Source organism: Glycomyces paridis (assembly GCF_004912155.1).
GTDB lineage: Bacteria > Actinomycetota > Actinomycetes > Mycobacteriales > Micromonosporaceae > Glycomyces > Glycomyces paridis.
In genome coordinates, this window is record NZ_STGX01000010.1 from 26223 (window position 1) to 83382 (window position 57160).

At 70.8% G+C, this 57160-nt stretch carries 51 protein-coding genes and 1 pseudogene (1 of these 52 running past the window's edge); 38 read left to right on the top strand and 14 right to left on the bottom strand.

The window, feature by feature from the left end:
- Positions 1-1527 (bottom strand): N-6 DNA methylase (locus tag E9998_RS14125; protein WP_136530353.1); only part of this gene is annotated, 1527 nt, incomplete at its 3' end.
- Between the two features lie 129 nt (positions 1528-1656).
- On the opposite strand from E9998_RS14125, the gene E9998_RS14130 reads away from it, so the two are divergent.
- From E9998_RS14130 to E9998_RS14145, 4 genes are all read left to right on the top strand, one after another.
- On the top strand, positions 1657-2268 hold the full coding sequence (locus E9998_RS14130; RefSeq protein ID WP_136530354.1) for a hypothetical protein: 612 nt from the start codon (positions 1657-1659) through the stop codon (positions 2266-2268).
- Between the two features lie 195 nt (positions 2269-2463).
- Entirely contained in the window at positions 2464-5184 is a 2721-nt protein-coding gene (locus tag E9998_RS14135) for a DEAD/DEAH box helicase (protein WP_136530355.1), read from the top strand.
- 86 nt (positions 5185-5270) lie between these two features.
- A complete protein-coding gene (locus E9998_RS14140) occupies positions 5271-5924 on the top strand; it encodes a hypothetical protein (RefSeq protein ID WP_136530356.1) in 654 nt (217 codons plus the stop codon).
- Between the two features lie 241 nt (positions 5925-6165).
- The gene (locus E9998_RS14145; RefSeq protein WP_136530357.1) at positions 6166-6870 is read left to right on the top strand and encodes a hypothetical protein; all 705 of its coding nucleotides are present in this window, start codon (positions 6166-6168) and stop codon (positions 6868-6870) included.
- Between the two features lie 55 nt (positions 6871-6925).
- Here the strand turns inward: E9998_RS14145 and E9998_RS14150 are convergent, their stop codons facing one another.
- Positions 6926-7687: a helix-hairpin-helix domain-containing protein gene (locus E9998_RS14150; RefSeq protein ID WP_136530358.1), complete on the bottom strand. Its 762-nt coding sequence runs from the start codon at positions 7685-7687 to the stop codon at positions 6926-6928.
- Entirely contained in the window at positions 7642-9081 is a 1440-nt protein-coding gene (locus E9998_RS14155; protein ID WP_136530359.1) for a serine/threonine-protein kinase, read from the bottom strand. Before E9998_RS14155 ends, E9998_RS14150 begins: the two co-directional genes overlap by 46 nt.
- A gap of 418 nt (positions 9082-9499) precedes the next feature.
- On the opposite strand from E9998_RS14155, the gene E9998_RS14160 reads away from it, so the two are divergent.
- From E9998_RS14160 to E9998_RS14180, 4 genes are all read left to right on the top strand, one after another.
- Positions 9500-10165: a DUF4272 domain-containing protein gene (locus E9998_RS14160; RefSeq protein WP_158299805.1), complete on the top strand. Its 666-nt coding sequence runs from the start codon at positions 9500-9502 to the stop codon at positions 10163-10165.
- Positions 10166-10479: 314 nt separating this feature from the next.
- Entirely contained in the window at positions 10480-11580 is a 1101-nt protein-coding gene (locus tag E9998_RS14170; protein WP_136530362.1) for an adenosine deaminase, read from the top strand.
- A 9-nt stretch (positions 11581-11589) separates the two neighbouring features.
- Entirely contained in the window at positions 11590-12828 is a 1239-nt protein-coding gene (locus E9998_RS14175) for an amidohydrolase family protein (RefSeq protein WP_136530363.1), read from the top strand.
- Positions 12829-14050: 1222 nt separating this feature from the next.
- Positions 14051-14746, top strand: a complete 696-nt coding sequence (locus E9998_RS14180; protein WP_240037620.1) for a class I SAM-dependent methyltransferase — start codon at positions 14051-14053, stop codon at positions 14744-14746.
- Positions 14747-14853: 107 nt separating this feature from the next.
- Here the strand turns inward: E9998_RS14180 and E9998_RS14185 are convergent, their stop codons facing one another.
- A complete protein-coding gene (locus E9998_RS14185) occupies positions 14854-15714 on the bottom strand; it encodes a dioxygenase family protein (protein WP_136530364.1) in 861 nt (286 codons plus the stop codon).
- 80 nt (positions 15715-15794) lie between these two features.
- On the opposite strand from E9998_RS14185, the gene E9998_RS14190 reads away from it, so the two are divergent.
- From E9998_RS14190 to E9998_RS14220, 7 genes are all read left to right on the top strand, one after another.
- Positions 15795-16253, top strand: coding sequence for a MarR family winged helix-turn-helix transcriptional regulator (locus E9998_RS14190; protein WP_136530365.1), 459 nt, complete (start codon positions 15795-15797; stop codon positions 16251-16253).
- 138 nt (positions 16254-16391) lie between these two features.
- Positions 16392-16763, top strand: a complete 372-nt coding sequence (locus tag E9998_RS14195; protein WP_136530366.1) for a hypothetical protein — start codon at positions 16392-16394, stop codon at positions 16761-16763.
- A gap of 6 nt (positions 16764-16769) precedes the next feature.
- On the top strand, positions 16770-18611 hold the full coding sequence (locus tag E9998_RS14200) for an alpha/beta hydrolase (protein ID WP_136530367.1): 1842 nt from the start codon (positions 16770-16772) through the stop codon (positions 18609-18611).
- Positions 18612-18687: 76 nt separating this feature from the next.
- Complete coding sequence (locus tag E9998_RS14205; protein WP_136530368.1) at positions 18688-19260, top strand: hypothetical protein; 573 nt, start codon at positions 18688-18690, stop codon at positions 19258-19260.
- Complete coding sequence (locus tag E9998_RS14210; RefSeq protein ID WP_136530369.1) at positions 19257-19901, top strand: hypothetical protein; 645 nt, start codon at positions 19257-19259, stop codon at positions 19899-19901. Before E9998_RS14205 ends, E9998_RS14210 begins: the two co-directional genes overlap by 4 nt.
- Positions 19898-20482, top strand: coding sequence for a hypothetical protein (locus E9998_RS14215; RefSeq protein ID WP_136530370.1), 585 nt, complete (start codon positions 19898-19900; stop codon positions 20480-20482). Before E9998_RS14210 ends, E9998_RS14215 begins: the two co-directional genes overlap by 4 nt.
- Positions 20479-21045 (top strand): hypothetical protein, encoded by a 567-nt coding sequence (locus E9998_RS14220; RefSeq protein ID WP_136530371.1) that lies wholly within the window; start codon positions 20479-20481, stop codon positions 21043-21045. Before E9998_RS14215 ends, E9998_RS14220 begins: the two co-directional genes overlap by 4 nt.
- Before the next feature lie 49 nt (positions 21046-21094).
- On the opposite strand, the gene wrbA is transcribed toward E9998_RS14220, so the two are convergent.
- Entirely contained in the window at positions 21095-21715 is a 621-nt protein-coding gene (gene wrbA / locus E9998_RS14225) for an NAD(P)H:quinone oxidoreductase type IV (RefSeq protein WP_136530372.1), read from the bottom strand.
- A 419-nt stretch (positions 21716-22134) separates the two neighbouring features.
- On the opposite strand from wrbA, the pseudogene E9998_RS14230 reads away from it, so the two are divergent.
- The 16 genes and pseudogenes from E9998_RS14230 to E9998_RS14305 form a co-directional block, all read left to right on the top strand.
- A pseudogene (locus tag E9998_RS14230) lies at positions 22135-23406 on the top strand (geranylgeranyl reductase family protein); the annotation flags it as partial.
- 112 nt (positions 23407-23518) lie between these two features.
- The gene (locus tag E9998_RS14235; protein ID WP_136530374.1) at positions 23519-23878 is read left to right on the top strand and encodes an NADH-quinone oxidoreductase subunit A; all 360 of its coding nucleotides are present in this window, start codon (positions 23519-23521) and stop codon (positions 23876-23878) included.
- A gap of 9 nt (positions 23879-23887) precedes the next feature.
- Positions 23888-24523 carry a NuoB/complex I 20 kDa subunit family protein gene (locus tag E9998_RS14240; RefSeq protein ID WP_136530375.1) on the top strand — a complete coding sequence of 212 codons (636 nt, stop codon included), beginning with the start codon at positions 23888-23890 and terminating at the stop codon, positions 24521-24523.
- Positions 24520-25161 (top strand): NADH-quinone oxidoreductase subunit C, encoded by a 642-nt coding sequence (locus E9998_RS14245; protein ID WP_136530376.1) that lies wholly within the window; start codon positions 24520-24522, stop codon positions 25159-25161. The genes E9998_RS14240 and E9998_RS14245 overlap by 4 nt, the downstream gene beginning before the upstream one ends.
- Positions 25158-26525, top strand: a complete 1368-nt coding sequence (locus tag E9998_RS14250; protein ID WP_136530377.1) for an NADH-quinone oxidoreductase subunit D — start codon at positions 25158-25160, stop codon at positions 26523-26525. Before E9998_RS14245 ends, E9998_RS14250 begins: the two co-directional genes overlap by 4 nt.
- The gene (gene nuoE, locus E9998_RS14255; RefSeq protein ID WP_136530378.1) at positions 26522-27220 is read left to right on the top strand and encodes an NADH-quinone oxidoreductase subunit NuoE; all 699 of its coding nucleotides are present in this window, start codon (positions 26522-26524) and stop codon (positions 27218-27220) included. Before E9998_RS14250 ends, nuoE begins: the two co-directional genes overlap by 4 nt.
- A 77-nt stretch (positions 27221-27297) precedes the next feature.
- On the top strand, positions 27298-28548 hold the full coding sequence (gene nuoF, locus E9998_RS14260) for an NADH-quinone oxidoreductase subunit NuoF (RefSeq protein ID WP_136530516.1): 1251 nt from the start codon (positions 27298-27300) through the stop codon (positions 28546-28548).
- A 1-nt stretch (position 28549) separates the two neighbouring features.
- Positions 28550-31024 (top strand): NADH-quinone oxidoreductase subunit G, encoded by a 2475-nt coding sequence (locus E9998_RS14265; protein WP_136530379.1) that lies wholly within the window; start codon positions 28550-28552, stop codon positions 31022-31024.
- Positions 31021-32340: an NADH-quinone oxidoreductase subunit NuoH gene (nuoH, locus tag E9998_RS14270; protein WP_136530380.1), complete on the top strand. Its 1320-nt coding sequence runs from the start codon at positions 31021-31023 to the stop codon at positions 32338-32340. The genes E9998_RS14265 and nuoH overlap by 4 nt, the downstream gene beginning before the upstream one ends.
- Entirely contained in the window at positions 32341-32907 is a 567-nt protein-coding gene (gene nuoI, locus E9998_RS14275; RefSeq protein ID WP_136530381.1) for an NADH-quinone oxidoreductase subunit NuoI, read from the top strand. It begins immediately after the preceding gene.
- On the top strand, positions 32904-33683 hold the full coding sequence (locus tag E9998_RS14280) for an NADH-quinone oxidoreductase subunit J (RefSeq protein WP_136530382.1): 780 nt from the start codon (positions 32904-32906) through the stop codon (positions 33681-33683). Before nuoI ends, E9998_RS14280 begins: the two co-directional genes overlap by 4 nt.
- Positions 33680-33979 carry an NADH-quinone oxidoreductase subunit NuoK gene (gene nuoK, locus E9998_RS14285; protein ID WP_136530383.1) on the top strand — a complete coding sequence of 100 codons (300 nt, stop codon included), beginning with the start codon at positions 33680-33682 and terminating at the stop codon, positions 33977-33979. The genes E9998_RS14280 and nuoK overlap by 4 nt, the downstream gene beginning before the upstream one ends.
- A 10-nt stretch (positions 33980-33989) precedes the next feature.
- Complete coding sequence (gene nuoL, locus E9998_RS14290) at positions 33990-35888, top strand: NADH-quinone oxidoreductase subunit L (RefSeq protein WP_240037622.1); 1899 nt, start codon at positions 33990-33992, stop codon at positions 35886-35888.
- Positions 35885-37444: an NADH-quinone oxidoreductase subunit M gene (locus E9998_RS14295; protein ID WP_136530384.1), complete on the top strand. Its 1560-nt coding sequence runs from the start codon at positions 35885-35887 to the stop codon at positions 37442-37444. The genes nuoL and E9998_RS14295 overlap by 4 nt, the downstream gene beginning before the upstream one ends.
- Complete coding sequence (nuoN, locus tag E9998_RS14300) at positions 37437-38990, top strand: NADH-quinone oxidoreductase subunit NuoN (RefSeq protein ID WP_136530385.1); 1554 nt, start codon at positions 37437-37439, stop codon at positions 38988-38990. The genes E9998_RS14295 and nuoN overlap by 8 nt, the downstream gene beginning before the upstream one ends.
- 360 nt (positions 38991-39350) lie before the next feature.
- The gene (locus E9998_RS14305) at positions 39351-40907 is read left to right on the top strand and encodes an HNH endonuclease signature motif containing protein (protein ID WP_136530386.1); all 1557 of its coding nucleotides are present in this window, start codon (positions 39351-39353) and stop codon (positions 40905-40907) included.
- 688 nt (positions 40908-41595) lie between these two features.
- On the opposite strand, the gene E9998_RS14310 is transcribed toward E9998_RS14305, so the two are convergent.
- Both E9998_RS14310 and E9998_RS14315 read right to left on the bottom strand, forming a co-directional pair.
- Complete coding sequence (locus E9998_RS14310) at positions 41596-43788, bottom strand: MMPL family transporter (protein ID WP_204745441.1); 2193 nt, start codon at positions 43786-43788, stop codon at positions 41596-41598.
- A gap of 164 nt (positions 43789-43952) precedes the next feature.
- A complete protein-coding gene (locus E9998_RS14315; protein WP_136530387.1) occupies positions 43953-44501 on the bottom strand; it encodes a hypothetical protein in 549 nt (182 codons plus the stop codon).
- 241 nt (positions 44502-44742) lie between these two features.
- Here E9998_RS14315 and E9998_RS14320 point away from each other — a divergent pair, with 241 nt between their 5' ends.
- Together E9998_RS14320 and E9998_RS25375 are read left to right on the top strand one after the other, a co-directional pair.
- Positions 44743-45003 carry a type II toxin-antitoxin system Phd/YefM family antitoxin gene (locus E9998_RS14320; RefSeq protein WP_136530388.1) on the top strand — a complete coding sequence of 87 codons (261 nt, stop codon included), beginning with the start codon at positions 44743-44745 and terminating at the stop codon, positions 45001-45003.
- Between the two features lie 26 nt (positions 45004-45029).
- On the top strand, positions 45030-45248 hold the full coding sequence (locus E9998_RS25375) for a type II toxin-antitoxin system RelE family toxin (protein ID WP_158299806.1): 219 nt from the start codon (positions 45030-45032) through the stop codon (positions 45246-45248).
- A gap of 16 nt (positions 45249-45264) precedes the next feature.
- Here E9998_RS25375 and E9998_RS14330 read toward each other — a convergent pair whose 3' ends face one another.
- On the bottom strand, positions 45265-46197 hold the full coding sequence (locus E9998_RS14330; RefSeq protein WP_136530520.1) for a polyprenyl synthetase family protein: 933 nt from the start codon (positions 46195-46197) through the stop codon (positions 45265-45267).
- 140 nt (positions 46198-46337) lie between these two features.
- Positions 46338-47510 carry an MFS transporter gene (locus E9998_RS14335; RefSeq protein ID WP_158299807.1) on the bottom strand — a complete coding sequence of 391 codons (1173 nt, stop codon included), beginning with the start codon at positions 47508-47510 and terminating at the stop codon, positions 46338-46340.
- 555 nt (positions 47511-48065) lie between these two features.
- Between E9998_RS14335 and E9998_RS14340 the strand changes: the two genes are divergently transcribed.
- The gene (locus E9998_RS14340; protein ID WP_240037624.1) at positions 48066-48980 is read left to right on the top strand and encodes an IclR family transcriptional regulator; all 915 of its coding nucleotides are present in this window, start codon (positions 48066-48068) and stop codon (positions 48978-48980) included.
- Between the two features lie 76 nt (positions 48981-49056).
- Here the strand turns inward: E9998_RS14340 and E9998_RS14345 are convergent, their stop codons facing one another.
- From E9998_RS14345 to E9998_RS14360, 4 genes are all read right to left on the bottom strand, one after another.
- A complete protein-coding gene (locus E9998_RS14345) occupies positions 49057-50076 on the bottom strand; it encodes a 2-oxoacid:ferredoxin oxidoreductase subunit beta (protein ID WP_136530390.1) in 1020 nt (339 codons plus the stop codon).
- Complete coding sequence (locus E9998_RS14350; protein ID WP_420842440.1) at positions 50069-51859, bottom strand: 2-oxoacid:acceptor oxidoreductase subunit alpha; 1791 nt, start codon at positions 51857-51859, stop codon at positions 50069-50071. Before E9998_RS14350 ends, E9998_RS14345 begins: the two co-directional genes overlap by 8 nt.
- A 392-nt stretch (positions 51860-52251) precedes the next feature.
- Positions 52252-53139: a hypothetical protein gene (locus E9998_RS14355; RefSeq protein WP_136530392.1), complete on the bottom strand. Its 888-nt coding sequence runs from the start codon at positions 53137-53139 to the stop codon at positions 52252-52254.
- The gene (locus E9998_RS14360; RefSeq protein WP_204745442.1) at positions 53136-53732 is read right to left on the bottom strand and encodes an RNA polymerase sigma factor; all 597 of its coding nucleotides are present in this window, start codon (positions 53730-53732) and stop codon (positions 53136-53138) included. Before E9998_RS14360 ends, E9998_RS14355 begins: the two co-directional genes overlap by 4 nt.
- 538 nt (positions 53733-54270) lie before the next feature.
- On the opposite strand from E9998_RS14360, the gene E9998_RS14365 reads away from it, so the two are divergent.
- The 4 genes from E9998_RS14365 (at position 54271) to E9998_RS14380 (ending at position 56934) form a co-directional block, all read left to right on the top strand.
- Positions 54271-54657, top strand: coding sequence for an NADH-quinone oxidoreductase subunit A (locus E9998_RS14365; RefSeq protein ID WP_136530393.1), 387 nt, complete (start codon positions 54271-54273; stop codon positions 54655-54657).
- A gap of 71 nt (positions 54658-54728) precedes the next feature.
- The gene (locus tag E9998_RS14370) at positions 54729-55220 is read left to right on the top strand and encodes an NADH-quinone oxidoreductase subunit B (protein WP_136530523.1); all 492 of its coding nucleotides are present in this window, start codon (positions 54729-54731) and stop codon (positions 55218-55220) included.
- Between the two features lie 24 nt (positions 55221-55244).
- Positions 55245-55991, top strand: coding sequence for an NADH-quinone oxidoreductase subunit C (locus E9998_RS14375; protein ID WP_136530394.1), 747 nt, complete (start codon positions 55245-55247; stop codon positions 55989-55991).
- Positions 55981-56934, top strand: a complete 954-nt coding sequence (locus tag E9998_RS14380) for a complex I subunit 1/NuoH family protein (protein WP_136530395.1) — start codon at positions 55981-55983, stop codon at positions 56932-56934. The genes E9998_RS14375 and E9998_RS14380 overlap by 11 nt, the downstream gene beginning before the upstream one ends.
- A gap of 145 nt (positions 56935-57079) precedes the next feature.
- On the opposite strand, the gene E9998_RS14385 is transcribed toward E9998_RS14380, so the two are convergent.
- Positions 57080-57160, bottom strand: partial view of a PIN domain-containing protein gene (locus E9998_RS14385; RefSeq protein WP_136530396.1) — the 3' portion only. The gene runs 357 nt beyond the window's last position; the window shows 81 of its 438 coding nt (coding positions 358-438); its start codon lies beyond the right edge, outside the window; it ends in the stop codon at positions 57080-57082.

The following is a 57160-nucleotide window of genomic DNA, read 5'->3' on the forward strand; positions in this document are numbered from 1 at the left end:
TCGCGTGCCGCTGGAACCGCCTGCGCCTTCGGTGCCGCCGATCCCTCCGGTCGCTTCGAATCCGCCAACGCCTCCCGGCGCGACGCGGAGGTGGCCGTCGCGTTCGAGGTCAGCGAGGCTGGTCTCTGGTGCGCTTTCCTCTGTGCCGGTTGAGAATCGAGGAAGCGAGAAAGCGGCGAGGGCGGTGAGGCGTTCGGTGAGCGCGTCGATGTCGGCGGCGAGGTCGGTGGTGTCGCCGGGGGCGCCCGCGAGGTAGACGGCGGGGGAGATGTCGACGTCCTCGTCCCACAGGCGCATGAGCGGGATGGTGGCCGAATCGGCGGTCGCTATGGGCGCGTTCGGGTCCGCGGTGAAGGCCCGCCAGGCCGCGGAGAAGTCGCGTCCGTTGGAGACGAGGAGTTGCGCGGCCTCGCCGCTCGGGCCGAGAATCCACAAGTGCGCCTTGGCGTCCGGGTGGTCGACCACGGCGCGGAGGACGCCCCAGCGGAGCAGCTCGGAGCGGATGCGCCTGCCGGTGCGGCGGTGGGCGACCTGGGCAGGCATGCGCACGACCGCGTGGCCGCCGGGCGCGAGGAGCGCGGCGCAGTGGAGGGCCCAGGCGAGTTCGGGCTCGGTGCGCGGCGGGGTGCCGTAGGCCAGGCGGGGGTCGTCGCCCGCGGGGAGGCGGTCGTGGCCCCAGTCCTTGAGGTTGAAGGGCGGGTCGCAGACGACCAGGTCGTAGCGGCCGGGGCCGAGCGGTTCGAGGAGGGCGTCGCCGACGCGTGCGGCCACCTCGGCGTCCGGGTCGAGGAGTGCGAGCCGCCGCGCGGTGATGTCGGCGCGCGCCGGGGAGAGGTCGCGGCCGGTGAGCGCGGCACAATGGCCGATCCGGCGGGCGACGGCGGCGAGGAGGTCGCCCTCATCGCAGGCCGGGTCGTGGACGCGAGGAGCGCTACCCCGATCATCCAGCCGGGTGTCGGGCGCAGCGGAGCGGCCTCCGTTCGGGTCGGCGGGAGCGGCTGTGCCGCTTTCGGCCGCGTCGGCCCTGCGCGAGGCGGCGGCGCGGCCTCCGTTTGCCTCGGTTTCGGCCCGCACCCCCTGAATCGCTGCCGCGATGTCGGCGAGGGGGCCGATGCCCGGCGGCAACCCGGTACCGGCCGCTTCCCTCGCGCGCTCGATGAAGAACTCGAAGAGCGCCGAAGCGTCGACTTCGATCGCGTTGAGCTGCTTCGCGATCGAGGCGTCCCCGCGTCCGTCGAGGGCCGCCGCGACGGCTTCGAGGGCGGATTCGGGCGTGGCGTGGTCGGCGGCGAGGTGGAACCAGAGGCGGTCGGCGTCGGTGACGTGCAGGTCGCGTCCGTGGGCGGCGGCCCAGGTCTCCAGTTCGGGGAGGGAGAAGCGGGGGCGGCGGGCGGATTCGTCGACGGGGGTGGGGAAGTCGGGTTCGCGGCGGCGCCAGTTGCTGACGGCGTTGCGGCCGACGCCCGCGAGGCGGGCGAGGTCGGTGAGCGTGACGGTGGCGCCGGGGGCGGTGTTCCGGGTGGTCATGCGGTTCCCCTGTCTGATTTATCGAATCGTAACCCACCCCGCGTTGCTGAGGTTCGACACAGTCTACTAGTCTCGTGAAGTAAGTTCACAAGCTTTAGAACGCGATCGACACCCCACGAAAGGTTCGCAATGAACACCGAATTCCCCGATCTCACCAAGCGCCTCCTCGCCGCCAGTGGCGCCGCCCTCATCGGCCTCGCCGCCCTGACCGCTTGCAGCGCAGAGGAAGGCGACGGCGGCAGCGACACCGACACCACCACCGAAGCCGACGCGGCCGAGGAAGGCGGCGAAGAGGAAGCCGCCGCCACCGGCGACGGCACCAGCCCCGACGCGCCGCTTGCCGCCGGGTCCGCCGTCGAGATCACCGACTGGACCATCACCGGGACCGTCGAACTCGAAGCCACCGACGCCGTCCTGGGCGCCAACGAGTTCAACGAGGCCCCCGCCGACGGCAACCAGTTCAGCCTCGTCACCCTCGAAGGCACCTACAGCGGCACCGAGGCCGGCTCCCTGTGGCTCGACGCCACCTTCGGCATCTGGGCCGACGGCACCTTCTACGACAGCGTCGACTGCCTGAACACCGTCGAGAACGACCTCATGGACACCGCCGACGTCTCCTCGGGCTCGGTCGCCTCCGGCGCCGCCTGCGTCGAAGTGCCCACCGGCGCCGAGACCTACCTCCTCTACGTCGAGGACCTCTGGGCCCTCGACGGCACCCAGTACTTCGTCGAGATCGCCTGAGGGCGCCCCTGACGGGAGGGCGCGGCGACCAATGGGCGGAACCCGCGCCCTCCTCCCACCCACCGCTCCGCACCCGCCGTGCGGGACCTGCCGCAGGTCCCGCACGGCGTTCCGGCCGTTCAGGCGCCGACACCGCGCGGTGAGCGCCCCGGCCGTCACCACCCCGCCCTTTCCGAACGGCCGTACACTTCCGCCATGACCGCCCGCGTCCTGGCCGCCCTCGCCGACCTCGCCCCCGTCGCCAAGCAGACCGCCTGGGGCCGCATCGGCGCCTCCGCGGTCTGGGACGGCGGCATGGGCACCGTCGCCGGAGCCGAGGCCCTCGCCGCCCACGACGAACTCCACCGCGACGAACGCAGCCTCCGCCAAGGCTTCGCGATCGTCATGGGCCGCATGGAAGTCGACGGCAAGACCCGCCAAGTCACCGTGCCGCTCGCCACCCGGCCCATCCGCCTCGAACCGGCCCAGACCCGCCCCTGGGACCTCAAGGTCGTCCCCGCCGGGGACATCGCCGTCCACCCCGCCCTCGAAGACACCGAGCACGCCGCGAAACTCGCCGCCGCGTTCGACCCCGACCGGCCCGCCGAACTCCTCGACGACCCCGCCTGGCTCCTCGACGCCGCCCGCACCGCCGGATTCCCCGCCGAACGCGTCGAAGTCCGCGCCGCCAAACCCAACGGCGCCGGCGTTGTCCTCGCCCGGCCCGTCGTCTACATCGCCGACGAGACCGAGGCCGCCCCCATCGCCCGCAGCCTCAAGGACTGGGCCGCCCGGCCCGGCCTCGACGCCACCGCGCTCGCCGCCGCCTACGGCATCGGCACCGCATTCGAAGGTGCCGCCGACACCGAACCCGAAGCTGCAGAAGACGAACCGCCGCGCTGCCCCCTGCCGCTCTCGCGCGAGCAGGCCGCCGCGGTCCTCCTCGCCCGACGCGGCCCCGTCACCGTCGTGACCGGCGCGCCCGGCTGCGGCAAGAGCCACACCCTCGCCGCGATCGCCCTCGACGCCGTCGCCGCCGGGCAGTCGGTCCTCATCGCCACCCAGTCCGTACACGCCGCCGACGTCCTCGGGCAGCTCCTCGCCCGCCACCCCGGCCCCGCCCCGATCCACTTCGGCGACTCCGAACACCAAGGCGCCCAGACCATCGACGCCGAACAGCGCGGCGACCGCAAAGCCGCCGAACGGGACGCGACCGCCGCCGCCGACGCCCTCGCCCACCGCGCCCGCATCGAAGCCGAGATCACCACGGGTCTCGACCTCGAACGGCGCCGCCTGCGCGCGCAGGACGCCCCCGTGTTCCTCGTCGACGACTTCCCGCTCCTGCGCGAGGCCGACCTCGACGCCGTCGAAGCCCTCGCCGCGACCGCCCACGCCGAAGGCGGCGGCTGGTGGCGGCGCTGGCGACGCCGCCGCGCCCGCGCCCGGCTCACCGTCCTGACCGGCGCCGAAGGCACCCCCGACGCGCTGCGGCGCGCCCTCGACACCGCCCGGGACGTCCAGGCCGCCGGAACTCTCGCCGCCCGAGGCGGACTCGATCTCGCTCCCATGTGGCGCGCCCTCGAAGCGGCCGATACCGAAAGCGCCCAAGCGGTCGGCGCCGCACTGCGCTCGCGGCCCGCCGCCGACCGCAACCGTCGCGCCGCCCGCCGCTCGCTCGCCGCCCTCGACCTCGCGCTGCGCAACGGCAGACGCGCCTATCGCGGCAAGATGCTCGAAGGGGTCGACGCCGGGGCCCTCCTCAGCGCCGCACCACTGTGGATCGGAACGGTCGCCGACGCCGAAGCCGTGCTCCCGCCCACCGCAGGGCTCTTCGACCTCGTGATCCTCGACGAGGCCAGCCACATCAACCAGCTCCGCGCCGCCCCCGTCCTCGCCCGCGCCCGCCGCGCCGTCGTCGCCGGGGACCCCCGCCAGCTCCGGTTCGTGTCCTTCGCCGCGGACGACCGCCTCCACGACGTCCTCGACCGGCACGGCCTTCGCGAGTTCGAGTCCCGATTGGACACCGGACGCGTCAGCGCCTACGACCTCGCCCGCGGCGCCGGACCCGCCGTCGAGCTCACCGAGCATCACCGCTCCGTCCCCCACCTCATCGGCTTCTCCGCGGCCCGCTTCTACGGCGGGCGCGTCGCCCCCGTCACGACCCACCCGCGCAACCACGAGGCCGACGCGATCACCGTCCATCGCGTCGAAGCGAAGCGCGCCAACGCCAAAGGCGTCATACCGGCCGAAGTGGACCGTGCGCTCGACCTGCTCGCCGAGCTCGTCGAACGCGGCGACCGGGGCCTGGCCGTCCTGTCGCCCTTCCGCGCCCAGGCCGAAGCGGTCGAGGCGGCCATCGTGCGCCGCTTCGACCTGGAGACCTTGCGGGAGCGGCGCATCCGCTCGGGCACCGTGCACGCCTTCCAAGGCAGCGAGGCCGAGACGGTCATCGCCGCCCTCGGGGCCGCCGAAGGCGACCCGGCCGGGCGGCGGCGGTTCCTCGCCGGGCCGAACCTGTTCAACGTCATGATCACCCGCGCCCGCAGCCACCTCCACATCGTCACCGCGCTCGACGACCCCGGCGGTCTCGTCGGCGACTTCCTCGCCTACGCCGACCGACCGCCCAAGTCGCCCGAGGGCGGCACCGGCGCGGGGCCCTGGACCGCGAGCCTCGCCGCCGCGCTCAAAGGCGGCGACGCCGCCGTGCGTCTCGACTACCCCGTGGGGCACTGGAGTGTCGATCTCGTCCTCGGTGAAGGCGAGGCCTCGATCGGGGTCCTCTGCGGCGTCCATCCCGAAGGGCCCCAAGCGCACCTGGACCGGCACCGGGCCCTGCGCCGCGCCGGCTGGCACCTTGCCGACGCCTTCCCGTCCGCGTACGGCGACGACCCGTCCCGCGCGGCCGTCGCCCTCCTCGCTGACCTCGGCGCCCGGTGATCCCGGTGCGCCCCAGTCGATTCGGACCATCAGAAAATGCGGCGAAGCCCGTCGACGCGCCGCCTGAGCCGCACGGCGAGGACCGTGTGAACCCCCAGCGCCGCAACCGCCGCCTGCTCGCCTCCTGCGGCGCCGCCCTCGCCCTGACCGGGTGCGGTCCCTTCGGGGACACCGACTCCGGGGCCGAGGACGCGCCGATCCCCGTCGCCGAAGCGGCGGTCGGCGACTGCACCGCTCGGGACGTCCCGGACGACCCGGAGGACTTCGCCGTGGACTGCGGCAGCGCCGACGCCTTCTGGACCATCACGGCCATCGAGGACCCCGACCTGATCGCGGTCGGCGGCACCCTCCCCGACGCCGAGGTCTTCGCGTTCTGCGGCGAGTCGATCGGCGCCCAGGTCCCCGGCCGGGCCTGGACCGACTGGGGCATGGTCGCCGATGCGGTCTCCGGCGAAGTGAAGTCCCTGTTCTGCCTTGAGGCCGTGGGCCGCCCGACCGCCGCCGGGGCCGACCCGACCGCCCCCTCCGAAGGCGAGTGCCTCGACCCGGCGGACGACATCCTCGGCACCTACCCGTGCGATTCGCCCGAGGCGGCCTTCACTGTTTCCAGCGTCGTCGCGATCGACGAGTCCGAATGGGGCACCGCCGACACCGCGGCGCTCGCCTCGGCCTGCGGCGGGCACGCGCACGAAGCGGTCGACCGCTTCGGCCGGACCACGGCCGTCTACTGCCTCGAATAGCACCGCGAGGGCGTTTCCGGGTGCCCGGACGTCAGTCTGCCGGGCGGAAAACGCGGTGATCTTCGCCATGTGAACGTGATCTCGATTGCATGGAGTGAGCGAACTCCCTGGTCAGCGGCCCCGATTCCCGGTCGGTGACCGGTCCCGCCGGATCGGTAGTTGAACGTGCTCCCTAGGGTCGCCGCTGTACTCCAGCACCGCCCGACCCGAGGGCGGTGCCGCACAGAAAGCAGCTCATCACGTGAACTCCGAGACCCTCGGTCCCATCCGCCGCATCCTCGCCGTCGGCGGCGTCGCCCTCGCGGGCGGCGTCGCCCTGACCGGCTGCGGCGCACTCGAAGACGCCGTCTCCGACGACTCGACTACCGACACCGAGGTCAGCAACGCACAGCTCGACGCCGCCGCCGACGCGGCCGTCGGCGACTGCATGCCCGAAGAGGTCCTGGTCGACCAGGACGTCTTCTCCGTGGACTGCGGCGGCGCGGACGCCTTCTGGACCATCACCGCGATCGAGGCCGACCCGGGCCTCTCCGCCCCCGGCGGCACCCTCCCCGAGACCGACGTCTTCGCCCTCTGCGGCGAGGAGAACGGCGCCCAGGTCCCCGGCAAGACCTGGACCGACTGGAACATGATCTACGACGAGATGACCGGTGAGGTCAACTACCTGTTCTGCCTGGAGGCCACCGGCAACCCGACCGCCGCCGGCGCGACCCCGGTCGTGCCCTCCGCCGCGGGCGAGTGCTTCTCCTCGGCCGAGCCCATGCTGGGCACCTACCCCTGCGACTCGCCCGACGTCGACTCCACTGTGGTCAGCGTCATCGAGATCGACCAGGCCGAGTGGGCCACCGCCGACACCGCGGCCCTCGCCGCCGAGTGCGACAGCTCGTACACCCTCGACGCCGTCGACTTCTTCGGCCGCACCGCCGCCGTGTTCTGCATCGACTAACACCGCACGCTGAACGGCCCCGGAGCGAAGCTCCGGGGCCGTTCGCATGTCCCGCTTAGGGAATGAAGACGCAGTACTCGCGCAGATGATGCTCGAACGAAGGGCTGATCTCGACGACCAGCATCACCTCGCCCAGGCTCGCGAACGGCCCGGTGCCCGCCACGCGGTCGAGGATCTGCCTGGCGCTGCGCTCGGTCACGCCCGGCAGCGTGACGAGTACCCGCATCGGGGCGTGGTTGAGGTCGACCAGGCCGCCGTCGTCGAACTGGCGAGGCAGGTCCGGGCGGCCGACGCCGAGTCGCTTGGCGAGCATGGGATCGGCCTCGGCGGTCCGCCGCGCCTGGGCGCGCAGGCGCCGGGCCCGGTCGAGGACCTCCTCGTTCGACAGGCGCGCCACCGGGACCGGTGCGGCCGCCGGCGCGATGGGCGCCCACACCAGCGAGCGGATGAGCAGCAGGTGCGCGGTCGCGCCGAGCGCGGTCAGGCTGATCGCCGTGTTGAAGGCGACCGTCGCCCACTTCGGGGTCTCTTCGTAGTCGTACGCGCCGATCGAGCCGCAGCCGGCGAGGAGGATCGCCGAGTACAGGACCAGGCCCACGATCGTCATCGTGTCGCGGCGGCGGCCCACCGCGATCGCGAACGCCACGGGCGCACCGAAACCGCACGTGAGCAAGGGGATGAAAGCCCAAGCGAAGCCGCCGACGGTGACCAGGCGCCGCCGGGAGCGGGCCTTGGCGTCGTCGAGCGGAGGGGCGTAGGGACCGGGGACGGTCATCGAGGGGGACTCCCAGGCGAGGAGGCGGTCGGCATCGGCCACCCCGGACCCGCCTGGGGCGGCGCGGACCAAGCCCGCAGCAGCCGTTCGGCCTCGATCGTATCGGCATCGGCCGGGCCGAACGCGGCGGCCATCTCACCGACCACAGTAGCCAGTTCACGGTGGGCCTCGGGCATCCGGCCGAGGGCCGCGAGCATGTCCACTGCGATGCGCCGCGAGTACAGGGTCGACCGCGCCCGCTCGCCCTCGAGGCGCCGCTGCCGCTCGACGACGCTCGACAGGCCCGTCAAGGCGCTCGCCGCGTTCCCCAGGGCCGCAAGGCACTGCGCGGCCTTCGCCTGGCAGCGCAGCGCCAGTGCCGGGTCGGGCGTTTCCAGGTCCTTCGCGAGCGCGCGGAACGCCGAGAGCGCCCCGTTGAAGTCCCCTGCGGCATAGGCGCGGTCGGCCTCGGCGAGGCGCCGTGCGGACCGGTCCGGCTGCGGCGCCGCGGCCTTGGCGGCGGCCTCCCTCGCGACCCGGGCGGGGGCGAGCGGGGCCCGGAACGGCCAGGTCGGGTCGCCGCAGTCGCGCACGGGCGTACCGGAGGCCGGCGATCCTGCGAGCATCGCGGCGAGCTGGAGGTGGACGGCGGCGGCGTCCGAGCCGCGCTCGGCGGGCTCCTTGGAGAGCAGGCGCGAGACGAGGCCGTCGAGCTCGGAGGGGAAGTCGGGCCGGGCGCGGCGGACCGGCTCGGGCAGTTCCTTCAGGTGCGCGGTCTGCACCTCGTACGCGGAGCCGCGGTCGGCGAAGAGCCTTTCGCCCGTGGCCATCTCGAACAGGAGGGCGCCGAGGGCGTAGAGGTCGGCGGCGGGACCGGCGGGCTGGGCGCGGATCTGCTCGGGGGCCATGTAGTTGAGCGTGCCGGGCTTGTCGCCGGTGGCGGTCAGGCGCGAGACGTCCGGCTCCAGGACCGCGGCGATCCCGAAGTCCACCACGTGGACCAGGCCGGTGGGGCCGACGATGATGTTGGCGGGCTTGAGGTCCCGGTGGATGACGTGGCGCTCGTGGGCGGCGGTGAGGACGGAGGCGAGCTGCGCGCCGATGGCGAGGGTCCAGTCGACGGGGAGGGGGCCGGTCTCGTCGAGGAGGTCGCGGAGGTTGAGTCCGGGCAGGTAGGCCATGACGAGGAACAGCTCGCCGGAGGCCGCGTCGAGCCCGGCGTCGAAGATGGCGGGCACGCCGGGGTGCTGGATCTGGGCGGTCACGCGCGCTTCGCGGCGGAAGCGGGCGGCGGCCTCGTGGCGGCCGGGCCCGTCGAGGAGGTCGGGGCGCACGACCTTGACGGCGACCTCGCGCTCCAGGTGGAGGTCGAGGCCCTGCCAGACCCGGCCCATGCCGCCGGCGCCGACCGGTCGCACCAGCCGGTACCGGTCGTCGATGACCTGGGGACTGTTCACGTCTACAAGGATGCCCGCCCGCCGCGGCGGCCCGGAGGCCGGACCCGGGCCGCAGGCGCGTGCCCGCCGTCGCCGGATCGTCACCGCTCGTTGCGGTCCGGTTCGTTTCGGCGACGGCCGCAGCGTGCCGCGTTGCGACGGTTCGGCACGGTCCGTCCCGCGTCGAACACGTGTCGAAGGCGATGGGCCCCTCCGGGCGCATGGGACTGGTCACAACTCGGGTCAAACCGGCGCTCCGGACACTTGCGACTCGTCCGGGCGGTGACGAAACCCCTGCGTAACACGCATGTTCGCACCGATGGATTTTCCCTCCCGCGTTGACGCGGGGCTGTGTCGAACGCTACAGTGCTTCACTAAACACCCTTCCGAGTGAATGCGCACTCACCCCACAGGTGAACCCCAAGTGGTAGGGAGCCATATGCCGACGGTGATCTCAGACCCCCGGAGCATCCGACTGCGTACAGTAGACGGTCTCAGTGCCCTCGGCCTCCCCGCGCCCCCCGCGCAGTTCCCCATGCCGTTCCCCTCGGGCCGCCTTCCCCGCCTGCGCCCGCGCGGCCACGTCGAGGCCCGCGCCGCGATCCTCAACGTCGTCCAGGCCCGCGTCTTCGACATGCCGGAGGAACTGGCGATGCGCTGGCTCCTCGACGCCCACGTGCTCGACCACCTCTCGCCCGACGAATGGGGCTTCATCGCTTGCGGCAGAGGGGAACGCGCCCGATACGCCGACCAGCTGGAGAGCCTCTACACGGTGGCGTGGCTGCTCGGCCTGGTCGACCACCTCGACCCCGGCGTGCCGTGCACTGAAGAACTGCCCGAGCTGCTGCCGGACCTGCGCCGCCCCGAGTCGTTCGGGAACTGGCGCGACCGGCGACTCACCCCCACCCGTGACGCGAGCGTGGTCGCCGAGATGCTCGACCTCTACTACTGCCTCGACTGGGTCTGCGACCAGGCCAGGCGGGCGGGCCAGGCCCCGCCGCGCGGCGTGGACGACAACCTCGTGTGGCACCGCCGCTGGGCCCTCGAATGGGCCGTGGTCTTCGGCGACGAGCGCCCCGCCCACTGGGACGAGGTCCGCTTCTAGGAAGCGCTCCCGCGGTCGCAGTGCCGCGATGGATCGCGTGGTGGACGGGTCGATCTCCGGCGTGCCCGGCTTCGGTTCGCGGCAACCGATTCGGCGTGGCGCCCGCATCCGAGTGATCCCGCCCGCATGCTCATCCCGCCGAGTGCCGAGTGCCGAGTGCCGAGTGCCGAGTGCCGAGTGCCGGGTGCCGAGTGCCGAGTGCCGAGTGCCGAGTGCCGAGTGCCGAGCGTTCGCGTCCATGCGCCCGAAACCAGTGAGCGGACACCGGGCTCGTCGCGCGGCGTCGGGCGCGGGCGCCTCGCTATATTCATGGGATGAATGCGAAGCCTTTGTCCCGCGAACAGATCCGCTCGGCCCCCAAGGTCGTCCTCCACGAGCACCTCGACGGCGGCCTGCGCCCCCAGACGCTCATCGAGATCGCCGACGAGATCGGCCACACGCTGCCCGCGACCGACGCCGAGGCCCTCGGGAACTGGTTCTTCGAGGCCGCCGACTCCGGCACCCTGGAGCGGTACCTGGAGACCTTCGCGCACACCATCGCCGTCTCCCAGCAGGCCGACCACTGCTTCCGCATCGCCTCCGAGGCCGCCCAGGACCTCGCCGAGGACGGCGTGGTCTACGCCGAGGTCCGCTACGCGCCCGAGCAGCAGCTCCTCGGCGGTCTGAGCCTCGAAGGCGTCGTCGAGGCCACCCTCGCCGGCTTCGAGGAGGGCGAGCGGCTCGCCGAGAAGGCCGGCCGCACCATCAAGGTCCGCACCCTCCTGTGCGGGATGCGCCACGCCGACCGCACCCTGGAGATCGCCAAGCTCGCCGTCGCCTACCGCGACAAGGGCGTCGTCGGCTTCGACATCGCCGGCGGCGAGATCGGCAACCCGGCCGAGCGCCACATCGAGGCCTTCGAGTACCTGCGGCGCGAGTCGATGCCGTTCACCATCCACGCGGGCGAGTCCGTCGGGCCCGAGTCGATCTGGGGCGCGGTCGCCGTCTGCGGCGCGAACCGCATCGGGCACGGCGTCCAGCTCATCAAGGACATCGACCTCACCGGCGACGAGGCGAAGCTCTCGAACCTCGCCCACTACATCCGCGACCGGCGCATCGCCCTCGAAGTCGCGCCCTCCTCCAACCTCCAGACCGAGGGCGCCGAGTCCATCGAGACGCACCCGATCAAGGCGCTCTACGACCTCGGATTCCGCGTCACCGTCAACAACGACAACCGGCTCATGAGCCGCACCCACACCTCGCGCGAGTTCGCGCTGCTCTCGGAGACCTTCGGGTGGGGCTGGGCCGAGGTCAAGCGGTGCACCGAGAACGCCGCGAAGGCCGCGTTCCTGCACCACCCGGAACGCCGCCGCCTCATCGAGGACGTCATCCGCCCGGCCTACGCGGCGCTGGAGTCGGCGACCGACGCTGAGTAAGCTCGGCTCATGCACCTTTACACCGCCCCCGTCGTGGTCCCGATCGCGGGCGAGCCGATCCGCGAGGGCGCGGTCGGGGTCGACGACGGGCGCATCGCCTACGTCGGCCCCGCCGCCGACGCCCCCGAGGCCGACGGCACGACCGCCTTCGACGGCGTCCTCACCCCCGGACTCGTCAACGCCCACACCCATCTCTGCTACACCTCCTTCGCCGACATGTACGGCAACGAGAAGGAGTTCTTCGAGTGGATCCAGGAGTTCGCCCGCCGCAACCCCGCCACGGCCGACGAGATCTGGAAGTCCTCCGTCCAGGCGGGCATCGACGAGTCCATCGCCCACGGCGTCACCGCCGTCGCCGACATCGTCACCCCCCAGGCCGGGTTCGAGCCGCTCTTCGCCTCCGACCTCGCCGGCGTCGCCTACTGGGAGGCGTGCTTCATCGACGACGCCGCCTGGGAGGCCCGCCGTAACGCCTGGCGCGAGGTCGTCACCGACAGCCGCGCGGTCAACAACTCCGACATCGCCGTCGGCATCAGCCCGCACACCCTGTACACGCTGGGCACCGGCGTCGGCAAGAGCCTCGCCGAACTCGCGCGCACCCTCGACATCCGCATCCACCCGCACCTCGCCGAGACCACCCACGAGGACATGTTCGTGCGCCGCGGCTCCGGACCGTTCGCGTTCATGAACCGCCGCGCCGGACTCGCCCTCGAACTCGCCGACGGCGGCGCCGGGCACTCCCCGGCCACCCAGATGGACAAGGTCGGCTGGCTCGGCGCGGACTCCCATGTCGCGCACGGCGTCCACCTCGACAAGACCGACCGTGAACTCCTGCGCTCCAAGAACAGCGCCGTCGCCCTCTGCGCCCGCTCCAACGCTCGCCTCGAAGCGGGCGAGCCGCCCGTGGCCGCCCTCCGAGCCGAAGGCAACACCGTCGCCGTCGGCACCGACTCGCGCGCCTCCAGCCCCGACCTCGACGTCGCCGCCGAATGGCCCGTCCTCCGCAAGCTCGCCCTCGCCCAAGGCGACGGCGGCGAAGGCCTCAACGAATGGCTCGTCCGCGCCGCCACCGAGGGCGGCGCCAAAGCCCTCGGCCGCAACGACATCGGCGTCCTCAAGATCGGCGCCCGAGCCGACCTCGCCGTCTTCGACGTGCCCACCAAAGGCGACCCGTACACCGCCTTGGTGAACGGCGCCGCCGGCAACTGCACGGCCACCGTGCTCAAGGGCAACCACCTCGATCGATAGGCCTTCCTCCTCTCCTCGCACGCTTCCGGAACTCGATGGTGCCCCACCGAACCTGAAGCCACGCTGAAGCGACCTGAAGCGAACCTGAAGCCGAACTCAGACTGGGACTCGGAAGGCTCGCACCCGGATCGAAGGGCAGTGAGCGGCGACGACACGGGTTCGAGCCGAGCAGCGGGGGAGCGGCGAAGGTGGAGCCGTGGAGTGGGAATCGCCGGCGGGTGGCACGGTTCGGCATGGCGCGGCGGCGAGAGGGCCGCGCCCTGTTCGCGGTTCCCGGACGCGCGATCCTGATTCGGCGTGGGCGTGGGCGTGGGCGTGGGCGTGGGCGTGGGCGTGGGCGTGGTGGGCCGTTTGGCAGAGATCGGTCGGCTTTCGAGTGGTTCGTGCGATGCGATGCCTGGTCTCGGGGTCGGTAACGCTTTCGTCTCGGGCCTTGTCGATCGGGCTCGCGTCCGCGATGCTCGATGAGGCCCGCGCCGTTCAGCGGGCCTTCATGCCTGATTCACTGGAGCGGCCGAGCCGCTCCGTGTATCCCCTGGAGAAGGCGGGGCGCGCGGAATCCGCGCGCCCCGCCGATTCGTTTCCGGGCCGTGTTCACCGCCCACGGGTCTCTGATCCCGTCCACGCCCGCTGAGGCGTGCCCGAATTCGTGTCGGCGCGCCGCGCGGGCCCGAACCACCCTGGCCGCCCACGGCCAGAACCCGCCCTGCGGGCGCTTCACGGCCCCGGGCGGAAACGCGGGACGGCGAGTCTCAAATCCGTCGGAACCTGCGGGTTTCCGGCCTTCGTGACGACTCGGCAGCAGTCTGTGAGAACCCACACCCCCTAGTTATCGGATGGGTTACGCGCGATAACGGTTCGGTTTCATAGATCGACATCACAGCTTCCATGCGTCAATGTGGTTCTGTAGCGCACGCCGCACTCGGGGGATCTCTCAGCGTCATCCCAGCCGGGCCCGCGGAACGCGGCGCTCGGACCGAACCGATGACGAGGAGGCGCAGGTGGCTCAGGCGACCGACCACGGCACCGCGCTTCCCGTTGCGTCCCAGTCGAAGCTTCCCATTGCCACTCCTCCGGGCGAGTGTGCGGCCCTTCCCTGCTCCCTTCAGGCCGCCCGCGCCGCGTGATTCCGCGCGCGCCCGATATAACCCCTTGATCCGCCGGGGCCCACACCGACAGGGCTCCGGCGGATTTTCTCTGCGGCGTGTGCAAGGCTGTCGGGGTGATCGAGGCGAACGAAGCGAATACCCCGCGTAAGGAACCCGGCCGCGTCGCGGCGATGTTCGACCGGGTCGCGCCGGGCTACGACCGCACCAACACCGTCATGGTCGCCGGGATGGACAAGCGCTGGCGCAAGGCCGTGCGCGAGGCGCTCAGCCTCCAGCCCGGCGAGCGCTGCCTCGACCTCGGCGCGGGCACGGGCGTCTCCACCGTCGAGCTCGCCAAGTCCGGCGCCGACGTCATCGGCGTCGACTTCTCCCTGGGGATGCTCCAGGCCCACCGCGACCGCCAGGTCCCGCTGGTGAACGCCGACGCGCTCCACCTGCCGTTCGCCGACGGCACCTTCAACGCCGTTACCGGCTCCTTCTTCGTGCGCAACGTGGTCGACCTGGACGCGTGCCTCGCCGAGATCCGCCGCGTCCTCGCCCCCGGCGGCCGCATGGTCCTGTGCGAGGTCTCGCGGCCGGTGTGGAAGCCCTACCGGAAGGCCCACGGCGTCTTCGTCAAGCACGTGCTGCCGAAGGTCGCCGCGCGCGTCGCCTCCGACCCCGAGGCCTACCGCTACCTCGCCGACACGACCATGGCCTGGCCCGACCAGGCCGAGTTCGCCGACCGGATCGTCAAGGCCGGGTACAGGAAGGTCGCCTGGCGCAACCTCGCCGGCGGCGCCGTCGCCATGCACCGCGGCTTCAAGTAGCGAACGCCTGCAACAGAAAAGCGCCGCCCGCGCCGCCCCCGTAGGCGGCGCGGACGGCTCCGGCGGGCGCTCGACATGACGATCACCGGCCCGCGGGTCCAGGGCGCTCAGTTCAACTGGAACGAGCGCTTCGACAGGCCGAACCAGTACCCGTCGACGACCGTCGTCGCGGCCTGCTCGGGGTCGGTCGCGGCCCCGTAGGTCACGAACAGCGGCACGTAGTGGTCCACCGTCGGGTGCGCGTACGGCATCCCCGGCGCCTGCGAGCGGTAGCGCGCCAGCTCGCCGATGTCGCCGCGGGCGATGGCCTCGGCGGCCCAGACGTCGAAGTCCGCCGACCAGCCGGGGACCTTCTCGGGGTGGCGGAAGTCGACGAACGGCAGCCCGTGGGTCATGAAGCCCGAGCCGATCACCAGGTAGCCCTCCTCGCGGAGCGGGCGCAGGCGCCGCCCGATCGCCATGAGGCGGTCGGGGTCGTGCGTGGGGATCGACAACTGGAGGACCGGCAGGTCCGCGTCCGGGTACATGACCTTGAGCGGCACCCAGGCGCCGTGGTCGAGCCCGCGGCTCGCGTGCTGGTGGAGCGGCTCGGAGTCGGGCATGGCGGCGGCGACGCGGCGGGCCATCGCGGTCGCGTCCGGGGTCTCGTAGCGCATCGAGAAGTACCGCTCGGCGAAGCCGCCGAAGTCGTACACCAGGGGCGTGGCCGCCGCCGGGCTGGAGATCATGAGCGGCGCGGCCTCCCAGTGGGCCGAGACGATGAGGATGCCCTTGGGCCGCGGCAGGCCCTGGGCCCACGCGAAGAGCTGCGCCATCCACTCGGCCTCGTCGAACAGCGGCGGGGCGCCGTGACTGAGGTAGAGCGCGGGCAGCGGGCCGTCCTCGGGGGTCCAGTCGCGGCGCTCGGCAGCGCTCGGGGCCGTGGACTCGAGGAAGGCGTCGAACGCGGCGCCGGGACGGGCGGGCATGACCACTCCATTTCGTTGAAAGTTCAACAAATACTACTCGTATCGGTTGAGGAATCAAGTAGTGACGTTAGGCTTGGCACATGAGCGAAACGGCGCCCTGGCTCGACGACGAGGAGATGACCTCCTGGCTGAGCGTCATCGGCGTGGTGATGCGCCTCCCCAGCGCCCTCGACGGCCAACTGCGGCGCGACGCCGACCTCAACTACTTCGAATACGGCGTCCTCGCCGCCCTCGAACACGCCGAGGAGCAGACCATGCGCATGAGCGACCTCGCCTTCGTCTGCAACGGCTCCCTCTCCCGCCTCTCCCACGTCGCCCGCCGCCTCGAAGGCGAACGACTCATCGCCCGCTACGCCTGCCCCACCGACGGCCGCTCCACCCTCGCCACCCTCACCGACGGCGGCCGCGAACGCCTCGCCACCGCCGCCCCCGGCCACGTCCGCCTCGTCCGCAGCCTCATCTTCGACGAGCTCGACCGCGACGAGATGCGCCAACTCGGCGACCTCGCCAAGCGCCTCCTCACCCGCATCCAGACCTGACCTTTTCGGACCATCCACCGCTGGCGCGCGCTCGCTATAGTGGGGCGGATCTCCATTCCCCATTCGCCCCCGATGAGGAGTCTCGATTGGCAACCCTCTACGCGCCGGTATCCACACGATCCGTGATCGAGGTGCCCGATGGCCGGAGCTGACGTCTTCACCATGGAACCCGACGAGGTGCGCCGCTCCGTCGACGTCCTCTTCGAGATCGAGGCCGAGGTGGACCGCCAGACCGCCACCATGGCCGGCGCGAACGCCGACGCCTGCGGACCGCTCAAGGACGCCGGCACCGCACTCGGCCCCGCCCTCGAAGCGGCCGGCGAGTGGTGGCAGACCCACCGCGCGGGCGGCTTCACCGGCCTCCTCGGCAACACCGGCGAATATCTCGCCGTCTGCACCGAAGAGGCCGTCGAGATCGACGACTACAACGCGGGCACCTTCGCCTCCGTCGCCGGCGACCTCTACCCCACGCGCCCCAACGCGAACGCCTCCTCCAGGCCGGACTGGTAGGCCCCCATGAGCGAGATGACCTGGCAGCAGCTCCGCGACCTCGACTGCGGCGCCGTGCGCACCCTCGGCGACTCGTGGAAGACCCACGTCGACGCCATGCTCGACCAGACCGAGCGCCTGCGCTCCGACGTCATCGACGGCCACCTCTCCGTCGAGCACTACGAGTCCAACACCGCCACGCAGGTCCGCGAGCAGATCGCCATGACCGCCGACCGGTTCGAGGACGACCTCTCCGACTACGCCTCCACCCGCATCGCCACCACCCTCCACGAGGCCGCCGACGCCTTCGAGGCCGAGCAGGACGAACTCAAGGAGCTCGTCCCGCTCATCGAACAGCACGACTTCGACATCGAAGGCCCCCAGAGCGAATACGACGTCAACCTCTCCGGCGGCCTCCACCAGGCCATCCTCACCCTCGACCCGCCCCAGTGGCTGTGCGACATGTGCGGCGTCAAGAAACCCGACGGCTTCTGGGACTGGGACACCGTCAAGGTCCTCTTCAACGGCGTCGACCTCTACGGCACCGCCATCGGCCTCGCCGGGCAGTACCAGGACTGGCTCCGCGCCGTCATGTCCCGCGCCCACGACGCCGACGACGACGCGGCCGCCGCCCTCAAGGAGATGCGCGAGAACCCCTCCGAACTGCCCCCGCAGCTCGGCGCCACCTACGACGACCTCATCGGCGACTACAAGGACGCCGTCTCCCAAGAGGTCGCCGACGAGGCCCGCGCCATCGCCGAAGGCACCTCCGGCATGTCCCCCGAACAGGTCAACCAGTGGTGGGAAGGCCTCAGCGACGCCGAACGCGACGCCCTCGTCGCCGAACACCCCGAATGGGTCGGCCCCGTCGACGGCATCCCCACCGAGTCGCGCGACACCGCCAACCGCACCCTCCTCGACGACCGCATCGACGGCCTCGACACCCAGATCGCCGCCAAGGAGGCGGAACTCGCCCAGACCCCGCCGACTGACCCGCAGTACTCGATCCTCGAAGCGGAAATCCACGACCTCCAGACCGACCGCGACGAGCTCTCCGACCTCCAAGGCGAGATCACCAACGAAGACGGCAGCCCGAAGTCCTACTCTGAGACCGGCCAGCAGTACTACCTGCTCGGGTTCGACACCGAAGGCAGCGGCCAGGCGATCGTCTCGGTCGGCAACCCCGACACCGCGGACAATGTCAACGCCTACGTGCCCGGCACCGGCGGCGACCTTGCTGGTGCGAGCGGAGGCCTCCTCGACCGCACCAGGACGATGGCATTCGACGCGCAGAACGCCGCCCCGGGAGAGGAGACCGCCACCGTGCTCTGGATGGGCTACGACGCTCCGGACGACCTCATAGAGGCCACCGACTCCAAATGGGCTGAAGAGGGTTCCGCCGATCTCGAGTCCTTCACCCAGGGCATCCGCGCCACCGCCGAAGGCGATCCTTCCAACTTGACGCTGACCGGACACTCATACGGCACCACGATGGTCGGTACCGCGGCCGCGACCGAGGGCGTCGACGCCGACAACCTCATGTTTGTCGCCTCACCTGGCGTAGGCGTCGACACGGCCTCAGCGCTCGGGGTGAACGAAGACAACGTGTGGGCCTCCACGAATGAATCGGACATGATCCAGTACGCGCCGGTCCACGGCAACGCCCCCGTGAACGAGGACTTCGGCGGCAACACCTTCACCAGCGACGCGACCCGCGAGTCAGGGTCGTGGTGGCAGTTCTGGGATGGACCGGTGGAGAACCACAGCTCGTACTGGGACACCGGGAACGAGGAGCATCCTGTAGCCAATACGACCAGCCGCACGAACCAGTCCTACATCGTCACCGGTCAGGAGGACCTGGTTCGATGAGGCGCAATTGTGAACCCGGTACGCGGCCGCGCTGGCGGCCGAGTCGCTATCCGTCTGCTCGATCGTGAAGGACGACATGGACACACCCCCGGCATCCGAGTACACCCAAGCCGAGGCCTACGCGCCCGTCGAAACGGCCGCAGCCGAGGCCGTGGCCGCCCTCCACGACTTCCCGGGTTTCGAACAGCGGAGTTGGGCCGAGATGCCGTGCAGCCGTCGAGGAGTCGACGACCCGGACTACACCAACATCGAGGTCCGCTACCGCTTTTCGATCGCCGACTCCCAGACTGACCTGGTTCGGCAACAGTACGTCGACTCGCTGCGCGAGCACTGGATCGGGAAGGGCTACCGGATCGTCACCGACGACGCGGTCGAAGGAACGACCCGCACCGACCGCAACCTGGTCGCGCACCGGGCCGACGGCGTCACTCTGTGGTACAACGTCTCGGGCTATGTAGGCCTTTACATCCAATCGGGTTGTGTACCGACAAGCGATATCGCCGACATCCAGTACATACCACCCACCGGGGGCATTCGGCCCGGTGGCAAAGGCGACAAGGTGGAGGAGTACTTCCCAGGTGGCATCCCTGTCACCCAGCAGGCGGTCAACCCTTTCGACTCGCCCGAATCCTTCGAGGACCAGCTGTGAAAGCCCGCTTGCGGACCGCGGCCGCGGCCGCCGCCCTCCTCGCCGCGAGCGGATGCTCAGTGGTGGACGACCTCTCAGGCGACGAACCGCCCGAGAGCGAGTACACCCAAGCCGAGGCCTACGCGCCCATGGAGGAGGCCGCGGCCGACGCCGTCGCCGGGCTCGGCGACTTCCCGGGTTTCGAACAGCGGAGTTGGGCCGAGATGCCGTGCAGTCACGACGGCGTGGACGACGATGAATACACCGCCATTGAGGTGCGCTACCGCTTTTCGATCGCCGACTCCGCAACCGAGCAGGTCCGCGACCAATACGTGGCGACGCTGCGCGAGCACTGGACCGACGCCGGATACGAAATCGCCACCGACGACGAAGTCGAAGGTGCCGAACGCACCGACCGGAACCTGGTCGCCGTCCGGCACGACGGGATCAGCCTCTGGTACGCCGTCGGCGGATACGTGGGCCTGTACATCGGATCCGGCTGCGTGCCGGTGAGCGAGGCAGGCGAGATCGAGTACATTCCGCCGACCGGCGGCGTCGAACCCGGCGGCCCCGGGGACCTGGTCGAGGAGTACTTCCCCGACGGCATCCCCACCACCCACGAAGCGCTCGCGCCCCTCAACCCGCCCGAAGGCCGCGCATGACACGCCCGACCGTCGCGGCACTCGCCGCCGGTCTCGCCGTCGTCTTCGCCGCATCCGGATGCACCGCAGCCGATGTCCACCAGGACTACACCGACACCGAGGTGCTGGCGACCATGGAGGCGTTCGTCGCCGAGTCGATCGCCGTGCTCGACGCGTTCCCAGGGTTCCACTCGCGCAACGTGAGCCTCGAAGACTGCCTGTACGGGGTGGACCGGAACGAGTCGCTCGAAGGGCACGACACCGTGCACCTCACCTACGAGTTTCCCGAAGCGAGCTGGGAGGACCCGACCGTCCGCGAGACCTACCCGGAAATCCTCGCGGACCACTGGGAAGCTCTCGGGCACGAGGTCGAAGTGGACCGGAACGACGCCGGAGAGATCTCGCACGTGAACGCCGTCCGCGATGATGGGATCGGCATCTACCTCACGCTGCTCGGAAAGGTCCTCATCGAGACCTCGCTCGGCGGCGGCGCCCAGTGCACCGAGATCGGCGACGGCGAATTCACCATCCCCGAACCCACCGGCGGCGTCCTCCCCGAGAACGACCGCTTCACCGACAACGGCCCCCGGGACTCCACATGACTCGCACCAGTCTCGCCGCACTCGCGTCGGCGGCCCTCTTCGCCCTGACGGCCTGCTCCAGTCCCAAGATCAACGAGGACATGACCGATGTGGAGGCGCTGGCCGCCGAGGAGGCCTTCGTCGCGGACACCATCGCCGAACTGGGGGACTTCTCCGGATTCGAGGGTCGGGTCATCGAGCTGAGGGAATGTCTGTACGGCATGAACGAAGACCAGGTCGCCGAGGGCGCCGCCAAGGTCCGGCTGACCTACAGCCTCCCCGAGGCACTCGCGGAGGACCCCGCGGCGGCCGAGGCGCTGGCGGCGGAGGTCGAGGCCGTCTGGAAGGCGCAGGGGTACGAGGTCGAGCGGGAGCTGGCCGGGGACGGTTCGCTGTGGGCGGTCAAGGCCGACGGCGAGGAGGTTCTCGGCTGGTACTACCCGGGATCGAGGTTCGAAGTGAGCGCGGGCGGGTGCGTGCTCATCGCCGACGGGGACTTCGTCGTCCCCGAGGCGCTCGGCGGGGTCACCGCCGAGAACGACGACATCGAGAACCACAGTCCTCGGACCGGACTCGAGGATTGAACGCGAAAGCGCCCGCCCGAATGCTTCGGGCGGGCGCTTTTCGGTTTGCTCAGAGGGCGAGGGCGGCGCGGCCGGCCTTGAGGGCGGTGGCGGTGGCGACGACGCGTTCGGCCTGGGCGGTGGCGCCGGCGAGGGTCTGCTCGTCGATGTCGTAGCCGTTCCAGTGGGAGACGCCGTAGGGCGAGGCGTTGGCGAAGAGGGTCTCGTTCGCGTAGCCGGGGGCGACGATGATGCCGCCGAAGTGGTGGAACGAGTTGTAGAGGGCGAGCAGGGTCGACTCGTTGCCGCCGTGCTTGCCGGAGGCCGCGGCGAAGCCGGAGTAGACCTTGTCCTTGAGCAGGCCCTGGAACCACTGCGGGCCGAGGGTGTCGATGAACTGCTTGAGCTGCGCCGCGACGTTGCCGTAGCGGGTCGGCGAGCCCATGATGACCGCGTCGGCCCAGGTGACGTCCTCGGAGGTGGCCTCGGGGATGTCGGCGATGGCCTTGACGTTCTCGGCCCATGCCGGGTTGGAGTCGATGGCGGCCTGCGGGGCGAGCTCGGTGACGCGGCGCAGGCGCACTTCGGCGCCGGCCTTCTCGGCGGACTCGGCGATCTGCTTCGCCAGCGCGGTGACGTTGCCGGTGGCCGAGTAGAAGATCACGGAGAGCTTGACGGGCTCGACGGACATGTGCGTTCCTCCAGGGAAGCGAGATGATAGTTCAGATTTGAATTACCCATCGACCATAGCGGTGCGGCGGGCGGAAGTTCAATTTCGAACGATGTGGTGCTGCCCACGCCGGCGGCCGCACTGCCGCGCCGGGGCGCTGTTACGAGAGTGTTTCGATGTATGGCGAGTTGCAAGGGCTATCGATTGTCGGGTTTATCACCGTGGCGACGGCCGTCACGCCAGACTCTCGGTTCGCTCCCGCAACTCTGGTTCAGCGACACCTGTTCGCATCGTGACCTCGAATAATGACAACTTAGGCGGACCTAAGTGACGGGGCGTAGATATCGAAGTTCTAGACTGGCGCCAAACGCTTGTGAAGAGCTTCACAAGCGGGTCGATCGTTATTAGGATCACCGCCCCATCCGCCTGAGAGGACGCCCGTGACCACTCACGCAACCCCGGATGCCGACGTCATCGTCGTCGGCGCGGGACCCGGTGGTTCGGCCGCGGCCTACCACCTGGCCTCCCGGGGCCTCGACGTCATGCTGCTGGAGAAGACCCGGTTCCCGCGCGAGAAGGTCTGCGGCGACGGGCTCACGCCCCGAGCCGTCGCGCAGCTGCTCAAGATGGGCGTCGACACCTCCGAGTCCGCCGGCTGGCTCCGCAACCGGGGCCTGCGCGTGGTCGCCGACGGCGCCTCCATCGAGCTCGACTGGCCGACCCTGGAGGACTTCCCCGACTACGGCCTGACCCGCACGCGCCTGGACTTCGACCAGATCCTCGCCGACCGCGCGGTCGCCGCCGGTGCCGAGCTGCGGTGCGGCGTCAAGGTCACCGCCCCGGTCTTCGACCTCGCCGGGCGCGTCTGCGGCATCACCGCCGTCGAGGACGGCGAGACCGTGACCTACAAGGCCCCCTTGGTGATCGCCGCCGACGGCGTCTCCGGGCGCCTCGCGCTCGCCCTGGGCCTCAAGCGCGACGAGGGGCGCCCGATGGGCGTCGCGGTCCGCCAGTACTACCGGTCCGAGGCCAAGCACGACGACGACTACCTCGAATCCTGGCTGGCCCTGCGCACCGCCGCCGAACCCGACGTCCTGCAACCGGGCTACGGGTGGATCTTCGGCCTCGGCGACGGCCGTGTCAACGTCGGCCTCGGGGTCCTCAACTCCTCGGCGGGCTACCAGAACACCGACTACCGCGGCCTCCTGCGGGACTGGCTCGCGAACACCCCCGAGGAGTGGGGCCTCACCGACGAGGCGAACGCCGACGGGCCCGTACGCGGGGCCGCGCTCCCCATGGGCTTCAACAGGACCCCGCACTACAGCCGCGGGCTCATGCTCGTGGGCGACTCCGGCGGCATGGTCAACCCCTTCAACGGGGAGGGCATCGCCTACGCCATCGAGGCGGGCGAGGTCGCCGCCGAGACCGCGGCCGAGGCGCTGCGGGCGCCGAGCGTGCCCCGCCGCGAGGCCGTCCTGCGCACCTACGCCGAGCGCATGGACCGCCTCTGGGGCTCCTACTACCGCATGGGCGGGATCTTCGTGCACCTCATCGGGCAGCCCGCCGTGATGAAGCTGTGCACCGAGCACGGGCTCAAGCGCCCCGCGCTCATGCGCGTGGTCCTCAAGCTCCTGGCGAACCTCACCGACCGGCCCGGTCGGGACGTCGCCGACCGGATCGTCAACGGGATGCGGGTCGTCACTCCAGGCCTCGGCCGCACCCGGCTCCCCGGCCTCGCGAGCCGGACCGCAAGCCATACCGCCAGGGCCGACGCACGGCCCGTGGGCGTCACCACTAGTGCCACCGAAAGGAGGGTCTGAGCACATGCAGGTCTATGTGCCGGTCGTGATCATGTTCGCGATCGGACTCGGCTTCGGCGTCGTCTCGGTGGTCGCCTCGCGCATCACCGGCCCCCACCGCAGGAACCGCGCCAAGTACGACCCTTACGAATGCGGCATCGAGCCGGCGCCCACGACCGCGGGTCCGACGAAGTTCCCGGTGAAGTTCTACCTCACCGCGATGCTGTTCATCGTCTTCGACATCGAGATCATCTTCCTCGTGCCGTGGGCCGTCCACCACGACGTCCTCGGGATCTTCGGGTTCTGGGCCGTCATCATGTTCATCGCCGCGCTGTTCGTCGCCTACGCCTACGAATGGCGTCGCGGCGGACTGGACTGGGACTGAGATTCCGACATGGGTGTAGAAGAGAAACTCCCGCAGGGCATCATCCTCACCACCGTCGAGGCGCTCGTCAACTGGACGCGCAAGTCCTCGATGTGGCCCGCCACCTTCGGCCTCGCCTGCTGCGCCATCGAGATGATGGCCACCGGCGCCGCCCGCTACGACACCGGCCGCTTCGGCATGGAGGTCTTCCGGGCCTCCCCGCGCCAGGCCGACCTCATGATCGTGGCCGGGCGCGTGAGCCAGAAGATGGCGCCGGTGCTGCGCCAGATCTACGACCAGATGCCCGAGCCGAAATGGGTGCTGTCGATGGGCGTGTGCGCCACCTCCGGCGGCATGTTCAACAACTACGCGATCGTCCAGGGCGTTGACCACGTCGTGCCCGTGGACATGTACCTCCCCGGCTGCCCGCCCCGCCCCGAGATGCTCCTGGACGCGATCCTCAAGCTCCACGAGAAGGTCCAGCACGAGCCCCTCGGCGAGAAGCGCCGCCAGGCCCTCGCCGACCTCCCCGAGCCGGTCGTCAAGCCCGGCGCGATGCCCTCCTCCTACCGCTTCAACAAGCAGCGCAAGAAGGAGTGGACCGAGGCGGTCAAGGCCGGGAACGAGGAGCAGCTGCGCATCCGGAAGGGGGTGGCGAAGCGATGAGCGACCAGGAACAGGGTCTGTTCGGCGTCGCCGGGACCGGCGACACCTCCGGGTTCGGCGGCCTCGTCCGCCAGAGCCCGAGCACGTTCGAGCTCGTCTCGACCGCCGCCCCGCTCGGCGGCTACTTCGACGAAGTTGTAGGCGCCCTTCGGGAACTGCTCGGCGAGGACGTCGCCCGCGCCGTCATCGTCGACCGCGGCGAGCTGACGATCCACATCGCGCCCGACCGCGTCGCCGAGGTCTGCAAGACCATGCGCGACGACGAGGGGCTGCGCTTCGAGCTGTGCTCCTCGGTGTCCGGCGTGGACTACCCCGACCAGCGCAACCGGCTCCACGTCGTCTACCACCTGACGTCGATGACCTACCGCCGCAACGTCCGCCTGGAGACCGCCGTCGGCCTCGACCACCCCGTGGTCCAGTCCGTCACGGCCGTGTACCCGACCGCCGACTGGCAGGAGCGGGAGGCCTACGACATGTTCGGCGTCGTCTTCGAGGGCCACCCGCACCTCACCCGCATCCTCATGCCCGACGACTGGGAGGGCCACCCGCAGCGGAAGGACTACCCGCTCGGCGGCATCGCGGTCGAATACAAGGGCGCCCACATCCCGCCGCCGGACGAACGGAGGTCCTACAAGTGACCACTACCGACTCTGCTTCCTTCACGGCTCCGCAGGCGGACGCGGACGGCACCGACGCCTATGCGGCCGAACGCGACACGACCGAAGGCCGCGTCTACACCGTCACCGGCGGCGACTGGGACGAGCTCGTCGCCTCCGTCGACCCGGTCTCCGAAGAGCGCCTCATCGTCAACCTCGGCCCCCAGCACCCGTCCACGCACGGCGTGCTCCGCCTGGTCTGCGAGCTCGAAGGCGAGACCGTCCGCTCGGTGCGGCCCATCGTCGGCTACCTCCACACCGGCATCGAGAAGAACCTCGAATACCGCAACTGGACCCAGGGCACGACCTTCGTGACCCGCGCCGACTACCTCGCGCCGATCTTCAACGAGACTGCGTACTGCCTCGCCGTCGAGAAGCTCCTCGGCGTCACCGTGCCCAAGCGCGCCGACGTCATCCGCGTGATCATGATGGAGCTCAACCGCATCAGCTCCCACCTGGTGGCCCTCGCGACCACCGGCATGGAGCTCGGCGCGCTCTCGATGATGATCTACGGCTTCCGCGACCGCGAGAAGATCCTCGACATCTTCGAAGCCGTCTGCGGCCTGCGCATGAACATGGCCTACGTCCGCCCCGGCGGCGTCGCCCAGGACCTCCCCGCCGACGGCGTCAAGATGATCCGCGAGTTCGTCGACTACATGCCCAAGGGCCTCGACGACTACGAGGGCCTGCTCACCGGCAACGTCATCTGGCAGGAGCGCACCCAGGGCGTCGGCTACCTCGACGTCTCCGGCTGCCTCGCCCTCGGCGTCACCGGCCCCGTGCTCCGCTCCGCCGGACTCGCCTGGGACCTGCGCAAGACGCAGCCGTACTGCGGCTACGAGGAGTACGACTTCGAGGTCCCGACCCACAACGGCGCCGACGCCTGGGCCCGCTACGTCGTCCGCCTCGACGAGATCCGCGAGAGCCTCAAGATCATCAGTCAGGGCCTCGACAAGCTCGAACCGGGCCCGGTCATGGTCGAGGACAAGAAGATCGCCTGGCCCGCCCAGCTCGCCCTCGGCGGCGACGGCATGGGCAACAGCCTCAACCACATCAGGCACATCATGAGCCAGTCGATGGAAGCCCTCATCCACCACTTCAAGCTCGTCACCGAGGGCTTCCGCGTCCCGGCCGGGCAGGTGTACACCGCGATCGAGGCCCCCCGCGGCGAACTGGGCATCCACGCCGTCTCCGACGGCGGCACGAGGCCGTTCCGCGTCCACATGCGCGAACCCTCCTTCATCAACTTGCAGTCGATCCCCGCGCTCGCCGAAGGCGGCCTCCTGGCCGACGTCATCGCCGGCGGCGCCTCGCTCGACCCCGTCATGGGAGGTTGCGACCGGTGAACTACCCGGAGAAGATCCGCGAGCAGGCCGAGGCCATCCTCGTCCGCTACCCCGAAGGCCGCGAGCGCTCCGCGCTCCTGCCGCTGCTGCACCTCGTGCAGTCGCACGACGGGTACGTCTCGGACGACGGCATCGCCTTCTGCGCCGAGATCCTCGACATCACCAAGGCCCAGGTGCAGGCGGTGTCGACCTTCTACACGATGTACAAGCGCGAGCCGGCCGGCGACTGGCTCGTCTCGGTGTGCACCAACACCCTCTGCCGCGCCAAGGGCGGGCAGCAGGTGTTCGACGCCCTCAGCGCCGAACTCGACGTCGACCACGACCAGACCACGCCCGACGGCAAGATCACGCTCGAACACGCCGAGTGCCTCGCCGCCTGCGACTACGCGCCGGTCGTCACCGTCAACTACGAGTTCTTCGACGACGTCGACGAGGACAAGGCGCTCGACCTGGTCCGCGAGCTCAAGGACGGGCGCCGCCCGATCCCCAGCCGCGGCGCACCCCTGTGCACCCTCCGCGAGATCTCCGTGCAGCTGGCCGGGTTCGACGAGGAGCGCACCGCCGGACTCGAAGGCAACGCCCAAGGCGACGCGACCCTCGCCGGCGCCCGCCTCGCCGCCGAGGCCGGCATCACCGCGCCCCCGTCCGACCCCGCCGCCCCGCTGCTCGCCAAGACACCCGAGGAAGCGAAGTGAGCGTTACCGTGCCAGCTCCCAGGCGGCCCCGCGAGGACGTCCTCAACAAGCTCAAGCCCGTCGTCACCAAGCGCTGGATGTCCCCGGGCGCGTGGAAGATCGACGTCTACGAGCAGCTCGACGGCTACAAGGCCCTGCGCAAGGCCCTCGGTTACTCGCAGGCCGACCTCATCTCCTTCATGAAGGAGTCGGGCCACCGCGGCCGCGGCGGCGCCGGGTTCCCCGTCGGCATGAAGTGGCAGTTCGTGCCCGACGACGGCCAGGAGCACTACCTCGTCGTCAACGCCGACGAAGGCGAGCCGGGCACCTGCAAGGACCTGCCGCTCATGATGAACGACCCCCACGCGCTCATCGAGGGCGTCGTCATCGCCTCCTACGCCATCAAAGCCAGCCGCGCGTTCGTGTACGTGCGCGGCGAGGCCATCCACGCCGCCCGCCGCCTGCGCAACGCCGTCCGCGAAGCCAAAGAGGCCGGCTACCTCGGCAAGGACATCCTCGGCTCCGGCTTCGACCTCGACGTGGTCATCCACTCCGGCGCCGGCGCCTACATCTGCGGCGAGGAGACCGCCCTCCTCGACTCCCTCGAAGGCAAGCGCGGCCAACCGCGCCTGCGCCCGCCCTTCCCCGCCACGCACGGGCTCTACAACAAGCCGACCTGCATCAACAACGTCGGCTCGATCGCCGCCGTCCCGCACATCGTGCTCGGCGGCGCCCAGTGGTGGAAGGACCTCGGCTCCGAGAACGCCGCGGGCACGATGATCTACTCGCTCTCCGGGCGCGTCAAGCACCCCGGCCAGTACGAGTGCTCGCTCGGCACCACGCTGCGCGAGCTCATCGAGCTCGCCGGCGGCATGGAGGACGGGCACGAGCTCAAGTTCTTCACGCCCGGCGGCTCCTCGACCCCGATGCTCTCGGCCGACTCCATCGACGTCCCGCTCGACTTCGACAACGTCGCCAAGGCAGGGTCCATCCTCGGCACCACCGCGGTCATGATCTTCTCCGACCAGGACTGCCCCGTCGTCTCCTGCTGGCGGTGGCTGAAGTTCTACCAGCACGAGTCCTGCGGCAAGTGCACCCCGTGCCGCGAGGGCAACTACTGGATGGTCCGCGTCTACGAACGCATCCTCTCCGGCACCGGGTCCATCGGCGACCTCAAGCTCCTGGAGAGCGCCTGCAAGAACCTCCTCGGCCGGTCCTTCTGCGGCCTCGGCGACGGCGCGACCTCCTGCGTCACCTCCTCGCTGAAGTTCTTCCGCCAGGACTACCTCGACTACATCGAGGGCCACAAACCAGCCCTCTTCGACGCTGAGAAGATCGGAGCGCACTGACATGACCGATCAAGTCACGTTCACCATCGACGGCGTCGAAGTGACGGTCCCCAAGGGCACCTTGATCATCCGGGCCGCCGAGCAGCTCGGCATCGAGATCCCCCGCTTCTGCGACCACCCCCTCCTCGAACCCGCCGGGGCCTGCCGCCAGTGCCTCGTCGACGTCCCCGACATGGGCAACGGCCGCGGGATGCCCAAGCCCGCCGCCTCCTGCACCACCACCGCGATGGAGGGCATGGTCGTCAAGACCCAGCACTCCAGCGAGGTCGCCAAGGAGGCGCAGGAGGGGATCATGGAGTTCCTCCTGATCAACCACCCCCTCGACTGCCCCGTCTGCGACAAGGGCGGCGAATGCCCCCTCCAGAACCAGGCCATGAGCACCGGGCGCACCGAGACCCGCATGGAGGCCAAGGACAAGCGCCACTACAAGAAGGCGCTCCCGATCTCCTCGCAGGTCCTCCTCGACCGCGAGCGCTGCGTGCTGTGCGCGCGCTGCACCCGCTTCTCCGACCAGATCGCAGGCGACCCCTTCATCGAGCTGATGGAGCGCTCCGCCCTCGAACAGGTCGGCGTGTACGAGGACGAGCCGTTCGAGTCCTACTTCTCGGGCAACACCGTCCAGATCTGCCCGGTCGGGGCCCTCACCGGCACCCAGTACCGGTTCCGCTCCCGGCCCTTCGACCTCGTCTCCAGCCCCAGCGTGTGCGAGCACTGCTCGGCCGGCTGCGAGCAGCGCTCCGACCACCGGCGCGGCAAGGTCATGCGCCGCCTCGCCGGCGACGAGCCCGCCGTCAACGAGGAGTGGAACTGCGACAAGGGCCGCTGGGCCTCCTCCTACATCGAAGCGGCCGACCGCATCACCAAGCCGCTCGTGCGCGAAGCGGACGGGTCCCTGCGCGAGGCCTCCTGGCCCGAGGCCCTGCGCCGCGCCGCCGCCGGGCTCACCGGCGACGCCGCGGGCCGCGTCGGGGTCCTCCCCGGCGGCCGCCTCACCGTCGAGGACGCCTACGCGTACGCCAAGTTCGCGCGCATCGCCCTCGACACCAACGACATCGACTTCCGCTCCCGGCCGCACTCCACCGAGGAGGCCGAGTTCCTCGCCCACGCCGTCGCCGGGGTCTACCCCTCCAGCGGCGCCGTCACCTACGAGGACCTCGAGAAGGCGCCCGTCGTCCTCACCGTCGGCATCGAAGTCGAAGAGGAATGCCCGATCGCCTTCCTGCGCCTGCGGAAAGCGGTCAAGGCCCACGGGCAGCGCGTCCACGTGGCCGCGCCCTTCGCGACCCGCGGCACCCGCAAGCTCGGCGCGAACCTCATCGAGACCCTCCCCGGCGAGGAGGCCGAACTCCTCGACGGCTGGGCCCGCGGCGGCTACGTCCGCGACGCCCTGAACGAAGAGGGCGCGGTGATCCTCCTCGGCGAGCGCCTCGCCACCGTCGAAGGGGCCTTCTCCGCGGCCGTGCGCCTCGCCAAGGCCACCGGCGCCCGCCTCGCCTGGATCCCCCGGCGCGCCGGGGACCGCGGCGCGGTCGAGGCCGGCTGCCTCCCCGGGCTCCTGCCCGGCGGCGGCCTCGCCTCCTACGCGGCCGACCGCGAGCAGCTCGCCGAGTACTGGGGCGTCGAGTCCCTGCCCGGCGGCGACGGCCGCGGCGCCTGGGACCTTCTCCAGGCCGCCGCCGACGGCGAGATCGACGCCCTGCTCATCGGCGGCGTCGACCCGTACGACTTCGCCGACGCGCCCGCCGTCGAAGCGGCCCTGTACGCCGCCCGCTTCGTCGTCTCCCTGGAGATCCGCCACTCCGCGGTCACCCGGGTGGCCGACGTGATCCTGCCGGTCGCACCGGTCACCGGCAAGGCCGGGGCCTACTTCGACTGGGAGGGCCGCCTGCGGACCTTCGACACCGTCATCGACTCCGACCTCATGAGCGACCACGCGGTCCTCGACGCGCTCGCCGACGCCATGGGCTTCAAGCTCGGCCTCGCCGAGACGCGCACCGTCCGCGCCGAACTCGCCGGGCTCCCCGACCCGATCACCCGCCAGGAGGCCCCGGACTGGGCCGCCGACAAGCCCGCCCACGCCGGTGAAGACGGCAAGGCGGTCCTCGCGACCTGGCGCCAGCTGCTCGACGGCGGCTCCATGCAGGAGAACAACCCGCACCTGGCCGGCTGCGCGCCGGACCCGGTGGTGCGCTTGAGCGCGGCGACGGCCAAGGCCATCGGCGCGACCGAGGGCGCCGGGGTCACCGTCTCCACCGCGATCGGCGGGATCACGCTGCCGCTCGCGGTCACGGCCATGCCCGAGGGCGTGGTGTGGCTGCCGCAGAACGCGCCCGGCCGCGGGATCTACCGCCACCTGGGCGCGGGCTCCGGCGACGTGGTCACCATCAAGGCCTACCCGAACGTGCCGCGCCCGGCCGGGCAGGGCGACGCGTCGCCCGCCGACGCCGGGGACGAGATCAAGGCGGTCAACTCATGAACGATCCGATCTGGCTGATGCTCGTCAAGGGCGTCCTGGTCTTCGTGGTCCTGGTCCTGTTGGTGCTGTTCACCATCTGGTACGAGCGGCGCGTCGTGGCGATCATGCAGGTGCGGCCCGGCCCGAACCGGAACGGCCCCTTCGGGCTGCTCCAGTCGCTCGCCGACGGCCTGAAGCTGGCGTTCAAAGAGGACGTCATGCCGCGCACCGCCGACAAGGTCGTGTTCATCGCGGCCCCCGTCATCGCGGTCACCTGCGCGTTCACGGCCTTCTCGGTGATCCCCTTCGGTCCCGAGGTGAACGTCTTCGGCGTCGAGACGGCCTTGCAGCTCACCGACTTCGAGGTGAGCGTCCTGGTCATCCTCGCCTGCTCGGCGCTCGGCGTGTACGGCATCGTCCTGGCGGGCTGGGCCTCCGGCTCGGCCTACTCGCTGCTGGGCGCCCTGCGCGCCGCCGCGCAGGTGATCTCCTACGAGATCGCGCTCGGCCTGGCCGTGCTCGCGGTGTTCTTCCAGTCGCAGCTGCTGTCGACCGGCGCGATCGTCGAGGCGCAGGCCGAAGGCCTGCCGCTGACGATCGGCTCGCTCGAACTGACGCTCCCGGGCTGGTACTTCATCATCCTCGCCCCGAGCTTCGTGATCTTCGTGATCGCGATGGTCGGCGAGACGAACCGCGCCCCGTTCGACCTCCCCGAGGCCGAGTCCGAGCTGGTGGCGGGCTTCGCGACCGAGTACTCCAGCCTGAAGTACGCCTCGTTCTTCCTCGCCGAGTACGTCAACATGGTCACGATGTCGGCCCTGTGCGTCACGCTGTTCCTCGGCGGCTGGGCCGCGCCCTTCCCCGACGCCTGGTGGCCCGCGGCCAACGAGGGCTTCATGCCCCTCATCTGGTTCTTCGCGAAGGTCCTGGCGTTCCTGTTCTTCTACGTGTGGCTGCGCGGCACCCTGCCGCGCCTGCGCTACGACCAGTTCATGCGCCTGGGCTGGAAGGTCCTCGTGCCGGTCTCCCTGGTGTGGCTCATGGTCCTCGCGGCCATGAACATCGGCCTCGACGCCGGCAACGGTCTCACCACCCGCATCGCCTTCGCGGGCGGCGCGGCCATCGTGGTCATGGCCCTGATCTTCTTCTGGCCCAGCCGCAAGCAGTACGAGGAGCCGGCCGAGCCCGACGCCGGCATGGGCGGCTTCCCAGTGCCGCCGCTCGACCTCGCCGTCCCGCCGAGCCCCCGGGCCCTCAAGGAGCTCCAACCCGCCCGCGCCGCCGCGGCGTCCGACGAGGACGCCGCTGCCGCGACCAGTGAAAAGGGGGAAGCGTAGATGTCCGGTTTCGCCAAAGGCTTCGGCGTCACCTTCTCGCACATGTTCAAGCCGAAGGTGACGGTCGACTACCCGGAGGAGCCCTCGAAGCTCCAGCCGCGCTACCACGGCCGGCACGTGCTCAACCGCCACCCGGACGGCCTGGAGAAGTGCATCGGCTGCGAGCTGTGCGCCTGGGCCTGCCCCGCCGACGCGATCTACGTCGAGGGCGCCGAGAACACCGAGGCCGAGCGGTTCTCGCCCGGCGAGCGGTACGCCAAGACCTACCAGATCAACTACGCCCGCTGCATCTTCTGCGGCCTGTGCATCGAGGCCTGCCCGACCCGCTCGCTCACCATGAGCAACGAGTACGAGCTGGCCCGCGACGACCGCCGCGACCTCATCTTCACCAAGGAGGAGCTGCTCGCGCCGCTCATCGAGGGCATGGAGCAGCCGCCGCACCCGATGCGCCTGGGCGACAGCGAGAAGGCCTACTACGAGTCAGGCCCGACGAACCCGGGCGCCTCCGAGGGCGCCGAGTTCTCCCTGACGGAGATGCTCGCGCAGACCAAGAGGGGGCAGCAGTGATCGACCTCGCGCAGACCGTCGCCGCCGACGCCTCGTTCGGCGAGGCGCTGTTCTTCTGGATCCTCGCGCCGATCGCGCTCGGCGGGGCCGTCGGCCTCGTCCTCGCCCGCTCGGCCATCCACGCCGCGCTCATGCTCGCCATCACCATGATGTGCCTCGCGGTCTTCTACATCATGCAGTCCGCGCCGTTCCTCGGCTTCGTGCAGATCATGGTCTACACCGGCGCGATCATGATGCTGTTCCTGTTCGTGCTCATGCTCTTCGGGCGCGACTCGAAGGACTCGATGTTCGAGACCCTGCGCGGGCAGCGGTTCCTCGCGGTGCTCCTGGGCATCGGCCTGGCCGCCCTGCTCGCCTCGGGCCTCGCCCGCGCCGTCTCGGGCCTCACCGTCGCCGCCGACCCCGCCTGGGCCACCGGCGCCCAGACGAACGTCGAGGCGATCGCCGAGGCCCTCTTCTCGACCTACCTGTTCCCGTTCGAGATCGTCTCCGGCGTCCTCACCGTCGCCGCCGTCGGCGCCCTCATGTTCGCGCACGTCGCCAAGAAGGGCGGCCACCGCGGGCAGAAGGAGCACAGCCGCGAGCGGTTCGCGCCCGGCGTCTACCCCGGGCCCAAGCCCGGCCCCGGCGTCTTCGCGAACTCGGACTCGACCGCGACCCCGGCGCTGCTGCCGGACGGCACCATCGAGCCCGAGAGCCTCTCGGACTACGTGCCGCCGCGCCAGCTCACCGCCGCCGAAGCGGCCCCGAAGCACACCGAAGGGCGGGACCTATGAACCCGGAGTACTACCTCATCCTCGCCTCGATGCTGTTCTGCATCGGCGCCGTCGGCGTCCTGGTGCGGCGCAACTCCATCGTCGTGTTCATGTGCGTCGAGCTCATGCTCAACGCCGGGAACCTGACCCTGGTCACCTTCGCCCGCACCACCGGCACCATCGACGGGCAGGTGATGGCCTTCTTCGTGATGGCCGTGGCCGCCGCCGAAGTCGTCGTCGGCCTGGCGATCATCATGGCGATCTACCGGTCCCGGCGCTCCGCCTCCGTCGACGACGCCAACCTCCTGAAGGCCTAGAGGGGACTCAGTGGACATCTCGTACGCGCCCGCCGAAGGGCTGCTGACCTTCACCTGGGCGCTCATCGCACTGCCCGCGCTCGGGGCCGCGATCCTGCTGCTCGCGGGCCGACGCGCCGACAAGTGGGGGCACTGGCTCGGCACCGGCACCATCGCCGCGGCCTTCGCCCTCGCGCTCGGCCTGTTCGGCTCGCTCGCGGGCCTCGACGACAAGAGCGCCAAGCTCGACCTGTTCACGATCATCTCGGTCGGGGACCTCAAGATCGACGCGAGCCTCCTGTTCGACCCGCTCAGCGCGGTCTTCTGCCTGCTCATCACCGGGGTCGGCTTCCTCATCCACGTCTACGCGATCGGCTACATGTCGCACGACGCCGGACGCCGGAAGTTCTTCGCCTACTTCAACCTGTTCGCCGCCGCGATGCTCGTCCTCGTGCTCGGCGGCAACTACTTCATGACCTTCATCGGCTGGGAGGGCGTGGGCGTCGCCTCCTACCTCCTCATCGCGTTCTGGCAGCTCAAGCCCGCCGCCGCGACCGCAGGCAAGAAGGCCTTCCTCGCCAACCGGGTCGCCGACGTCGGCTTCCTCCTGGCGATGTTCACCATGCTCGGCACGCTCGGCACCGTCGACTTCGCCGGTGTCTTCAACGGCGCCGAGTCGCTCTCGACCGGCACGAGCCTCGCCATCGGCCTGCTGCTCCTCGCGGCGGCCTGCGGCAAGTCCGGCCAGTGGCCGTTCCAGACCTGGCTCCCCGACGCGATGGAGGGCCCGACCCCGGTGTCGGCGCTCATCCACGCCGCCACCATGGTCACCGCGGGCGTCTACCTCATCGCCCGCTCGAACGTCATCTTCAGCCTCAACGCCGACGTCCAGACCGCCGTGGTCGTCGTCGGCGCCCTGACGCTCCTGTTCGGCTCGATCGTCGGCTGCGCCAAGGACGACATCAAACGCGTCCTCGCCTGGTCCACGGTCTCCCAGATCGGCTACATGTTCCTCGCCGTCGGCCTCGGCGGCGGCGCGTTCGCGCTCGGCATCATCCACCTGCTCGCCCACGGCTTCTTCAAGGCCGGGCTGTTCCTCGGCTCCGGCTCGGTCATGCACGCCATGAACGACCAGACCGACATCCGCCGCTTCGGCAGCCTGTGGCGGAAGATGCCCTGGACGTACGCGACCTTCGCCGCCGGATGGCTCGCCATCATCGGCCTGTTCCCGTTCTCGGGCTTCTTCACCAAGGACCCGATCATCGCCGCCGCCTTCGCCCGCGAAGGCTGGCAGGGCTGGGTCGTCGGCGGCGCCGCCCTCCTCGGCGCGGCGCTCACGGCCTTCTACATGACCCGCCTGTTCGTCCTCACCTTCCACGGCCCCAAGCGATGGACCGAGGACGTGCACCCGCACGAGTCCCCGGCGATCATGACCGGCCCGCTGGTCCTGCTCGGCATAGGCTCGCTCGCCGCGGGAGGCCTCATGGCCTCGCCCGTCACCGAGTGGCTCACGCCCGTGTTCGGCGAGCACGAGGAGGCCCACGGCCACCTCACGCACATGCAGGTCACCATCGCCACCACCGCCGTCGTGGTCCTCGGCGCGGTCCTCGCCTGGCTCCTGTTCCGCCGCGGCACCGACGAGGTGCCCCGCGCGGCGGCCTGGCCGGTCCGCGTCGCCCGCGCCGACCTCGGCGGCGAAGCGGTCAACCGCGGCGTCTTCGAACGCCCGAGCCGCCTGGCCGCCAGCGCCTCCGTGGCGATGGACGGCCGCGTGGTCGACGGCCTCGTCAACGGCCTGTCGGCCGCGATCGGCGGGACCTCGCGCCGGCTGCTCGCGCTCCAGACCGGCTTCGTCCGCTCCTACGCCCTGTCCATTCTGTCCGGCGCCGTCATCGTGGTGGCCGCGCTCATGGTGGTGGTCATCCAATGAACGAACTCCCATTGCTGTCGGCGCTCGTCGCCGTGCCCCTGATCGGCGCGGTCGTCGTGGCCTCGATCAGGCGCGAGCAGGCCGCCGCGGCCCGCTGGACCGCGCTCGCCTTCTCCGGCGCGGTCGCGGTCATCACGGCGCTGGTCGCGGTCGGCTTCGACTACGGGCCGGACGCGCCGTGGCTCCAGTTCACCGAGTCCTACACGTGGATCGAGAACTGGGACCTGAGCCTGTCGTGGGGGATCGACGGGATCGCGCTGCTCCTGGTGGCGCTGACCGCCGGGCTCACGCCGATCGCGATGCTCGCCGCCTGGCGCGACCTCGACGCGGTCAAGCGCTCGGTCCCGGCGTTCTTCGCGCTCATCCTCGCGCTCGAAGCGGCGATGCTCGCGACGTTCCTGGCCTCGAACGTGCTGCTGTTCTACTTCTTCTTCGAAGCGATGCTCGTGCCGATGTACTTCCTCATCGGCTCCTACGGCACCGGCCCGCGCCGCCAGTACGCGGCGGTGAAGTTCTTCCTGTACTCGCTGCTCGGCGGCCTGTTCATGCTCGTGGCCGTGATCGCCCTGTGGGTGAACAACGGCGGGGTCTTCGACTGGCAGACGCTGGTCGAGGCCGAGCCGATGGCCGACGGTTCGCTTCAGAACTGGCTGTTCCTCGGGTTCTTCCTCGCGTTCGCGATCAAGGCGCCGTTCTTCCCGTTCCACACGTGGCTGCCGGACGCGGGCGGCGCGGCCCCGGCCGCGGTCGCCGCGCTGCTGGTCGGCGTCATGGACAAGATCGGGACGTTCGCGATCCTGCGCTACTGCATCCCGCTGTTCCCCGACGCGACGAAGACGTTCGCGCCGTGGGTGATCGGAATGAGCGTCATCGGGGTCCTGTACGCCGCGTTCGTCGCGATCGGCCAGACCGACCTCAAGCGGCTCGTGGCCTACACGTCGATCGCGCACTTCGGGTTCATCGGCATCGGGATCTTCGCGTTCACGCAGGCCTCGGCGACCGGCGCGGTCCTCTACATGTTCAACCACGGCCTGGCGACGGGCCTGCTGTTCATCGTGGTCGGCTTCCTGACGTTCCGCCGCGGCTCGGCGCAGATCACCGACTACGGCGGGGCCGCGAAGACGCTGCCGCTGCTGGCGGGGATCTTCCTGTTCGCCGGGCTCGCCTCGCTCTCGCTGCCGGGCACGGCGCCGTTCATCTCGGAGTTCCTGGTCCTGTTCGGCGCGTTCACCGACAACGAGCCGGTCGCCGTCCTGGCGACCCTCGGCATCATCCTCGCCGCCGCGTACGTCCTCTGGATGTACCAGCGCACCATGCAGGGCGACCGCAACCCCGCGCTCGACGAGGTGCCCGCGATGAAGCGCGACCTCACCGTGCGCGAGAAGGCGCTCGTGGCGCCGCTGGTGATCGCCATCCTCGGCTTCGGGTTCTTCCCGCAGCCGCTCATCGACGCCGTCGGGCCGGCCGTCGACAACACGCTCGTGTTCATCACCGGCGAGCCGCAGACTGCGCCTTCTGACAACGTGCCCGCCGCCGAAGGAGTCAGCAATGAATGAGGCCCCAGCGCTCCAGATCGACTGGGGGGGACTGGCCCCCATGATCATCGTGTTCGTCGCGGCCTTCCTCGGTCTCCTGGTGGAGGCCGTGGTGCCGAAGGGCAAGCGCCTCGTGGTGCAGGTGTCGTTGGCCGTGGCCGCGCTCGCCGGGTCCTTCGCGGCCGTGGCGGTGCTGCTGAACGACGACACGAACACCACCGCGTTCTCGATCGAGGGGGTGCGCCTCGGTTCGGTCGTGCTCGACGGTCCGGGCCTGTTCCTCCAGGGCACCATCGCGGTCCTCTCGGTGATCGCGATCCTCCTGCTGGCCGAGCGGCGCACCGTCAAGGGCGGCGACTTCGTCGCCGAGGCGGCCGTGGTGGCCGACTCGGCGGCCGACAAGGCGCAGAGCCGCGAGCCGGGAGCGACGGAGATCTTCCCGCTGACGCTCTTCGCGGTCGGCGGCATGATGATGTTCGTGACCGCAGGCGACCTCCTCACCATGTTCGTGGCCCTGGAGATGCTCTCGCTGCCGCTGTACCTGCTGTGCGGCCTCGCCAAGCGCCGCCGCCTCATCAGCCAGGAGGCCGCGCTCAAGTACTTCCTGCTGGGGGCCTTCGCCTCGGCGTTCTACGTGTACGGCATGGCGATGCTGTACGGCTTCGCCGGGACGGTGGACCTCGCGGGGATCAACCAGGCGGGGATCAGCTCCGACGAGCCGCGGATGCTGCTGTACATCGGCGTCGCCATGATCGCGGTCGCGATGCTGTTCAAGGCCGCGGCGGTGCCGTTCCACATGTGGACGCCCGACGTCTACACGGGCGCGCCGACGCCGGTCACCGCTCTGATGGCGGGCTGCGTCAAGGTCGCCGCGTTCGGCGGGCTGCTGCGCGTGTTCAACGTGGGGCTCTCGTCCTCGGCGTGGGACTGGCACCTCATCCTCACCGTGATCGCCGTGGCGACGATGATCGGCGGCGCCATCTTCGCGGTGACGCAGCGGAACATCAAGCGGCTCTTGGCCTACAGCTCGATCGCGAACGCCGGGTACCTGCTGGTCGGGGTCATCGCCCTCGGTGACGCGGTCGGATCGACCATGTTCTACCTGGCCGCCTACGGCTTCACCGTGATCGCCGCGTTCGCGGTGGTCTCGCTGGTGCGCGACGGCGACGAGGAGGCCACGCACCTGGCCCGCTGGGCCGGTCTCGGCAAGAAGTCGCCGGGTACGGCCGTGGTCTTCACGATCCTCATGCTCGCGCTCGCGGGCCTGCCGTTCACGAGCGGGTTCTCGGCGAAGTTCAGCCTGTTCGCCGCGGCGCTCCAGGCCGACGAGCTGGGCCTGGTGATCGTCGGCGTCGTCTCCTCGGCGATCCTGGCGTTCCCGTACCTGCGGGTCGTGGTCCTGCTGTGGCTCAACGAGCCCGCGCCGGACGCGCCGACGGTGAACCTGCCGAGCCCGATGGCGGGCACGGTGGTCGCCGCGGGCGTCGCCGCGACCCTCATCCTCGGTTTCGCCCCGGGCTTCCTGCTCGACATCGTCGACCAGGCCAGCACCTTCCTAGGTACCTGACGGACGTAAGACGAAGCCAGACGAAGCCCCGGGGAGCACCCTCCCCGGGGCTTCGTCGTGTGTCCGGCCGCCGTCTGGGTCGGGGTCAAAGCGGCGGCGACGAAGGGGTGGTACTCGATTGGGCGAGTCGGACGGCCCGCGGCGAAGCCGGGCTCGAACTTCAAGCGGGCAGCGACGAAGAGGTCTCATATTGACCCGGCCTGACGGCAGCCGACGGGCCCATTTTCCCTGCGCGCCAACGGGAGAGGTGCAAAGTATGGCCCAAATCTCACTGTCAAAAGTGGATCAATCAATTGCACAGGGTTACTATTGAACTACAAAACAAGCGGACCGTTCGAGAACAGGTAGGAGGTGAACCCGATGGCCGCCAAGACACTCACTCCCCAGGACCGAACCGCACGACGCGAAGCCGCCCGGGCCCTCCACGCCTCCCTCGACGACAGCGCGGCTCTGATCAACGGCGTCTACGCCACGGCGCTCCGACTGGTCATGGACGCCTTCGAAGGCAACGTGCACCGTGAAGTCGACGGCTTCTCGGCCCACCGCGACTGGCTGGTCTCGACCTTCGACTTCACCTTCTCCGCAGCGGGCAACATCGCCTCGATCGCCAAGCTCGCATCGAAGTTCGACCGCCTCGCCGAGGCCGCCTTGAACGGCTACGCCCGGATCGACCAGGTCGCCTACGCCGTCAACCAGCTGCACAAGACCCCCGCCGCCGCCCTGTTCGCCCGCACCCCCTTCCGGACTCCGGTTGCCTCCCCCTTCGACGCGGCGGTCTCCTGCGCCACCCCCGAGGCGCTCGTGGTCGAGTTCGCCGCCCACGCCCCCTACCGGGAACTGCGCCGACACCTCACCGAACTCCACGCGGGCCTGGCCGAAGAAGTCGAACTCCTCGACGGTCTCGGCGAGAAGTCCCTGCAATACCTTGAGGTCCAACAGATCGAGGAAGGCGGGATGTGGGCGCTCTCGGGCCTCCTGTCCTCGGACACCGGCCGCCTGCTCGACAAGTACCTGAAGACCGCCTGCCCGCCCCCGCGCGACGACGAGACCGACCAGTACGGCGTCCTCCCTCCCCAGGCGAACCGCAACGCCGAGGCGCTGCACCAGCTCATCGCCGGGTACGGCTCCTCTTCGCAGGCGGCGACCCGCCACGGGCACACCGCCACTCTGGATCTGGTCGTGGACATCGAGACCCTTCAAGGGAAGGACACCGGCCGCCTACCGATCTTGGAGGGCGAGCCGATCTCGGTGGCCCAGGCCCGGCTCCTGGCCTGTGAGGCCCTGGTGATCCCCTCGGTGTTCGACTACGCCCGTGGTGAAGCCGTGGAACTGGGCAGGGCGTTGCGCCTTCCCAACACGGCGCTGCGCCGCAAACTGGAGCTTGAGCAGCAGGGCGGCTGCGCCTGGCACGGGTGCGACCGCCCCGTCTCGTGGTGCGAAGCCCACCACCTGGCGCACTGGGCCGACGGCGGCGACACGAACGCCGAGAACCTGATCCTGCTGTGCCGCTTCCACCACGGCCGCCTCCACACGGAGGGCTGGACGGTCGAGAAGACCGACCCCGGCCAGGCGGTCATTACCCACCACGACCACCCGATCGGTATTGCCGGCCGAGAGTGCGGCTGCTCCGACTGGCGCACCGATGCGGACTTGGACGAGGCCTTCCAGCATGACGAGGCGAACGTCTTCCCCACCGGGCTCTTCGCTTCGGAGTGGTCCGAGGCGATGAAGCCGGGGTTGCAAGTGAAACTCGAGCAGGTCGAGCAGGGCCGGGAGTACTTCGAAGACCCGATCTGGCAGGGTCGGCGCAAGAGGGCGAATGCGACTGAGATTCCGGTGATCGAACTCGGAGCGATGGCACCGCCGCCCCCGATCTACGGGGAGCGGAACTCCGCCGAAGAACTCATACCGTTCTGAACCCGCCCGCCGGGGCTGCGATCCCGGCGGGGGGAAGGCGCACCGCATCAAGGCCTCCAGCCCGAATCCCGCATGGGATCGGGCCCCTCGTCGTGCCCGGCAACGGAATCCGACCTCGATTCCCGCTGAGTCGTCGCTGCCCGCTTGAGCGCCGAACCGCACGAGCCGGTCAGCCGGAGTGCGGGCGGAAGAGAGTGGCGACCCTTTTGTCGCTGCCTGTTTGAACCGCGATTGAAGGTGACCGGTCGGCCGGAGTGCGGGCGGGGGGAGAGCGGCACCTCGTTGTCGCTGACGCAGTGACCGAGGCCCAATCCGGCCCTCAGCTCGCCGGGCGGCCTTGGTCGCCTCTGTTCGGTCGCGCGTCATCGGTCCAGGAGGCGATGCCGCCGCTGTCACCGGTCGGCGGGCTCGGAATCTGGTCGATGCGATCCCTCCCGTCGCGGGCCGCGTCGGACGCCCAAGGCGCCGGCCCGATGCCATCCTGGCCGACGGCGGCTACGACTCGGCAGCCTTGCGTGACTGGCTGAGGTCCAAGCGCAGGGCCGATCATCCCGCAGCGCGGCCGCAACACGATCATCGGACTCGGACGCATCCGCTGGGTGGTTGAGCAGGCCATCGCCCACCTCCACCAGTTCAAACGCCTCCCTGTCCGCCCCGGGGAGCACGCTCCCCGGGGCTTCGCCGCCGACTAACGCGAGGCGACCCGCGGCCGCCAGCTCGCGGGCCAGCGCCCGGCCCGGGCGACCATCGCCATCAGCGCCGGGAGCAGCATCACCCGCACGACCACGGCGTCGAGCAGGACGCCCAGCGCCAGCGCGAAACCGAGCTGCTTCATCTCGATGCGGTCGATGAAGACGAACGCCACGAACACCGACATCATGATCAGCGCCGCGCTCGTGACCACGCTCGCCGAGGACAGGATGCCCTGGCGGATCGCCGCGGTCGGTGCGAGGCCGCGCAGCGAGGCCTCCTTGATCCGGCTCATCACGAACAGCTGGTAGTCCAGTGAGAGGCCGAAGAGGATCGCGAACACCATGAGCGGCGTGCGCGAGCCGATGAACCCGGGCGAGTCGAAGCCGAGGAGGCCCTCGGCCCAGGTGTGCTGGAACACCAGCACCAGCGCGCCCCAGGCCGCCAGGCTCGACAGCAGGTTCAGGCCCATGCTCACGAGCGCGAAGACGAGCGACCGGAACGCGATGAGCATGACGACGAGGGTCGCCAGGAGCACGAACGCGACCACGAGGAACAGCCGTTCGGCCTGGTGCGCCGAGTAGTCCGCGGAGTAGGCGGGCTCGCCGGAGACGGCGTAGCGGGCGCCTTCGATCCGGCCGACGGTGTCCGGGACGAGTTCGCCGCGCAGCAGCTCCAGGGACTCCTCGGCCCGGGGATCGCTGGTGGCGTAGGGGATCGGCAGTTCGAGCCGGACCGCCGTGCCGTCGGGAGCGGTGCTGATCCGCGGCGCGTCGGTCTCGGCGAACAGCGCGTTCCCCCGGGTCCGCTCCTCCAACTCCGCCACGGCTTCTGCGAGCGCGGCGCCGTCCCCGGGCCCGACCTCCGCGACCACCGAGTGCGTGAGCCCCGCTTCGGGGAACTCGGCGACGAGCGCGTCGTAGGTCGCGATCGTGTGGAGCGACTTGGGGAACGACTCCTTGCCCTCGACGCTCGTCGTCATGGCCAGCGCCGGAGTCGCGAAGCCGACGATGACGGCGGTGCCGATGGCGGCCGTCGCGACGGGGTGGCGCAGGGAGGGCCGCAGGACCCTCGACCAGCCGCGGCCCTGGCCCGGCTTCGCGCGGCGCCTGAGGAGCCTGCCGCCGTCGAGGCGCCGGCCGATCTTGACGAGCAGCGCGGGGAGCACGGTCAGCGAGCTGATCATCGCCATGGCGACGACGATGATGCAGGCCGTGGCGATCGAGGAGAAGATGACGTCGTCGACGAGGTACAGCCCCGCCATCGAGACGATCACGGCGATCCCGGAGGTCACGATGGTGCGCCCGGCGGTGGCGGCGGCCGCTTCGACCGAGGCGGCGAGGGGGTCGGCCCCGCCGCCGCGAGCCCGCTCCTCCCGCACGCGCTTGAGGTAGAACAGCGAGTAGTCCACGCCCACGGCCATGCCGATCATCGCGAGGACGCTGGTGACCGCGCCTCCGGCATCGGGGAAGAAGTGCGAGCTCAGCGCGTACGCGCCGAGCGCGGCGACGATCGAGGTGACCGCCAGCGCCAGCGGTACGCCCGCCAGCAGGAGCGACCCGAAGACGACGAACAGGATGAGGAGCGTCAGAGGCAGCGTGAACCGCTCCACCTGGGCGAGCTGGGTGCCGAGCTGGTCGTTGAGCTCGGTCGAGAGCGACTTGGAGCCGGTCTGGTCGATCGCCAGGCCGGGGTGGGACTCCTGCACCGACGCGGTGGCCGCGAGCAGCGGGTCGATGTGGTCGCCGGCCTCGTGGGCGGGCATGGACATGGTCACGGCGACCATGACCGCGTCGCCGCTGTCGGCGGTGACCGGCTCGGCCACCTCCGCGACCTCGTCGAGCGCGCTCATGCGCTCGCGCAGTTCGGCGGCGGCGGCTTCGGCGGCGGCCGGGTCGAGGGCGCCTTCGGGGGAGGTGATGAGGACCTGCTCGACCGCGGGTGCGTCGAGGCCGTGCTCCAGGGCGATGGTCTCGGCCTCGCCGGCCTCGCCGATCCAGTAGTCGGAGAACGCGACCTGCTTCGTGCCGGCCATGGCGCCGGCGCCGAAGCACAGGGCGACGAAGAGCGCCCAGGCGAGGACGGCCTTCCAGGGGTTGGCGGCGCTCCAGGAGGCGATGCGCACGGTGAACGGTCGGCGTCCCGTCCCGGCGCCCGGCGGGGGAGCGGTTCGCGAAGTTGCGGTGGTCATGTACGCCGACGCTAAACGGAACTCGGGCCGGGCACATTGATGCAGGCCGGACTTCGCTTGGTGGGGTGTACCCCCACAAGGCAAGGGCCGCAGTGCATCCGACGCGGGCAAGGAGACGGCGAACGCCGCGGGGAGCCCGGCTCCCCGCGGCGTTCGGGCGTCGATTACCTGGCGGTGACGGCTTCGAGTTCGCCGGTCTCGGAGAGTTCGCGGTCGATCTCCTCGAAGAGCTCTTCGGCGGCGAACCAGGCGCGGGCGCCTCGGGTGCGCAGCAGCAGGAGCGCGGCCGTCGGGAAGGAGCCGCAGACGAGGAGCATTGCGGCGGCGCTCATGAAGAACGGGGCCTCGTCGGGGAAGGTCGCGAAGTAGGCGCGGCCGAGGATCCAGGCGTACATCGCCAGAGGCACGATCGCGAGGGCCCACCAGGCGGCCTTGACGGCGTGCGCGCGGCGCTGGCCGAGGCGGGTGGCGATGAAGGGCATCGAGACGGTGATGGCGACGCTGAGAAGAATGGTGACGATGTTGTCGAGGCCGATCGAGCCGACCACGTCGAGCATGGTCTCGTGGCTGGAGTCGGACCTGGTCGCGTCGAACAGGAACCGCAGGCCGATCGAGTAGACCAGGAGGATGGCCGCGAACTGGAGCCAGATGACGCCTTGCGCGGCGAGGACGGTCTTCGGCTTGGCAGGGGGCCCGGCATGGCTGGGTCGCACTGCGCTCCCTTCTCGGCGGGCGACGGCGCGCCGGAGGTGCGTCCAGGCCGTTCGACGGCCCGGTCTCGACTGGATCGCGGCACGGCGCCAAGGCCGTACCAGGGGGCGCTTCCTGGGGAAAGCGGTCCTTGAACCATAGCGAACCCGTCCCACCCCCGGGCCCCCGGTGCGACCCGGAACACACTTCACGACCGAAGCTCACGCCTCCGAGCCAAGATGCATCTCATGTTAATGTAGTTGCATGATGACGTACACCATCACCGAGGCGCGGCCGAAACTCGGCGACATCGTCCGCCGCGCCGCCGCGCACCAGCAGACCGTGATCACCGACCACGACCGGCCCATCGCCATGGTCGTGAACTTCAGCGACTGGGAGGACATGGAGGACACCATCGCGGCCCTCCGAGGTCAACTCGCCCGCGCCCAGGGCGTGCAGCCGATCGGACACGAGGACGCGAAGCGATTGCTGCGCGAAGCGGCGGCCAGGGCCGCCGAGCAGTGAGGTACACGGTGCAGTGGGAGCCCGCCGTGGTCTCGCAGGTGTCCCGCTTCATGGCAACCCACCACAAGGAGCTTGAGGAGTTGCTGGAGTTCCTCGACGCGCTGGAGCAGGACCCCCGCCCGGCGGGTTCGGTGGCCTGGGGGCCCGACTACCGCCGCGCGCGCGTCGGCGCGTGGCGGGTCCTCTATCGCATCGACGAGGTGCTGAGCGTCATCGGCGTCGAAAACGTCGGGCGAAGCGAGTGACGAGCGCGGATCGCACTCAGGCGTCGCGTTCGAGCATGTAGTCGCAGATGTCGACCAGGGCCTTCTGGGCCGGGCCCTGGGGGAGGGCCTTGGCGAGCGAGCGGGCGCGCTCCTGGTACTGGTGGAGGGTGTCCTTCGCCTGCGTGAGCGCCTTGGAGGCCCGCAAGAGCGCCAGGGCCTCGTCCAGGTCCGACTCGGGGACCGGGCCGGAGACGAGTTCGCGGAGGCGCGTGTCGGCCGGGTCGTCGCCCGCGAGGGCGTAGATCACCGGGAGGGTCGGGACGCCTTCGAGGAGGTCGGTGCCGGGGGTCTTGCCGGAGGTGTCGGACTCGACGTCGATGATGTCGTCGGCGATCTGGAAGGCCACGCCGATGACCTCGCCGAACTCCTCGGCGGTGGCGATCGTCGGCTCGTCGGCCCCCGCGAACCAGGCGCCGAACTTCGCGCACGTGGCGATGAGCGAGCCGGTCTTCTCGGAGAGGATCTCAAGGTGCCACTCGACGGCGTCGGTGCCCTCGGGGATCGGCATCGTCTCGTTGATCTGGCCGCGCACGAGGCGCGCGAAGGTCGCGGCCTGGAGGCGCACGGCCTCGGTGCCGAGCTCGGCCATGATCTCGGCGGCGCGGCTGAAGACGTAGTCGCCGGTGAGGATCGCGATGGAGTTGTCCCAGCGGGCGTTGGCGCTCGGGGCGCCGCGGCGCAGGAGGGCCTCGTCCATGACGTCGTCGTGGTACAGGGTCGCCAGGTGCGTCAGTTCGAGCGCGACGGCGGCGTCGAGGATGCCGGGCCGGTTCGGGTCGCCCAGGTGCGCGCACGCGAGGGTGAGCATGGGGCGGAAGCGTTTCCCGCCGGCGCGGATGAGGTGGGACCCGGACTGGCGCAGCAGCGGCTGGTCGGTGTCGACGGCCTTGAGCAGTCGCTCCTCGACCAGTTCGAGGGAGGCGCGCATCTCGTCGGCGAAGGCCTCGTCGGTAAAGGTCAGCGCGGTCTGCGCACGTCGGGTGGTCACCACAGGCTCACCTTATCGTGTGGCACCGGGCGCGGGCACGGCGCGGGAACGGGGAGTCGGCCGGGCCGCAGCGAGATCCGTCAATGCCGGGCCCTCGCGGCCGAGGCGCTGCCGGCGGCGATGAACAGGGCCGACGCGGACATGGCCGCCACCACCGCGATCCAGCCCGCGCTCCACCCGGCGTGGTGCACGAGGAGGCCGAAGCTGATCGGCCCGATGGCGCCGCCGAGGAAGATCCCGGTCTGCGTGACGGAGGTCGCGAGCGCGGGCGCGTCGGGGTAGCGGCTGGTGACGGCGTGGTTCATCAGGCCCGGCCAGGCCCAGCCGAGCGCGTAGGCGCAGACGGTCCCCAGCGGCAGCAGCCACGGCAGTTCGAACAGGAACGTGGCGAGTCCGGCCGCGCCGCCCAGGAGCATGAGGGAGATGACGAGGAACTCCTTGCCGTTCCCCCGGTCGCCGACCGCGCCGAAGCCGGTGCGGGCGATGACCCCGGCGATGCCGCCGATCGTCAGGTTGAGGCCCGCGAAGCTCTCGGACCCGCCGATGTCCACGGTGTACGTGGTGAGGAACGAGCCGATCGGTGTCGCGGCGGTGGCCCCGAGGAAGGTCGCGACGGCGAACAGCAGCAGCGTCACGTCGAGCGGCCTGGCGGCGGCGACACGTTCGCGCGGGCGCGGGCGTCCGAGTCCGGCGAGCGGCAGGAGCGCGGCGAGGACGATGGCGGCGCCGAACACGAAGGCCCAGCGCCAGCCGAGGGTGAGCGCGACGGCGGGCACCGAGAGGCCGCCGATCATGATGCACAGCGGCACCGAGGCCTGCTTGGCGCCGAACAGGAGTCCCCTGCCGCGCACCGGCGCCCATTCGGTGAGGACCGTGTTGGAGGCGAGCTGTCCGAGGCCGTTGGCGGGGGCGCACAGCGCCAGGAACGCGGTGAGGACGATCGGCTCGCGGGCGAAGGCCGCGATGCCCAGCAGGGCCGTCGCGGAGAGCGCGACGGCGACGCGGGCGGTCACGAGGGCGCCGAAGCGGTCGACGAGGCGTCCGGAGGGGACGGTGGTGAGCGCGGAGATCGCGAAGTACAGACCGGTGACGAGTCCGATCTGGCTGACGCTCATGCCGAGTTCGTCGGCGACCTGGACGGCGAGCCCGCCGAAGAGGAAGAGCGGGAGCACGGCGGCGACCTGGACGCTCATGGCGGCGGTGATGGTGGTGGCGGTCCTGGGGCCGGCGGGGGCGGTGGTGGAGGCGGGCACGTTGGCAACCGTACTCCAAGCGCTCGGCTCGACCCGATTTCCGCTCATGTGCCCCGAAGCGCGCGGTCGGATCGCGCCCGCCGGGACCGACCGGATCGCCCTGAGGCGATGCCGGATCGCCGCTGCCCAGACCGACCGGATCGCCCGGAATGTGTACCTAATACGAGTGAACGGTCTTGACTCGCACACGCAGCGTGTGCAACTGTTGGCCCTGGCGTCACCGGCCGGGCCCGTTGGGAATCCGCTGCCGCATCGCCTTCCCTCGCATGGGGAGACGAAACGCGGCGGCCCTGGTGGGAGGGAGCCGCCGCGTTTCGGTTATTCGAATGTTCCGCGGTGGCGACGAGGAAGTTTGGTGGGGACTCGACATCGCCGCCGCGGGTTGTCCGCGACCGGCGTGAGCCGGACCGCGAACGGTGCTGACACTTCGATACTGCCTTGTATGCGACGGTGACGCAACCGGCTGTTGTTTATATAGTTAGATCACGGCCGACCTGGCCGGCGCCGCACCCGGCGCCGACCCGTCAGGTCACGGTGTGCAATTGGAGCGGCGGCATGGTGGAGCAGCGGCGACCAGGCGACGAATCGCGTGGAGGCGACCCGAAGGAGTTCGGCGCGCGATCCCGCGCGGACGGACCGCGACTGGGAAGGCCCCGCGGCGAGCGGCGCAAGCCCAAGCCGCCCAAGCCGATCGGTTCCCTCCCGGCCGAGCGCGTCGAACCGACCAAGATGATCCAGAGCGTCCAGCGGGCGCTGCGCATCATGGAGCTCGTGGGCCGCCACGCCGACGGCGTCTCGGCCCCCCGCATCGCCTTCGAGTGCGGCCTCAACCGCGCCACCGCCTACAACCTGCTGCGCACCCTCGTCTACGAGCGGTACCTGCGCCGCGACGAATCCGGCCGCTACTCGCTCGGCCTCGAAGTCTCCGACCGCTACTCCGAACTCACCCGCGCGATGGCCGGCCCGAGCACCTGCGGTGAGTACATGCGCCGCATGTCCGGCGAGACCGGCTACTCGACCTTCGTGGCCCGCTTCGTGGAGGGCCGCCCGGCCGTCACCGACGTCATCGAGGGCAACCGCAGCCCGCACGTGGAGGACCTCATCGTCGGCTTCGACGACGGCGCCCACGCCACCGCGCTCGGCAAGGCGCTCCTGGCGACCCTCCAGCCCATGGACCGCGCCCGCTTCCTCCGCTCGGCGGGGATGCGCAGGTTCACCGGGCACACCCTCACCGAGCCCGACGCGTTCGAGTACGACCTCGCCGTCTACGGCGAGTCCGGCGTGTACGCCGAGATCGGCCAGTTCAAGGACGGCGTCGCCTGCGCGGGCGTCGTCATCCGCGAGGGCGACGCCCCCGACGAGCGCATCGTCTTCGCCGTCGCGATGCCCTTGGACGACATCAGGTCCACCTGGCCCATCCTCACCGAACGCCTCCGAGCGGCGGCGGCCGAACTCCAACCGCTCCTCTGACGATCGCTTCACCGACGACGAAACGGCCGGACCCTCGGGTCCGGCCGTTTCGCTTCGCGTCTGAGCGCTCGGACCGTTAGAGCACGGTCCAGGTGTCGCCGGAGTGCAGGAGGCGGTCGAGGGCCTCCTTGCGGTCGACGCCGGTGGCCGCCTCGTCGACCTGGGTGCGGACGCCCTGGTCGTAGGTCGGGCGGGAGACGTTGCGGAACACGCCGATGGGGGTGTGGTCGAGCGCGACCCCCGAGAGGCGCGAGAGCGCGAAGGCGTAGGCCGGGTCGTCCACGTCGGACTTGTGGACCACGACGTCGGCCGGGTCGACCTCGGCGGCGTCCTTGACCTGGAGCCCGTAGCCCGATTGCACGACGACCTTGTCCCCGAAGGCGATCGGCTCGCCGTGCTGGAGGCGGATGAGCGACTCGTCGCGGGTCTCGGGGTTCTTGAGGACCTCGAACGCGCCGTCGTTGAAGATCGGGCAGTTCTGGTAGATCTCCACGAACGCCGAGCCCTCGTGCTCGGCCGCCGCGCGCAGGACCTCCTGGAGGTGCGCGCGGTCGGAGTCCAGCGTGCGGGCCACGAAGGTCGCCTCGGAGCCCAGCGCGAGCGACAGCGGGTTGAACGGGGAGTCCACCGAGCCCATCGGGCTCGACTTGGTGAGCGTGCCCGCGCCCGAGGTCGGCGAGTACTGGCCCTTGGTGAGGCCGTAGATCCGGTTGTTGAACAGCAGGATCTTCAGGTTCACGTTGCGGCGCAGCGCGTGGATGAGGTGGTTGCCGCCGATCGACAGCGCGTCGCCGTCGCCGGTGACGACCCACACCGACAGGTCGGGGCGCGAGACCGCCAGGCCCGTGGCGATGGCCGGGGCGCGGCCGTGGATCGAGTGGATGCCGTACGTGTTCAGGTAGTACGGGAACCGCGAGGAGCAGCCGATGCCGGAGACGAACGCGATCTTCTCGCGTTCGAGGCCCAGCTCGGGCAGGAACGACTGGACGGCGGCGAGGATGGCGTAGTCGCCGCAGCCGGGGCACCAGCGCACCTCCTGGCTCGACTTGAAGTCCTTCGCCTTGAGCTTCGGGGCGTCGAGCTTGACGTCAACCATTCTTGATGACCTCCTCAAGGGCGTCCTGGAGTTCGTTGGAGGTGAACGGCAGGCCGCGCACCTTGTTGTAGCCGACCACGTCGGTCCCGGGGAAGTTCCCGCGCAGCAGCAGCGCGAGCTGCCCGAGGTTCATCTCGGGCACCACGACGCGCTTGTAGCGCGCGAGGACCTCGGCGGTGTTCTTCGGCATGGGGTTGAGGTGGCGCAGGTGCGCCCGCGCGATCGGGACGCCCTTCTCGCGCAGGCCCCGCACCGAGGCGCCGATCGGGCCCCACGTGGAGCCCCAGCCGAGCACGAGCACGTCGGCGTCGCCCGGGTCGTCCACTTCGAGGTCCGGCACGGTGACCCCGGCGATCTTCGCCGCGCGGGTGCGCACCATGTGGTCGTGGTTCTCGGGGTCGTAGGAGATGTCGCCGGTCTTGTCGGCCTTCTCGATCCCGCCGATGCGGTGCTGGAGGCCGGGCGTGCCGGGGACGGCCCACGGGCGCGCGAGCGTCTCGGGGTCGCGCAGGTACGGCAGGAACACCGGCTCGCCTGCCTTGTCGACGCCGTTCGGCTCGGTCGCGAAGTCGACCGAGAGGTCCGGGAGGTCGGCGGTCTCGGGCAGGTTCCAGGGCTCGGCGCCGTTGGCGATGTAGCCGTCGGAGAGGACCATGACCGGGGTGCGGTACGTCAGGGCGATCCGCGCGGCTTCGAGCATGATGTCGAAGCAGTCCGAAGGGGACTGCGGCGCGAGGACGGCGATCGGGGCCTCGCCGTGGCGGCCGAACATCGCCATCACGAGGTCGGCCTGCTCGGTCTTGGTCGGCAGGCCCGTCGAGGGGCCGGCGCGCTGCACGTCGACGACCAGGAGCGGCAGCTCCAGGGAGACGGCCAGGGAGATCGTCTCGGACTTGAGCGCGATGCCCGGGCCCGAGGAGGTGGTGACGCCGAGCGCCCCGCCCCACGAGGCGCCCAGGGCCGCGCCGACCGCGGCGATCTCGTCCTCGGCCTGCACGGTGGTGACGCCGAAGCGCTTGTGCTTGGACAGCTCGTGGAGGATGTCGCTGGCCGGGGTGATCGGGTACGCGCCGAGGAACACCGGCAGCCCGGAGGCGACGCCCGCGGCGGTGATGCCCCAGGCGAGCGCGGTGTTGCCGGTGATGTTGCGGTAGGTGCCCGCGGTGAGCTTCGCCGGCGGGATCTCGAACCGGACCGCGAAGGCCTCGGTGGTGTCGCCGTAGTTCCAGCCGGCCTTGAGCGCGGCGATGTTCGCCTCGGCGATGAGCGGCTTGGCCTTGAACTTGCCGCGCAGGAACTCCTCGGTCGCCTCGATCGGGCGCGAGTACATCCACGAGACGAGCCCGAGGGCGAACATGTTCTTGGACCGCTCGGCGTCCTTCTTGCTCACCTCGAACTCGGCGAGGGCGCCGATGGTGAGGGTCGCGAGGGCGACCGGGTGGACCTGGTAGTCCTCCAGCGAGCCGTCTTCGAGCGGGTTGGCGGCGTAGCCGACCTTGGTGAGGTTGCGCTTGGTGAACTCGTCGGTGTTGACGACGATGGTGCCGCCCGACTTGAGGTCGCCGAGGTTGGCCTTGAGCGCGGCCGGGTTCATCGCGATGAGCACCTCGGGCTGGTCGCCCGGGGTGAGGATGTCGGTGTCGGCGAAGTGGATCTGGAAGCTCGACACCCCCGGGAGCGTCCCGGCGGGGGCGCGGATCTCGGCGGGGTAGTTCGGGAGGGTCGACAGGTCGTTCCCGAGTTTCGCGGTCTCCGCGGTGAAGCGGTCGCCTGTGAGCTGCATCCCGTCGCCGGAGTCCCCTGCGAAGCGGATGACGACCCGGTCGAGCTGCCGGACGGTATTCACCTAGTTCTCCTCATGCGGGTTATGGGGGCACGCAGGGACTGCGGCGCTTCGGGCTGGGGGAGCGGGGCTCCGCCAGGTCTGCTAGTAGCGATGCTACGCGGGCGCCGCCGCGGGATGCCAACCCCGCAAGGCGGGCGCGATGTAGGCGACACCACTCGGTGCGTTTCGGCTCACCTGTTGGGACGCCTTCGGCCCGGCAGTGACCCAGACCTCTGGTTTCGGTCGCGTCGGCGCCGAATCCGAGCGGTCCGATCGTCTCGGATCGTGGAACGGGAGGGGGCGTCGCGACACGCCGGAGTCGGGCATCCGACCCCGCCCGGTCGGCCCTTTCAGGACCCGCTGGAGGTGCTCGCGGCGGCGGCGTCGGTGCTCGGCGTCTCGGCCGGGCTCGCGCTCGTGGTGGACTCGGTCGGCGTCGGGTCGGTGGTCGCGGGGGCCTCGACGAGGACGAACGCCTCGCCGTCCCACTCGTAGTGGACCGTCCACGCCGCGTCGGCGGCGTCGGTGCCCTCGACCGTGACGGAACCGTCCTCGACGGCGGCGATCCCGGTCGCCTCGTGGTCGCCGTCGGGCTGCCACACCCACGCGAAGGAGGCGAGGACCTGCTCGTCGTCGGCGTCCTGCATGGCGAACGCGGCCACGCCGGTCCGCCCGTCGCAGGTGAGGGCCAGGACGGTGTCGGGCTCGCCGTCGCCGTCCGCGTCGCCCTCGGCGACCGCGGTGATGCTCCAGCCGGTCTCGGCGGTGATCACCCAGGTCGTGAAGTCGGCCTCCTGCGGGCCGGACCCGCAGGGCTCGGCCCAGTCCCCTTCGAAGGGGCCCTCGACGATGAGCGCGGCGAGGTCGTCGGCGGGGGCCGCGGGGGTGGTCGTGGGGGCCGCGCCCTCGTCGGTCTGCGGGGAGGCGCCGTCGCCGGGGGAGGCGCTCGGCGAGTCGTCGGAGGCCGGGGCCGTGACGGTGGCCGCGCCGGTCCCGGTGGTGCCGGCCCCGCCGGTGAGCGGGCCGAGGGTCTGCGCGACGGCGAAGCCGCCCGCGGTGACCGCGGTGCACGCGCCGAGGACGGCGGCGAGCGAGACGAGCCGGCGGCGGCGCAGCGCGGCCGGGCCGCGCATGATGAGCTCGTCGACCGGCGGCGGCGGGAACTGCTCGGACGAGGCCGCCCGCAGGTTCGCGAAGGCCGCGGCGACCGCCGCGTCCTCATGGGGGTCGGTGGTCATGAGCGGTCCTCCCTCACGGAAGCTCGGCGGCCCGCGGGCCGGGGCACCTTCGCGGCGCCGGTGATGCCGCGCCGGATGCGGATGGGCATGGTGTCGGGGTCGTGCGGCGGCGCCGGGGTCTCCTCGCGCATGAGCGCGGCGAGCTCCTTGCGGCCGCGGTGGAGCCAGGACTTGACGGTGCCCTCGCGGGCGCCGGTCTCCTTGGCGATCGCGGCGATCGTCATGTCCGCCATGTAGTGCATGACCAGCGCCTGGCGGCGCTTGGCCGGGACCTGCTTGAGCGCGGCGACGAGCGCGACGTGGTCGGGGCTCGCGGCGGGGGCCGGCTCGGGCGCCGAGGACTTCTGGAGGAACTTGCGCGCCACCTGGTTGCGGCGGTGGCGGCTGGTGGCGAGGTTCCAGGCGACGCGGCGGACCCACGCGACCGGCTCCTCGTAGCCGCCGACCCGGTCCCAGCGCTGCCATGCCCGCAGGAACGCCTCCTGCACCAGGTCCTGCGCCTCGGTGGCGTCACCGAGATATGCGCACACCTGGGCGGCGAGCTCCGAGAAATGCTTCTCGTAGAGGTCGGTGAACTCCGCCTCCGTTCGCACATCCGCTCCAGCGCATTTAGGGGGGACAAGGGCACGGTTCGGGCCCCGCTGCTCGGGTCCGGCGGCAACCATTGTCGCTGTCGCATGGGCGCAGACGCGAGGCGGGGTCGCCCCCGCGCCGATCGCGGCGCCGCCGAGCGGTCCCGGCTCGTCACCGTCCGTCGCCGTCCAGTCGCGTACCAGAGCGTCGAACTCGGGATCGAACGCGGGCGCGGCGGCGGTCAGCGGCCCGCTCCCGGGAGCGTCCTCGCGCTCCGGGCGGGTCGCCGCGTCGGCGGGCCGCGACGGGTCCCGGTGCAGCGTCGGGGCGCTGACGGCGGTCATGCTCGATCCCATTCCTCGTGCCTCCACGCGGGCGGGTCGGGGTCCGACGGGCCGCCTTCGGCGTGAATCCTCTTCGTACAACACACGTTCGCGGAGCGCCCGCGGTTGCGTCCGGCGCCGCTTCGATCCACTTCGGGCCTCCTGGAACGCGAACGGCGCCGAAACCCGCTCCGCGCGGGTTCCACCGGGCCCGCCGCGGCACTAGGCTGTGGCCATGGACACCTCACGGCTGAGCGACTACGCGGTCTTCGGGGTGCTGCTGCTCGCCGGATTCGCGTTCGTCGCCGCGGCCATGACCGCCAACCGGGTCCTGCGCCCGTCGGCGCCCTCGGCCGCGAAGGGCGGGACCTACGAGTGCGGCGTCGACCCCGAGTCGGCCCCGGGCCACGTCGGGAGCGACTGGGCCCAGGTGCAGATCCGCTACTACGTGTACGCGTTCCTGTTCGTGCTCTTCGCCGTCGAGGCGGTGTTCCTGTTCCCGTGGGCGGTGGTCTTCCGCGCGTTCGGGACCGCGGCGGCGGCCGAGATGGGCGTGTTCGTCGGCGTGCTCGCCCTCGGGCTCGCCTACGCCTGGCGCAAGGGGGTGCTGCGATGGCGGTGAGGTTGCCGTTCCCGGCCAGGCCCGGCCGCGAGTCCGCGGAGCAGGACTCGGCCGCGGCCCGCACGCTCGCGATGGCGGGCGAACCGATCCGCTTCGTGCTCAACTGGGGCCGGCGCTATTCCCTGTGGGTCTTCAACTTCGGGCTCGCCTGCTGCGCCATCGAGTTCATCGCGGCCTCGATGAGCCGCCATGACTTCATGCGCCTGGGCGTCATCCCCTTCGCGCACTCCCCGCGCCAGGCGGACCTCATGGTCGTCTCCGGCACGGTCACCGACAAGATGGCACCGGCCGTCAAGCGGCTCTACGACCAGATGCCCGAGCCGAAGTACGTGATCTCCTTCGGCGCCTGCTCCAACTCCGGCGGACCCTACTGGGACTCCTACTGCGTCACCAAGGGCGTCGACCAGATCATCCCCGTGGACGTCTACATCCCCGGCTGCCCGCCGCGCCCCGAGGCGCTGCTCCACGGCATCGGCGAACTCCAGAAGCGGATCGCCGCCGAACCGCTGCGCAAGCCGAGTCTGCGCCCGCCGCTGAGGAGGCCCGGTGACCGAACCGCATAGGAATTCGGGTCGGAGGTCGCGACCGTGAACGACCCCTGGCTCCAGCGGGTCCGCTCGGCGCTCGGCGTCGAGGACCTCGGCGAGGACGGCCCCCGCGCGGTCGCCGACGTCGACGCGAAGGACTGGCACGAGGCCGTGCGCGCGTGCCGCGACGAGATCGGCTGCGACTTCTTCGACTGGCTCTCCGCAGTGGACGAAGGCCCCGAGGGCTTCCGGATCGTGGCACACCTGTGGTCGGTCGCCGGGCGGCGCGGCGTGCTGCTGCGCGCCATGCTCACCGAAGGCGCCGTCGACTCCGTCGTCGACCTCTACCCCGGCGCCGACTGGCACGAGCGCGAGACCCACGAGATGTTCGGCGTCGACTTCCCCGGCCACCCCGGCCTCGAACCGCTGCTGCTCGCGCCCGAGTTCGAGGGCCACCCCCTCCGCAAGGACTTCGTCCTCGCCTCCCGGGTCGTCAAGCCCTGGCCCGGCGCGAAAGAACCCGGCGAAGGCCACGGCACGGCGCGCAAACGCGCCCCGAAACGCCCGCCCGGAGTCCCGGAGAACTGGCTCGAACCCGAAGCGGCCCAAGCGGAAGCACCAACCGCAGACGGGACGGTCCCGCGCGAGCCCCGCACCGAACGCCCGCGCAAGGCCGCCACCGCGCGCCCGGCCCGGCCGCAGGAGGGTCGAGCGAGCGCCGCAACCGACGGGGACGCCGGCTCGCCCGCCGAAGCCGACGGCACCGCCCCCGGCGCCCCCGAAGGGCCCGGTCCCGATGCTGCTTGAGATCGCCGTCAAGACGCTCGCGGTCCTCGCCGCGTTCCTCGTCCTGCCGCTCGTCGTCGGCCAGACCGAGCACAAGCTCATGGCCCACATGCAGGGCCGCCTCGGACCGATGCACGCCGGGCGCTTCCACGGCTGGGCGCAGCTCATCGCCGACGGCGTCAAGTTCGCGCAGAAGGAGGACCTCGTCCCCGACGCCGCCGACAAGCCCGTCTTCAAGCTCGCCCCGGCCGTCGCACTCCTGCCCTACCTCCTGGTCCTGCTGTTCATCCCGCTCGGCCCCGGCGACCTCGTGGGCGCCGACCTCGACATGGGCCTGTTCATCGTGATCGCGCTCGTCGGCGTGGGCGTCATCGCCGTGCTCATGGCCGGGTGGTCCTCGGCGAACAAGTACACGCTCCTGGGCGCCCTGCGCGGCGCCGCCCAGCTCATGGCCTACGAACTGCCGCTCGTGCTCGCCGCCGCCTCGATCGCCGTCGCGGCCGGGACGCTGAGCCTCCCGGGGATCGTGGAGGCATGGAACCCCTGGTGGCTGCTGTGGCAGGCACCGGCCGCGCTCGTGTTCTTCACCGCCGGGCTCGCCGAGATCCGCCGCCCGCCGTTCGACGCGCCGATCGCCGACTCCGAACTCGTCTTCGGCTACCTCACCGAGTACGCCGGGCTGCGCTTCGCGCTGCTGCTGCTCGCCGAGTACGTCGGCATCGTCGTCATCGCCGCGCTCACCTCGGTCCTGTTCCTCGGCGGGTGGCGCGGCCCCGGCCCCGAATCGCTCGGCTGGCTGTGGACGCTCCTCAAGACCGGCGCGCTCGCGATGGTCGTCATCTGGCTGCGGGTGGCCTGGCCGCGTCTGCGCGTCGACCAGATCCAGGCGCTGTGCTGGAAGGGCCTCGTCCCGATCGCCCTCGCGCAGCTCGTGCTCACCACCACCGTCGCCCTCGCGATCTGAGCCGCAGGACCGCCGCCGAACCGAAGCCCCGGCGCGAACGAAGACACGGAAAAAACCGGTGCCGACCGCTTGCACGCCCGACACCGGCTGAAGTTCACACGGCGCCCGAGTCGCCTCAAGCCGCTAGGCGGCGCTGCCCTCCGGCTTACAGATCGTCGGGGAGCAGCCGGAACGCCTTGAACTGCGCCAGAGGCTTGATCGCTCGGAAGTCGCGGCGGTCGAGCGT

Bases quoted from the DNA above. Each gene is read 5' to 3' on its own strand.
- E9998_RS14130 (WP_136530354.1), top strand. From the start codon at position 1,657: ATGAACACCGAATTCCCCGATCTCACCAAGCGCCTCCTCGCCGCCAGT.
- E9998_RS14135 (WP_136530355.1), top strand. From the start codon at position 2,464: ATGACCGCCCGCGTCCTGGCCGCCCTCGCCGACCTCGCCCCCGTCGCC.
- E9998_RS14160 (WP_158299805.1), top strand. From the start codon at position 9,500: ATGCCGACGGTGATCTCAGACCCCCGGAGCATCCGACTGCGTACAGTA.
- E9998_RS14170 (WP_136530362.1), top strand. From the start codon at position 10,480: ATGAATGCGAAGCCTTTGTCCCGCGAACAGATCCGCTCGGCCCCCAAG.
- E9998_RS14175 (WP_136530363.1), top strand. From the start codon at position 11,590: ATGCACCTTTACACCGCCCCCGTCGTGGTCCCGATCGCGGGCGAGCCG.
- E9998_RS14185 (WP_136530364.1), bottom strand. From the start codon at position 15,714: ATGCCCGCCCGTCCCGGCGCCGCGTTCGACGCCTTCCTCGAGTCCACG.
- E9998_RS14190 (WP_136530365.1), top strand. From the start codon at position 15,795: ATGAGCGAAACGGCGCCCTGGCTCGACGACGAGGAGATGACCTCCTGG.
- E9998_RS14195 (WP_136530366.1), top strand. From the start codon at position 16,392: ATGGCCGGAGCTGACGTCTTCACCATGGAACCCGACGAGGTGCGCCGC.
- E9998_RS14200 (WP_136530367.1), top strand. From the start codon at position 16,770: ATGAGCGAGATGACCTGGCAGCAGCTCCGCGACCTCGACTGCGGCGCC.
- E9998_RS14205 (WP_136530368.1), top strand. From the start codon at position 18,688: ATGGACACACCCCCGGCATCCGAGTACACCCAAGCCGAGGCCTACGCG.
- E9998_RS14215 (WP_136530370.1), top strand. From the start codon at position 19,898: ATGACACGCCCGACCGTCGCGGCACTCGCCGCCGGTCTCGCCGTCGTC.
- E9998_RS14220 (WP_136530371.1), top strand. From the start codon at position 20,479: ATGACTCGCACCAGTCTCGCCGCACTCGCGTCGGCGGCCCTCTTCGCC.
- wrbA (WP_136530372.1), bottom strand. From the start codon at position 21,715: ATGTCCGTCGAGCCCGTCAAGCTCTCCGTGATCTTCTACTCGGCCACC.
- E9998_RS14235 (WP_136530374.1), top strand. From the start codon at position 23,519: ATGCAGGTCTATGTGCCGGTCGTGATCATGTTCGCGATCGGACTCGGC.
- E9998_RS14240 (WP_136530375.1), top strand. From the start codon at position 23,888: ATGGGTGTAGAAGAGAAACTCCCGCAGGGCATCATCCTCACCACCGTC.
- E9998_RS14245 (WP_136530376.1), top strand. From the start codon at position 24,520: ATGAGCGACCAGGAACAGGGTCTGTTCGGCGTCGCCGGGACCGGCGAC.
- nuoF (WP_136530516.1), top strand. From the start codon at position 27,298: ATGTCCCCGGGCGCGTGGAAGATCGACGTCTACGAGCAGCTCGACGGC.
- E9998_RS14265 (WP_136530379.1), top strand. From the start codon at position 28,550: ATGACCGATCAAGTCACGTTCACCATCGACGGCGTCGAAGTGACGGTC.
- nuoH (WP_136530380.1), top strand. From the start codon at position 31,021: ATGAACGATCCGATCTGGCTGATGCTCGTCAAGGGCGTCCTGGTCTTC.
- nuoI (WP_136530381.1), top strand. From the start codon at position 32,341: ATGTCCGGTTTCGCCAAAGGCTTCGGCGTCACCTTCTCGCACATGTTC.
- nuoK (WP_136530383.1), top strand. From the start codon at position 33,680: ATGAACCCGGAGTACTACCTCATCCTCGCCTCGATGCTGTTCTGCATC.
- E9998_RS14295 (WP_136530384.1), top strand. From the start codon at position 35,885: ATGAACGAACTCCCATTGCTGTCGGCGCTCGTCGCCGTGCCCCTGATC.
- nuoN (WP_136530385.1), top strand. From the start codon at position 37,437: ATGAATGAGGCCCCAGCGCTCCAGATCGACTGGGGGGGACTGGCCCCC.
- E9998_RS14305 (WP_136530386.1), top strand. From the start codon at position 39,351: ATGGCCGCCAAGACACTCACTCCCCAGGACCGAACCGCACGACGCGAA.
- E9998_RS14310 (WP_204745441.1), bottom strand. From the start codon at position 43,788: ATGACCACCGCAACTTCGCGAACCGCTCCCCCGCCGGGCGCCGGGACG.
- E9998_RS14320 (WP_136530388.1), top strand. From the start codon at position 44,743: ATGATGACGTACACCATCACCGAGGCGCGGCCGAAACTCGGCGACATC.
- E9998_RS14330 (WP_136530520.1), bottom strand. From the start codon at position 46,197: ATGCGCGCCTCCCTCGAACTGGTCGAGGAGCGACTGCTCAAGGCCGTC.
- E9998_RS14340 (WP_240037624.1), top strand. From the start codon at position 48,066: ATGGTGGAGCAGCGGCGACCAGGCGACGAATCGCGTGGAGGCGACCCG.
- E9998_RS14345 (WP_136530390.1), bottom strand. From the start codon at position 50,076: ATGGTTGACGTCAAGCTCGACGCCCCGAAGCTCAAGGCGAAGGACTTC.
- E9998_RS14350 (WP_420842440.1), bottom strand. From the start codon at position 51,859: ATGCAGCTCACAGGCGACCGCTTCACCGCGGAGACCGCGAAACTCGGG.
- E9998_RS14355 (WP_136530392.1), bottom strand. From the start codon at position 53,139: ATGACCACCGACCCCCATGAGGACGCGGCGGTCGCCGCGGCCTTCGCG.
- E9998_RS14365 (WP_136530393.1), top strand. From the start codon at position 54,271: ATGGACACCTCACGGCTGAGCGACTACGCGGTCTTCGGGGTGCTGCTG.
- E9998_RS14370 (WP_136530523.1), top strand. From the start codon at position 54,729: ATGGCGGGCGAACCGATCCGCTTCGTGCTCAACTGGGGCCGGCGCTAT.
- E9998_RS14380 (WP_136530395.1), top strand. From the start codon at position 55,981: ATGCTGCTTGAGATCGCCGTCAAGACGCTCGCGGTCCTCGCCGCGTTC.